The sequence below is a fragment of the Candidatus Skiveiella danica genome (assembly GCF_022705245.1).
Taxonomy (GTDB): Bacteria; Pseudomonadota; Gammaproteobacteria; order Burkholderiales; family Burkholderiaceae_C; genus Skiveiella; species Skiveiella danica.
In genome coordinates this window covers 272-57,494 of record NZ_JAKJEW010000018.1, presented here as the reverse complement: position 1 = coordinate 57,494, position 57,223 = coordinate 272, and the positions used below count along the sequence as shown (strand labels likewise).

Sequence of the window (57,223 nt, the reverse complement as noted above, 5' to 3'; positions counted from 1 at the left end):
ACGCAAAAGTCGCACACTCAAAAGCTTGATTCCTTGTGTGAATGGGGTCGCGCATTCTGGCGAAGTTGTCATCCGCTCAGTGGAGTGGCTTTGCATTACCTGCGTGCACGACACTGCGTCATCCCGCCTGCTGATGGGCATCTTCGCTGGCATCCGTCCGTCAAGCATCGCAGCGGGTACGTTGGACCGGCGCTGGTGGCGCTCATCACCGACGTGCTGACCGGCGAGCCCCTGAGCCTGCACCGGACTTGGATCACGCCCACGGGCAAAGCCGACCTGGATACGCCGCGCCTTCCGCTCTGGAACCACACGACCAAAGGCGGCTGCATCAGGCTCTGGCCAGACGAGGCTGTGACCTATGGGCTAGGTATCGCCGAAGGGATTGAAACCGCCTTGTCGCTGGCATGGGCTTATGCACCCGTCTGGGCGACGATTGACGCCGGGCACCTCTCACAGGTCCCGGTTCTGCCGGGCATCGAGACACTGGTAATTGCCCAAGACCAAGACCCTGCCGGTATGTCTGCCGCGTCCATCTGCGCACGCCGATGGGCTGAAGCCGACAAGGAAGTGTTGGTCACGCGCCAAGCTGCCAACGACCTGAACGATGTGCTCATGGAGGTGGCTGCATGAGCGCCGAAGCCATCCTGATGAATTCAGTCCTGGCAGGTGCTGAGCGTGTCAAGAAAGCGCCGCCAGTTTCCGAAGTCGCGCCCAAGCTGCACCCACTGGCGCGATTCTTGGACTTCGATGGGACCGCAAAGCCGCCGCGCTGGGTGATTCCGGGCTTCATAGGGCATGGCGTGGTGGTGGTGGCCGGCGCGCATGGTGTGGGCAAGACGACCGCCATCCTTCCGTTGGCGCTGGTGGCTGCCGGTCTGCATGGCGACCAACTCATGCCGCGCCAGTGGAGGCACGTCGTTTACATCACGGAGGATGTGGAACAGGCCCGCCGCATCCTGTCCGGGGTCGTGCGTCACAGCAATCTGGGCATCAGTCTGGAGGATGTGCGTGAACGCCTGCACATCGTGGATGCTGTGCGACTGGACCCGTCATTCGTGGCGCAAGTGGGCACGACATACCGCGAGCAATTCACCCGGACGGTTGACGGCGTGGAGTTGTTGCCGCTGGTGGTGCTCGATACCAAGTCCGCCGTGCTGGCGCTGGATAACGAGAACGACAACAGCGAGGCCAGCGCAATGATGGCCGCATTAAAGCAGGGGTTTGCCGGGCTGCCTGTGTGGCTTATCGGGCATGTTGCCAAAGCGAACCTTAGCCGCTCGGACGTGACCGGGCTATCGAACCGGGGCGCCAGTGCAATCGAGGGGGATGCAAACCAGACTCTGTTTCTGGTGCGTGAAGGCGACGCGCGCTATCTGGTGCTGGGCAAGACCCGTTTCGAGCCCCGATGGACCGAGCTTGAAATCACCAGCCATATCGCCCATGCGGCATCGGAGGACGAATTCGGCAACTCGGAAACTGTGGTGATGCGATGGGGGACTGCTGCGCCCGCTGAAATGAGCCGCAAGAAAGCCGCAGAACAGGCCACAGAGCGCCAGCGCAAGGAGGATGAAGCCAGCCTGCGTCAAGACATTCGGGACGCCGTAGAACTCGCATGGCAGGCCGGCAATCCGCTGAACCGCGAAGGGCTGAAGGCAAAGATCCGGCGAGACCGAAACGCGGTGACAGACACCATCGAAAACCTGCTGTCTGAGCGGTGGCTGCATGAGGTGGCTGTTCCAGCGAACGAGCGCACCAATCCTATGCGGGCCAGGTACTTGGTCAACCTGGATACCTCTGAGCATGAGGCCGCAATACGTGGCGCTGGGCTGCCCCCGGCAAAACTGGTGATTCCCGAAAGCTGGAGAAGAGCGCCGATTCCGTCCGTATTGGAGCCGGAGCCGGAAACCGAGCGGGGGGCGAGCAATGCAGCACCAGAAAAGTGAATTTCCCGTCCGCTTGAATCCGTCCGCTTCTCAGAGAAATGTTCAAGCGTACGGACGGACGGGGATTGAATTTCCCCCGTCCCTGTACGTATTTGCATTTGCCCAATACGGACGCATACGGACGAAGCGGACGCATACGGACGGAGGTTGGCAAGGGGGCTGCGATGACTGATCTATTCGGACTGGCGCAACAAACCCCGCGCACCCATGGCAGCAAGGACGCCGCCACTTGAGCCTGTTGCTGTTTGCCCTCAGACCAATCCATTAACCATTTGAGAAAAGACTGACACCATGACACCCGACCGCCTTGAAGAACTCGAAGCCATGTTTCTAGCAATGAGGAATCGAATCGATCACTGGTGCATCTACGACGGGAAAGGTCGCACCAAAAAGACCACTGAAACCATGATTTCAATGCTGACCGCTAGGGAGGTGGCCGAGACCCTTCTGAAAGAACTCAGGAAGGAGAGCATCGAGGGCTTGATGCTTCGTAGCGCGTACCTGGATGCTGTGAACGGCTCCCTTCCCAACTTTCACTGATAGAGCAGAAAGAGAACACCGATGACCACAAGAAAACCGCCCGCCGCCGCATGGAAGCCGGGCCAATCTGGAAATCCCAAGGGTCGCCCCGCTGGGACGGGCGATGTCTCAAAACTCCGTGCCGCCATTGCCAAGCAGGTGCCGGGCATTCTGGACGCCATGATGACCAAAGCCCTCGACGGCGATGTCGGCGCTGCCCGCTTGCTCCTGGAACGTGCTGTACCTCCGCTGAAGGCCATGGAACCGACCCTGGCGCTGACGCTGCCGGACGGCACGCTGACGGACCAGGGCCGCGCCGTGCTGCGCTCTGTGGCCAATGGGGTGCTGGCGCCATCACAGGGGGCTGCACTGCTTGGGGCCATCGGCACCCTGGCGCGCGTGACCGAAATCGATGAACTTGAAACGCGCATTGCCGCGCTGGAGGTACGAAATGGGAAATCTTGAAAAGCGAGTCGCGCAGATTGAAGGCGCCAGGGCGCACACCGACTTGAAAGCACTGTCTGACCAAGATTTGGATGCCCACATCAAAACGTTGGACTGGGGCGTCCCAAGTGGACAAGAAGTTCAGTATTGGGGGAGTCCGCGCCTTCTTGCCGCTGTGATAGAAAAAGTTCTGCGACACGGCAGTTCACTGCCCATCGTGGTGGATGACCCCGACAGGAAGGCGAGAAATGTCAACTCTTGAAAAACGCCTGGAGGTACTCGAAGCGCCTCACGACCAGACAGCCCGCAGGGTCTATACGGATACTGAGCGAGTCACGAAACTGCTGTGGATTTTGGCAGTCAAGGGGCCGCACTATGAGCTGCTGATTGAAAAATTCCCGCAGTTCGCCAGCACCGAACCGCAACCCAGTAGGGGGACTCCTTAAAATTGAGGAGTTCCCATGCACCGGCGCGTGCAGGCACGGAGGCGACGGCAGACCCAGGCTAGGTTTTTCTGAGCAGCTGGGAAAATGGGTTGCCTGCATCGGCTACTGGCGGCGTAAATCTGTTTCGCAAAACGCGGGCTGTGCCCGGGCCATTCGACATAATCAACCGAATGGCCTTCAAACTCTCCCTCATTGCGTTGGTCTATCCGAACGGTGCAAGCGATTCCGGGCTCAATATCGACCTGTTGCAGAGGGCCAATTCCTGGCTCCAGCGCCGAAATTCAGGCAGCCGCGATGATCTTTTGCTGATCGGGACTGGTTTCGAGGATGAACCCGCTTTCCGGGCAATGCTGAAATCCTACGGTTTGGCCAACGCCGAAATCGCAGTAATACCGCCCGATGAGTTTGGCGAGTCCGATGGGACGGCACTCGGAGAATCTGTCGAGTTGATTGCTGCAAGATGGATTTCAAAACACCACAGCAATGCGATTCCGGTCGTCAAATGGAGCGAGCTCATTTCCGATGCCGCCTATCCGGCTGACGGCTGGTGGTGGGCTGGTCTGGAGGCCGCCGATGACGAGCAATCAAGCCTTGCTGCCGTTCTCGGTGCACTCTTGCCGGATTCGTTCAACAGGCAGGCGCTCACCTGGGCAACCATCATTGCCGAATGCGACGGCTTGAATTGCGCTGGTGAAGAGCACGAAGTACATGAGGCTGCGATGCAAACCATTGCCCTGGCACGGTGGCTGACCGGCTTTGATGCGGCATCAGAAAACAATTTTTATGACTTCTCCGCCTCTGAAGCCATCGACGCTGCGGGGCTGGATCCCTTGCGTCTTGGTTTTGAAGCAGGTCGAAACCATGAATCTGAACTGGCCGACCACTTTGACGGCAACGACGAGTCCGACGAAGGGCTAGCCGCCGCGTGCTTGCTGGCCTGTCTTGAGGATCGTACTGGCGCGATCAAGGCCACACTTTCCGGTGCGTTTGGCGGTGATCCCCTCCTGTTCTGGAGCCTGTATCGAAGCATCTGGCCAGACCTCAAGCGTTCAAGCGATGACAACATGAACGGACTACTGAGCCTGAGCGATGTCGATATGGGCGACATCGACCGCCCCTGGCAATTTGTGACTGAGGGCTGGATAGAATTTTCTGAGGAGTAGCGATCCCTGGTTTCCCCCGGTCCGTCAGGTAAAGTCAGTTCAAGCGGTGCGCAGCATCAATACCAACAAGCGGACTTACGGGAGCAGACAAATCAGTGGACCCCATCACCAGCAACAAGATCGTCTCCTTCATCTGGGGCATTGCCGACGACGTTCTGCGCGACCTGTTCAGGCGCGGCAAGTACCCTGATGTCATCCTGCCCATGTGCGTTATCCGGCGCATGGACGCCGTGCTGGAGCCCACCAAGCAGGCCGTGCTCGACACCAAGAAGATGCTGGACGCCGCGGGCATCACCGAGCAAAAGGCCGTGCTGTGCAGCATGGCCGGCCAGGCGTTCTACAACACCTCGGCGTTCACGTTGCGCAACTTCAAATCACGCGGCAACCGTCAACAATTGCTGGCCGACTTCGAGGACTACCTCGATGGCTTTTCGCCGAACGTGCTGGACATTCTGGAAAACTTCAAGTTCCGCAACCAGCTCCCCACCCTGGCCCGGGCCGACGCGCTGGGCACGCTGATCGAAAAGTTCCTTGATCCCGACATCGACTTGACCCCCTCCGGCATCGACAACCACGCCATGGGCACGGTGTTTGAAGAACTGGTGCGCAAGTTCAACGAAGACAACAACGAAGAAGCCGGCGAACACTGGACCCCGCGCGACGCCGTGCGCCTGATGGCCAACCTGGTGTTTCTGCCCATCCAGGACCGCCTCAAGTCCGGCACCTACCTGCTGTTCGACGACGCCTGCGGCACGGGCGGCATGCTCACCGTGGCCGAAGAGACCCTGACCGACATTGGCAACAAGGTCGGCCTGCAGATTGACTGCCGCCTGTACGGCCAGGAGATAAACCCCGAAACCTACGCCATCTGCAAGGCCGACATGCTGCTCAAGGGCGAGGGCACGAATGCGGACAACATCGTGGGCGGCGCAGAGCACTCCACCCTGTCCAACGACGCCTTCCCGGCGCAAGAGTTCGACTTCATGCTGGCGAATCCGCCGTATGGAAAGAGCTGGAAGAAAGACCTGGAAGCCCTGGGCGGCAAGGACGGCATGCGCGACCCGCGCTTCAAGGTCATGCACCAAGGCGAAGAGCTTTCACTGGTCACGCGCTCCAGCGACGGGCAAATGCTCTTCCTGGTCAACATGGCCGCCAAGATGAACCACCAGTCGCCCCTGGGCAGCCGTATTGCCGAGGTACACAACGGCAGTTCGCTGTTCACCGGCGACGCGGGTCAGGGCGAGAGCAACATCCGCCGCTGGATCATCGAGAACGACTGGCTGGAGGCCATCGTCGCCCTGCCCCTCAACCTGTTTTACAACACCGGCATCGCCACCTACATCTGGGTGCTGTCCAACCGCAAGCCTGCGCACCGCCAGGGCCAGGTGCAACTGATTGACGCCAGCCAGTGGTTCAAGCCCCTGCGCAAGAACCTGGGCAAGAAGAACTGCGAGCTCAGCCCAGAGGACATCGACCGCATCACCCAGACCTTTTTCGACTTCAAGGAAACGCCCGAATCCAAACTCTTCCCCAACGCCGCCTTTGGCTACTGGAAGGTGACCGTGGAACGCCCGCTGCGTTTGCACAGCCAGTTGTCGGTGCCGCGCATCGAAGGGCTGCGCTTTGCCAGCGGCGAAGAAGACATCCGCCGAGTCCTGTTTGACGAGTTTGAAGACGCACTATTCACCCGCTTCGCCAGCATCGAACAGGCCCTGTTCCAGCGCCTGGAGGGCTGGGGCGCCGACGATGCGCAGGACGATGCCGGCATTGACGACGCCGCTGACGACGAGAGCGAGGACGCCAAACCCGCCAAGAAGGGCCTGTCCGAGAAGAAGAAGCGCAAGCTGCTTGACCCCAAGACCTGGGAGCGCGACGGCAAGCTGTTTGACACCGCCTCCCAGCTGCGCGACGCGCTGGGCGGCGAGCTGTTTGAAGATCACAACGTTTTCCGCGAACAGGTGGCCGCCTGGCTGAAAAGCAGCGGAACCAAACTGTCCGCCACCGACCTGAAAGTCATCCTCAAGGCCGTGAGCTGGCGTGAAGAGAGCGCGCCGCCCGTGGTCGCCAAAACCCACAAGCCCGGCAAGACGGCCAGAACCAGCGCCCAGCCCGACCCGCTGCACGGCTTGTACGCCGCGCAAGTGGACGGCAAGCCCGTGGTGCTGGAGTACGAGCCCGACCCCGACCTGCGCGACACCGAACAGGTGCCGCTGCTGGAAGCGGGCGGCATCGAAGCCTTCATCCAGCGTGAAGTACTGCCCTACACGCCCGACGCCTGGGTCAAGGCGGATGCCACCAAGATCGGGTATGAAGTCAGCTTCACCCGCCACTTCTACAAGCCCCAGCCGCTGCGCACGCTCGATGAGATTCGCGCCGACATCCTGGCCATCGAGGAAGAGGCCAGCGGGCTGCTGGACGGCTTGCTGAAGGGAGATTTCAAGTGAAATCAGCCACTTTCCAGCGTGATACGGTCATAGTATGCTATCAAATGAGCATGCATTTCGTGGGCGGCGGTGCGCATGATTGCTGACCTTGAGCTGTATCCGGCGTACAAGGATTCGGGTTCAAGCTGGCTCGCTCGGGTTCCGACGCATTGGGAAGTCCGTGCCCTGCGCACATTGATTCGACCACGCAACGAGCGCAACCGGGCTGACCTGCCGTTGCTGTCGGTCGCCCGTGAAAAAGGCGTGTTCGTGCGGTCAATGACCGACGCCAGTGAAAACCACAACGTCATCCCGCTCGACTTGAGCAATTACAAGGTCGCGCGGGCAGGGGCGCTGGTCATCAACAAAATGAAGGCGTGGCAAGGCTCGATGGGTATCGCCCCATGCGATGGCATCGTCAGTCCGGCGTACTACGTTTATGACTTCGACATTGCCAACGGCAAGTTTGGTCAAGCGCTGCTTCGCAGCAAGCCCTATGTCGCCCACTTCGGGCAAGCGTCCGATGGGGTGCGCGTCGGTCAATGGGACTTGACCATTGCGGCCATGCGTCAAATACCCGTGCTTTTGCCCCCACCCGAAGAGCAAGCCGCCATCGTCCGCTTTCTGGACTGGGCCAACGCCCGGCTGGAGCGCACCATCCGGGCCAAGCGGCGGGTGATCGCGCTGCTCACCGAGCAGAAGCAGGCCATCATCCACCGCGCCGTCACCCGTGGCCTGGACCCCGCCGCCCCCCTCAAGCCGTCCGGCATCGCGTGGCTGGGGGATATTCCGGCGCATTGGGGCACTTTGCGAAGTAAGCACCTGTTCTCAGCCCGCAAGGACTTCGCATTGCCCGATGACGTGCAGCTTTCGGCGACTCAATCGTATGGAGTAATTCCGCAATCAGAATATGAGGATAAGGTTGGCCGGCGAGTAGTGAAGATCTTTATGCACTTAGAGAAACGTCGGCATGTTGAAAGAGATGACTTTGTTATTAGCATGAGGAGTTTTCAAGGTGGACTTGAACGTGCTTGGGCCTCCGGTGCCATACGGTCTTCATACGTGGTCTTAAAGCCGAGTTCAGGGGTGAACGTTGAATTTTTTGCCTACTTGTTTAAGTCACAAGGTTATATCGGCGCATTGCAGTCAACGGCTGAATTCATTCGAGACGGGCAAGATCTGAATTACGGCAATTTCTGTAGGGTCGATTTACCGCTCATTCCCCTAGAGGAGCAAAGAGCAATCGCAAAATATATTGCCCGTGCGACGATCGGTCTAGATAAAGAAAACGTCCGGTTAACCCACGAAATCGACCTCCTGCGCGAGTACCGCACCCGCCTGGTCGCCGACGTGGTGACCGGCAAGCTCGATGTACGCGCGGCAGCCGCTGCGTTGCCGCAGGACGAATTGCCATCCACAACCGAAGCGGGTGCGCTGAACGCGGACGACGACCTGGACACTTTGGATGAATCCGAACCGAACGACGAGGAAACGGCCGCATGAATCCCTTGATCGGACAACTCAATCCCAAAGAGCGCCGGGGCAGCAAGCCCCGCTGCCACCTGTTGACCCACGGCACGGTGGACGAGGCGGCGGCGAGGCTGACGGCCTTGGCGGCACCGTTTGCCACGGTGTCTGCGGATGACGCCTGGATGCCAGTCGGCTTTGAGCAGGTGCAGGAGGCGGAGCTGAACAAGGCGCCGCGCTTGCTGCATGCGGACCTGCGGGCGAAGCTGGGCGCCTGGTGGCTGCCGGACGACCGGCAAACGGCCAGGACACCCAACTTTGACATTGCCAGCACCTGCACGGTGGGCGGCGTGCCGGGGCTGCTGCTGGTCGAGGCCAAGGCGCATGCTCAGGAGTTGCGCAAGGAAGAGTCCGGCCGGGTGCTCGATGCAGACGCATCGGAAGAACGCAAGGCGAGCCATGGCACCATCGGCAAGGCCATTGCCGAGGCCGCCGCAGGCTTGGTGCTGGCAACCGGGGCGCACTGCCACCTTTCCCGCGACACGCACTACCAGATGGCCAACCGCTTTGCCTGGGCGTGGAAGCTGACGGAACTGGGCATGCCGGTGGTGCTGGTGTACCTCGGGTTTCTGAACGCCGATGAGATGCGGGACAAGAGCGCACCTTTTTCCAGCCATGCGGACTGGCAGCAACAGGTTAAAGCGCACAGCGCCCCACTGTTCGGCGTGGACCCTTGGGAGAAGGCGTGTACCTGCAACGGGCGCAGCCTGGTGCCTCTGATCCGGTCGAAAGAACTTTCCCTTGGCTAAGCACTATGGCAACAACCGACACCTCGGAAAAAGGGCTTGAATCCTTGATCGTGCGGCACATGACCGGCACCGACGGTCTGGAGCCCGCCGGCAGCCACGTCGCGCTGGCTCCTACCCCGCTGGGGGGCACCGGCTATCTGGCGGGCAGCCCCAAAGACTATGACCGCGCCCATGCGCTGGATGTGCACCAGTTGTTTGCCTTCCTGCGTGCCACCCAGCCCGAGGCGTTCAACAAGCTGGCGATCCAGGATGCCCATGACGCCAAGGACATCAACCGCATCAGGTTTTTGACCCGCCTGTCCGGCGAAATCGGCAAACGCGGCGTGGTGGACGTGCTGCGCAAAGGCATTGAGCACCACCCGGCCGGGCACTTCGACTTGTTTTATGGCACCCCGTCCGAGGGCAATGCCAAGGCGCAGGCGCTGAACGCGCAAAACCGCTTCGTTGTCACCCGCCAGTTTGCCTACAGCCTCGACGCGGCGCGCCGGGCGCTGGATCTGGGCCTGTTCATCAACGGCGTGCCGATTGCCACCTTCGAGCTGAAGAACAGCCTGACCAAGCAGACCGTGGACGATGCGGTGGAACAGTACAAGCGCGACCGCGACCCGCGTGAGAAGCTGTTTGAGTTTGGCCGCTGCGTGGTGCATTTCGCGGTGGACGACAGCGAGGTGCGCATGTGCACCCAGCTTGCGGGCAAGGGTTCGTGGTTCTTGCCGCTGAATAAAGGCTTCAACGACGGCGCGGGCAACCCGCCCAACCCGACGGGGCTGAAGACGGACTATCTGTGGCGTGAACTGCTCACCCCGGCCGGACTGACCGACATCCTGGAAAACTACGCGCAGATTGTGGAAGTCAAGAATCCAAAGACCGGAGCGATCAAGCGCAGCCAGGTGTTCCCGCGCTACCACCAGCTCGGTGTGGTGCGCCAGGCGCTGGCCCATGTGCGCCAGCATGGCGTTGGCAAACGCTATCTGGTGCAGCACTCGGCGGGAAGTGGCAAGTCCAACTCCATTGCCTGGCTGGCGCACCAGTTGATTGCAGTGAAATTTGAGGGCAAGGACGCTTTTGATTCGGTCATCGTGGTGACCGACCGGCGCATTCTGGACGACCAGATTCAGAAGACCATTCGGCAGTTCATGCAGGTGGGCGCCACCGTGGGCGCAGTGACGGGCGATGCGACTTCCAAGACCGAGCAACTGCGCCAGTTCATTGCCGAAGGCAAGAAGATCATCATCAGCACGATCCAGACCTTTCCGTTTGTGCTGAAGGTGATTGGCGACGAGCACCGGGGCCGCAAGTTCGCCATCATCATCGACGAGGCGCATTCCAGCCAGAGCGGCAAGACGGCGGCGTCCATGAGCGCAACGCTGGGGGCTGCTGCTGACGGTGACGAGGGCGAGGTGGATGCCGAAGACGTAGTGAACGCGGCCATCGAGCAGCGCATGGCGGCCCGGAAGATGATGACGAACGCCAGCTACTTTGCCTTCACCGCCACGCCCAAGAATAAGACGCTGGAGATGTTTGGCGATGCGCTGCCGCCCGATGCCGAAGGCAAGGTCGGGCACAAGCCGTTTCACAGCTACACCATGAAGCAGGCGGTGGAAGAGCATTTCATTCTGGACGTGCTCAGGAACTACACGCCGGTGCTGAGCTACTTTGGCCTGGTCAAGAAGGTCGAAGACGACCCGTTCTTTGACAAGAAAAAGGCCAAGAAGAAGCTGCGCCGCTATGTGGAAGGCCACGACCACGCGATCCGGCTCAAGGCCGAGATCATGGTGGACCACTTCCATGAAAGCGTCTTGGCCGCTGGCAAGATTGGCGGCCAGGCGCGCGCCATGGTGGTGTGCAGCGGCATTGAGCGGGCAATCCAATACTTCAAGGCTTTCCAGACCTACCTGGTGGAACGCAAGAGCCCCTACCAGGCCATCGTGGCTTTTTCAGGAGAGCATGACTATGGCGGGGCCAAGGTCAGCGAGTCATCCCTGAACGGCTTTTCCAGCCGAGACATCGCCGACAAGATTCAGGATGATCCGTATCGGTTCTTGATTTGTGCGGACAAATTCCAGACCGGCTATGACGAACCGCTACTGCACACCATGTACGTGGACAAGGCGTTGTCGGGCATCAAGGCGGTGCAGACCCTGTCGCGCCTGAACCGGGCGCACCCCAAGAAGCGCGACTGCTTTGTGCTGGATTTTCAGAACGACACCGAGGGCATCAAGCTGTCGTTTCAGGACTATTTCCGCACGACGATCCTGAGCGAGGAAACCGACCCCAACAAGCTCAACGACTTGAAACTGGCGCTGGACGCGGCACAGGTTTACACCCCTGAGCAGGTGGACAAGTTCGTGGCGCTGTTTCTGGCGGGAGCCGAGCGCGACAAGCTAGACCCGATTCTGGACGCCTGCGTGGTGGCCTACAAGGACACTCTGGACGAAGACCAGCAGGTGGACTTCAAAGGCAAGGCAAAGGCGTTTTGCCGCACCTATGACTTTTTGGCGTCCATCGTGCCCGGCACCAATGCGAGTTGGGAAAAACTATCCATCCTGCTGAACTTGCTGGTTGCCAAACTGCCCACGCCCAAGGAAGAAGATCTGGCCAAAGGCATCATCGACACTATTGACATGGACAGCTACCGGGTGGACAAGCAGGCGGCGATGAAGATCGCGCTGGCCGACAACGACGCCGCCATTGAACCTGGCACCGGCGAAGGTGGCGGATTCAAGCCGCAGCCGGAACTGGAACCCCTCAGCAAAATTATCAAAGCCTTCAACGAGACCTTTGGCACGCTGTTCACCGACTCCGACCGGGTGGTGAAAAAGATCCGGGAAGACGTTGCGCCCATCGTTTCGGCCAATGCGGCCTACCAGAACGCCAAGCAGAACACCCCGCACACCGCCCGCATGGCGCACGACCAGGCGCTGGGGATGGCCATGCAAATTTTGCTGAAAGACGACACCCAGATCTACAAGCAGTTTGTGGAGAACGAATCGTTCAAGCGGTTCGTGGGGGACATGGTGTATGCGATGACGAGCCAAGCTCAGCAGCCGGGGGCGCAGTAGCGCGGGGGGCCGAAGAGATCAGGCTCTTGGCCGAGCGCTGGCCTGAATTGCAAACCCAGCGACAGATGTGTTTTGAATCGTGTGGGTTGAGTCTTCTGAATGAAACGGGAGGAAATGAAATGTCAATCGCCAGTGGTTACGTTGCCTGCACCGGCTGTGATTTCTCAGGGGTCGTGCAGTACAGGCCGATCCGCGTGATCTACCATTTCAACGATGGCACCAAAGTGAAATCTGACAGAGATATCGGCTGGTGCAGGCAATGCAAGGCCATCAGCGACATTGAATCCAGGACTGATCCGGCGCCGCTGCAGGCCCGCCTTGTGGAGCTTCAAGCCAAGGCTGCTTCCCTGTCCCATTTGATTGGCCGTGCCTTTGGCAAACTGACGGGCGGAAATGACGACGTAAAGAAAGAGATTGCCGTTATTCAGGGGCAACTGCGGCTTGCGCGGTCCCAAGGGAATCGCGCTCGATGCCTTGAATGCGGTAGCGAGCACACTCTGCGGCTTGCTTTCGACGAACGGGGCGTATGGGGCGGCTTCGTGCATGACTGCGGTGGAAGTCTTTTCCTGGAACCTTCCGACCCGGACGCCCCTCGCTTTGCTTTCAGTCCAGAAACGATTGATCTGGATCAGGATGGCTTTAGGATTTCGGGGTGACTTTGGGCAACCGCAGGGGCAGATCAATGAACGCCAGTCGGGGCGTAGTCGCCGAGGGGGTTCACTGTTCTCTATGGCGTCTGCAAAATCAGTAAAAACCTGCATGTCCTAAAGCAGCAGAAAGTCAGCAAAAGTGCGCATAGAGTCAGCACGGCCCAAGTGCAATCTGCGCGACTACCCACGTGGGCCGTGATGACCGTGGGCCCTGAGGCACCATCGATCACTACGTCTCAGATTCGCAACACGCGGGGACACTTTAAGAAATGACGGTACTTTTGACGGTACTTTTGAACAGATGATTTTTGAAGCCTAGCATCCATGCGGGTTTCCTGGCTTTCTGGGGTTCCTGTCGGTGGTACCAGCCGGGACCGCGCTTGCCTCGATGCTTGGTCCGACCTCTGCATGGCCGCGGTGGCTCGCCATGAGGCCTGCACCCATCCTTTCAGCATCTGAAACCCGGCTTTTCAGTGTTATCGGCGCCATCCCTGCATCAAATGGACGTACATCGCTATCAATATTGATGGTCTTGTCAAGCCCGCGCCGCCTCCAGTGCCTCATGCAATTCCACCAGCGCCTGGGTCAGGCGGTGGTTCGGGTCGAGGTAAATCATGGGCAGTGACAGCTCGTGCGATTCGCGGATGCGCACGGATGAGGGCAGGTAGGGCTCCAGCACCGGCAGTCCGTCGTCGATCAGCTCTTGCACCAGGCGCCGGGGCAGGTTGGCGCGGGGCTGGAACTGGTTGACCACGATGCCCTCCACGGCCAACTCGGGGTTGTGGTCGGCGCGGATCTCTTCCACGTTTTCCATCAGGGTGTAGAGCGCCTTGCGCGAGAACTCGTCGCAGTCGAACGGGATCAGGCAGCCGCTGGCACCCATCAGCGCCGAGCGGGTGTAGAAGTTCAGCGCAGGCGGGGTGTCGATGTAGATGCGGTCGTAGGTTTCGGCCAGCTTCTGCAGCGCCTCGCGAAGCTTGTAGAGCTTGTGGCGCGACTCCAGCTTGCCTTGCAACTCGTCCAGCGCCGGGCTGGAGCGCATCAGGTCCAGGTTCTCGTGGGGCGTGCCGACGACGAACTCGCCGGGTGCCACGTTGCGCAGGCTGAAGCTCAGGGTGTGTTCAAAAAAACCGGCCACGTTGGGCTGGTCTTCAGCGGCCCCTTCACCCAGCAGGTAGCTGGTGGAGTTGCCCTGCTGGTCGAGGTCGATGACCAGGGTGCGCAGACCCTGGCTGGCGCTGATGGCGGCCAGGTTGCAGGTGATGGTGGATTTTCCAACCCCACCTTTCTGGTTGAAGACGACGAGCGGCATGAGGCAATTCCTTATACGGGGAGATGAAAAAGGGCGGATCAAAACCCCGATTGTGCCCAGCCCGCAGCCACCGACGGCTTCGATGGCGCAGCAACCCGAGGCACCAGCCGGGCACGGCATGTTCGGCGGGGAAAACGCCCCCCAAGGCGGGGCTTCACTTGCCGGTTTTCAGGTTGGCGCCGATGCTGCGAGGATCGCCCTCGATGGCGATCTGGGTGCAGACGGCCCGGCACAGGGTGACGACGTTGTCGTTGATGATGCGATAGAAAATCTGCACGCCTTCGCGCCGTTTGCCGAGCACGCCGGACTGGTACAAGGTGTGCAGGTGCTGCGACATGTTGGGTTGCGTGGTATCGATCTCACGCAGCAGCTCGCCCACGTTTTTCTCGCCATTGCACAGGCTGCTGATGATCCTCAGCCGCATGGGTGCCGACATGACGCGAAACAGTTCAGCCGCCAGTTCGAACACCTCGTCGGACTCGGTGATGGGCGACGTATCCACGACAGCTTTGCTCTTGGCCATGCTTGCAGGGTTCCCGAACAGATTGGTTTTGTGATTCCGAATATACGCGTATTAGGGCGCCACGCAACGATTGTTGCGACACTTCAGCGCCGGGTGCCCGGACGCAAGGTGCGGCTGAGCAGGATCACCGGGATCAGGCCCACCAGCACCAGCGCCAGCGACGGCAAGGCGGCTTCACCAAGGCGCTCGTCGCGCGCAAGCTGGTAGGCTACGACGGCCAGCGTGTCGCTGTTGAAAGGGCGCAGCACCAGGGTGGCGGGCAGTTCCTTCATCACATCGACGAACACCAGAAGCGCCGCGGCTGCGGTCGAGCGCCTGAGCAGCGGCCAGTGCACACGCCGCATGAGCCCGAATCCGGCCGTGCCCAGCATACGGGCGGAGTCGTCGAAACTGGCCGGGATGCGCGCATACCCGCTCTGCACTGACTGCAGGGCCACCGCACAGAAACGCACGAGATAGGCCCAGACCAGACCGAACGCGGTCGCTGTCATGACATAGCCCACGCGGGTGTCCGGTGCCACCGCCTGCAGCCAGCCCACCGGCAGCAGCAGGCCCACGACGATCACCGCGCCTGGAATCGCGTAACCGAGGCCGGCCAGCTGCACCACGGCGCGCGTGAACCGTCCCGCCTCACGGCGCGCACTGAAAGCCAACAACAGCGCCATGGCGACGGCCACCAAGGCGGTGGCCAGACCGAGCCGCACGCTGTTGTAGGACCAGGCGACAAAGCCGGTCCATGGCAACACCGACCAGTCGGCCGCCAGCGGACGCAGCATGAAGATCACCGGCAGCACGAAACCCAGCAGCACAGGCACCGTGCAGACCACCCACACTGCGGCGAGGCGAATCCCGGCCAGCGGCGCGGCTTGGGCCTCGACGGCGCTGGCGCGAGCGCCTCGCACGCTGGAGAAACGCATGCGCTTTTGCGCCCGGTGCTCCAGGTTCAGCAGCACCATCACCACCACCAGCAGCACGGTGGCCAGCTGCGCAGCGGCGATCCGGTTGTCCATCGCCAGCCAGGCCTTGTAGATGCCGGCCGAGAAGGTCTGGATGCCGAAGTAGCTCGACACGCCAAAGTCGGCCAGGGTCTCCATCAGCGCCAGCGCTGCTCCGGCGGCGATCGCCGGACGCGCCAGCGGCAGTGCCACCTCGCGGATGCGCCGGGACATCGGCGCGCCGAGCAGACGCGCCGCCTCCATCAAATGGGTCGCACGTTCGCCCAGTGCCGTGCGGGCCAGCAGATACACATAGGGATAAAGCGAAAATGTGAACACCCAGGCCGCGCCGCCCAGACTGCGCACCTCTGGAAACACGCGCCCTTCCAGCCCGAACACGGCCCGCAAGCCAGTCTGCAGCGGGCCGCTGAACTGCAGGAAATCGGTGTAGGCATACGCCACCACGTACGCCGGCATGGCCAGCGGCAGCAGCAAGGCCCACTCGGCCACCCGCCGGCCAGGAAACTCGAACAGGGTCACGGCGGCCGCGCTGGCGCTTCCGATCACCACGGTCCCCAGCGCCACCATGAGGCACAAGCGCAGCGTGGTCCACGCGTAGTCGGGCAGCACCGTGCTGCCCATCTGCTGCAGGATGTCCGCGGTGACGACGTCCCACTGCAGCCATGAACCCATGACCGCAAGCACGGGCACGCACAGCATGACAAGGATCAGCAGCAGGAAGAATCTTTGAAGCCAGCGCAGCGGCATGAGACGAAGGGATCCACGACAGGGCAAATGAGAATTGTAATCATCTACAATGTTTTTCATGTTCTTGGAAGTTCGCCAACTCGATGTGCACTACCCCGGTCGGGCGCAGGCCGCAGTCCGCGGGGCGTCGTTCGGCTTGCGGGCCGGCGAGATCGGCGTGCTGATCGGCCCGTCCGGCTGCGGCAAGACCACCCTGCTGCGAGCCGTCGCCGGGCTGGAGCCGGTGAGTGCCGGCGAGATCCGCCTCGGTGGCGAGGTGGTCAGCCGCGCGGGCAGCACGCTCGCACCCGAGCTGCGGCGCATCGGCATGGTGTTCCAGGACTACGCGCTGTTTCCGCATCTGGATGTGGGGCAGAACGTCGGCTTCGGCATCCACAGCCTGCCCCGCACGCAACGCGCCACGCGCGTGGCCGAAGTGCTGGATCTGGTGGGGCTCTCCGGCACCGAGCAGCGCTATCCGCATGAACTCTCCGGTGGCCAGCAGCAGCGCGTGGCGCTGGCCCGAGCGCTGGCGCCCGAGCCGCGCCTGCTGCTGCTGGACGAGCCGTTTTCCAACCTCGACGTGGACCTGCGCGAGCGCCTGGCGCACGAAGTGCGCGCCATCCTGAAGGCGGCGCAGGCCACGGCGCTGTTCGTGACCCATGACCAGCTCGAAGCCTTTGCGATCGGCGATGCCATTGGCGTGATGCACGAAGGGCAGTTGCACCAGTGGGACGACGCCTACACCCTCTATCACCGGCCCGCGACCCGGTTCGTGGCGAACTTCATCGGCCATGGCGTGTTCACCCCGGCCACCTTGCGCGAGGTGAACCAACAGGTGATGGTCAAGACCGCCCTGGGTGAGTTGAGCGATGTGGCCGAATGCCCCCTGCCCTGCGCCTACGCCCAAGGCGAGTGCGACGTGCTGCTGCGCGCCGACGACATCGTCCACGACGACGAGGCGCCGGTGAAGGCGGAGATCATCCGCAAGGCGTTTCGCGGTTCTGAATTCCTCTACACGCTGCGTCTGGCCAGCGGCGAAACCGTGCTGGCCCATGTGCCGAGCCACCACAACCACACGGTCGGCGAGTGGATCGGCATCCGCGCCGAGGTGGACCATGTCGTCACCTTCAACCGCGCCTGCCCGCCGGGCAAGGGCGGCATGTGCGAATTGCCCTGCGCCGCGGCCTGCAGCGAGCCGTGTGGCGATCCGGCCAAGGCCGACGGCGAGCATGCGGTCACGCTGGTTCGCGGCGCGGCCGCCCGCGCGCCTTCGACCGTGGGCGCCGCTGACTGAGCGGCACCGCAGCCGCCTGGCAGGCGTCAGCCAAGCCTGTTTTCAAACATTTTCGGCATCTTCCCAGCGCAGGCAGGTCGAAGTTTGCTATCTATTTTATTGGCGCAGGGTGCCCGGACCGTGGCCCATGCACGCGCAGAACATCGATCGTGGCGTGCAAGTCGTGGGCCCAGGTCCGGCGGTCGCGGCCCTCGGCGCGCTGGGGTTCGCCATAGCTGACCAGCGCGGTGATGCCGGGCGCGCACAGCGTGCGCCAGAAAGAGCCCAACAGGCTCTCGTCGCCAACATACGACGGCGCCAGGCTGGTGTCGCCACTCAGGTCGTCCACAAAGCGCAGGCCCACCGGCACCACCGGCGCGTCGGCCGAGATCGCTGCTTGAATCAGGTTGGCGTGAAATGGCAGCAGGGTGATGCCGTCGCCCGTCGTGCCTTCCGGAAAGATGGCAACCACCTCCTCCCCACGCAAGGCTTCCGCCATGTGATGCACCACCCGCATGGCGTCGCGGCGCGAGGCGCGCTCGATGTAGAGCGTACCCGAGGCGGTGGCCAGCGTGCCGATCAGCGGCCAATGGCGCACATCGGACTTGGAGACAAAGCGGCAATGGCGCGCTGCGTGCAGCACCAGGATGTCCAGCCAGGAGATATGGTTGGCCACCAGCAGCAAAGGACCTTTGGCCGGCGGCTCACCGCGAATGGTGAGCCCGATGCCGCAGACCGCCAGCATGCGCTGGGCCCAGGCCTGCACGGCCGCCTCACGATGGGTGGTTTGCAGGCGCGGGAACCGGACAAAAACCAGCCAGAAGCCGGCGCCGATGTGCAGCAACCCGCGCATCATCCGGCCGACGGCACGCAAACGGTTCATGCGGCAGGGCGCGCTTCAGTCGGCCGCCCCATGGGCGACATGTCCGGCGACCAGCGTGCAGCGCACGCGCCCCGGAACGGCATAACCTTCAAAAGGCGTATGCCGGCCCTGGCTGCGAAGTTGCGCCGGCTGCACCGCCCATTCGGCCGCGGCGTCGAAAACCACCACGTCGGCCGGGCCGCCGTTCACAAGCTGCCCCACGCCCGAATGGGCCGCGCCAAGGTGCTCGCCGAGCACCTGCGCCGGAGCGTGGGTCAGCACGTCAAGGGTGCGAAGCAGGCCGACGTCACTGTCCTGCCCCCACTTGAGGGCCAGGCTCAACAGCAACTCGAGCCCGGTGGCGCCGGGCTCGGCTTCGGCAAAGGGCAAGGTCTTGGCATCGGCAGCCACCGGTGTGTGATCGGACACCAGGGCATCGATCGTGCCGTCGGCCAGCGCGGCACGCAACGCATCGCGGTCGCGCTGATGGCGCAGCGGCGGGTTCAGGCGGGCGCGGCTGTCAAAGTAGCCGATGTCGTTCTCGGTCAGGTGCAGCGAGTTGATGCTGACGTCGCAGGTCAGTTTCAGACCCTCCTGGCGAGCCCTGCGCACCAGGTCCACCCCGGCTGCGCTGCTGAGGCGGCACAGATGCACCCGGGCGCCGGTCGACTTCATCAGCTCGAAGATGGTGTGCAGGGCAATGGTCTCGGCGGCCACCGGCACGCCGGCGAGGCCCATGCGCGTGGCGAGCGGTCCGCTGGCGGCCACGCCGCGCCCCAGGTACAACTCCTGGGGCCGTAGCCAGACGCTGTAGCCAAAGGTGCTGGCGTACTGCATGGCCCGTTGCAGCACCTGGGTGTTGCCCAGCGGCACGTCGGCCTGACTGAACCCCACGCAGCCGGCATCGGTCAGCTGCGCCATTTCGGTCAGCACCTCGCCTTGCAGTCCACGGGTCAGCGCGCCCAGCGGGAAAACACGCGACTGGTGCAGCCTTTCCGCGCGCATACGCAACATCTCCACCAGCCCGGGCTCGTCCAGCACCGGGTCGGTGTCGGGTGGACAGACCACGCTGGTCACACCACCGGCCACGGCCGCCGCCAGCTCGCTCTCCAGCATGCCTTCGTGCTCGTGGCCCGGCTCGCGCAGGCGCACCGCGAGGTCCACAAGGCCCGGGGCCACGACGCAGCCGGCGGCTGGGATCACCCGGTTGGGTGTGAAGTCGGCGGGCGCCGGCCCGATCGACAGGATGCGGCCCGCCGCGACCGCAACGTCTGCGATGGCGTCAAACCGGGACGCCGGATCGATGACGCGTCCGCCCTGGATCAGTATTTTCATGTTCGTTCCTTCACGGAATCACGGACTGCAAAGGACAGCAAGGGTTTCGCCCGGACCATGCTCACGCCTCGTTGCCGGCGACGATGCTCATGACCGCCATGCGCACCGCGATGCCGAACGTGACCTGCGGGAGGATCACGCTTTGCCGGCCGTCCACGACGGCCGAGTCGATCTCGACGCCGCGATTGATCGGGCCCGGATGCATCACGATGGCATCGGCTTTGGCCAGCTGCAGTTTCTCGGGCGTCAAGCCGAAATGCTTGAAGAACTCCTGGCTCGACGGCAGCAGCGCGCCGCTCATGCGCTCGTTCTGCAGGCGCAGCATGATGACCACGTCGCAGCCGCGGATGCCCTCCTCCAGCGTATGACACACCCGCACGCCCATCGGCGCCATGTCGCCGGGCACCAGGGTCTTGGGCCCGACCACGCGAACCTCGGCGCAGCCCAGCGTCGTCAGCGCATGAATATCGGAGCGAGCGACACGCGAATGCAAAACGTCGCCGACGATGGCGACTGTCAGATTGGAAAAATCCTTCTTGTAATGCCGGATCGTGTACATGTCCAGCAGGCCTTGGGTGGGGTGCGCGTGCCGGCCATCGCCGGCGTTAATCACATGCACATGGGGCGCCACGTGCTGCGCAATCAGGTAGGGTGCGCCGGACTCGCTGTGCCGCACCACGAAGATATCTGCAGCCATCGCGCTCAGGTTGGCGATGGTGTCCAGCAGGGACTCACCCTTGGCGGCAGAGGAGCGCGCAATGTCAAGGTTGATCACGTCGGCGCTCAGGCGCGTGGCGGCAATTTCGAAAGTGGTGCGTGTGCGCGTGGAGTTTTCAAAGAACAGGTTGAAGACGCTCTTGCCGCGCAGCAGCGGCACCTTCTTGACTTCGCGGTCGCTGACACTCACGAAGTTGGCGGCCATGTCCAGGATATGGGTCAGGATGTCCCGGGACAGCCCTTCGGTGGACAACAGGTGGATCAGTTCGCCGTTGCGGTTGAGCTGGGGGTTGCGTTTGTGCAGCATCTTCAGTGCCCTTCCACGTGAAAGCTGAAGCCGCCGCTGGCGTCGCGCGCCAGCGCCAGCGACCGGGCCGGTGGCATGGTCACTCTTGCGGCAGCAAAATCCGCCTGGATCGGCAGTTCCCGCCCGCCGCGGTCCACCAGCACCACCAGCCGCACGCTGGCCGGTCGCCCATAGTCGAACAGTTCGTTGATCACCGCGCGGATGGTTCGTCCGGTGTACAGGACATCGTCCAGCAGGATGATCTCGGCGCCGTTGACATCGAACGGCAGCGAGGTCTGCCCGCCCGAGGAGAGACCGCGCCGCGCGAAGTCATCGCGGTGCATGGCCGATGAGATCGACCCTGCCGTACCCGGCAGGCCCAGATCGGACTGAAGGCGTTGCGCCAGCCAGGCGCCACCGGAGGTGATGCCCACCAGCCGCGTCTGCGCCGTGCAAAGCGCGCGCACCCCTTTTCGGAGTTCGCCATACAGGGCCTCGGCGTCCAGCACCAGGCCCAGGCCGGGAGGCAAGGCTTCCGCGCCGCCCGCGGGGGCGGCTGGCTCCGCCGCGGCGGGCAGGTTGTCGCTTGGTTTGCTCATGAAAGAGTCCTCAGGAACTGCTCGAGAATGATGCAGGCGGCCGCGGCATCGGCGTCGCGCGCGCCGGCCTGCAAAGCCTCGGTCGTGCTGTAGCGCTCATCGACTTCGAACACGGGCAGGCCGAAGCGGCCCTGCAGTTGCCGGGAAAAACGCTGCGCCCGGCGGGTGTTTTCATGGGCCGCACCATCCGGATGAAACGGAATGCCGACGACCAAGGCGTCGGGCGCCCATTCGCCGATGCGGGCCGCAATCTGTGCGAACCGTGCGTCGCCTTCTGCCTGAATCGTGCCCCGCGGCGTGGCGCTGCGCAACAAGCGGTTCCCGGTGGCCACACCGGTGCGCTTGAGCCCGAAATCCAGCGCCAGGAAGGACTGGAGTTGGACGGGGACTTCGCGGGGGAGCACAACTGTCATGGGCCTGTGCCTGTCAGCCCGCCGCAGGAGAGCCCGGGTCGCGCCCCGCCGGCCGCGGTCATCCGTGCCCCACGTCCGGCGACAACATCCACGCCTGCAGGCCCAGCAGGGCCAAGGCCCGGTCATAACGCTGCTCGATGGGCGTGTCGAAGATCACCGCAGGATCAGCCGCAACCGTCAACCAGGCGTTCTCGCCCAGTTCGGATTCCAGTTGCCCCTCCCCCCAGGCGGAATAGCCAAGAGAAACCAGCACGCGCCGGGGTCCTGCTCCGGTGGAAAGTGCTTCCAGCACATCCTTGGACGTCGTCATTTCCAGGCCGCCGGGTATGACCATGGTCGACGCGTAGGTTGAATCGTCGGCGCCGCTTCGCGCGGCTGCAAGGGGCTCGTGAAGCACGAAGCCCCGTTCAGTCTGCACCGGGCCGCCGTGAAAAACCAACGCATCCGACAGGTCGGCGCGACGCAACGGCAGGTCCACCTTGTCAAAAAGGTGTTTCAGGTGAAGATCGGAGGGTTTGTTGATGATCAGGCCAAGCGCTCCGTTCTGGCTGTGCTCGCACAGGTAGACGACGCTGCGGCTGAATGCCTCGTCCTGCAACCCGGGCATGGCGATCAGGAAATGATGCGTCAGGTTGATGGGAGCAGAATCGGCCGGCATGAGGGAATTTTAGCGGTGAACAGATCCAAGGCTTTTCACAAGGGGCTGATGTGGTTCCGGCGTGATCTTCGCGCCCAGGACAATGCTGCGCTCCATCACGCGCTCAGGAATTGCGCGCAAGTGCATTGCGTGTTCGTCCTGGATCAGGAGATCCTGGATCCACTTCCGCGGGCCGATCGGCGCGTCGAGTTCATCCGGGAGTCGCTCGTGGCCCTGGACGAGGACTTGCGCAAACTGGCAGCTCAGGAACACGCCGGCCTCATCGTCCGCCATGCCGTGGCGCGCCAGGAAATTCCTCGGCTGGCCCTTAGCCTGGGCGTCGAGTCGGTCTTTGCCAACCATGACTATGAGCCGCAGGCGATCGAACGCGACGCCATCGTGCGCGGCGCCTTGGCTGACGAGGGGATTGCGCTGCACACCTACAAGGACCATGTCGTGTTTGAGCGCGACGAAATCCTGACTGCGAATGGCACGCCCTATGGCGTGTTCACGCCCTACCGCAATGCCTGGCTCAAGAAGGTCGACCCTTACTACCTCAAGCCCTTTCCTGTGCAAAAGCATGCGCTGGCATTGGCGCAGCGACCAGAACCGTACCGCCACCCGGTCCCTTTGCTGGAAGCCTTCGGATTCGAGACCACCAACCTGACCGAACTCAGGCTGCCGACCGGTGCGGCGGGGGGTCAGCAACTCTTCAAAGAGTTTCTGGCACGCATGGACCACTACCACGAGACCCGGGACTTCCCCGGGATCAAGGGCCCCAGCTACCTCGGCGTCCACCTGCGGTTTGGCACCGTCTCGATTCGCCAATTGGCCGCAGCCGCGCACGAGCGTGCGGATGCGGCCAGCGAGGGCGCCCGCGTCTGGCTGGGTGAACTGATCTGGCGTGATTTCTATGCGCAGGTGCTGGCCCACTTTCCGCACGTGGTCACACGCAGCTACAAGCCGGAATATGACGCGATTCACTGGGAACATGGAAAGCATGCAGATCGGCTTTTCGCGGCCTGGTGCGAAGGGCGCACCGGCTATCCCATCGTCGATGCGGCGATGGCGCAACTCAACCAGACAGGCTATATGCACAATCGGTTGCGCATGATCGCGGCGAGCTTTCTGGTCAAGGACCTTGGCATTGACTGGCGCCGGGGCGAGCGCTATTTCGCGGCGCACCTCAATGACTACGACCTCGCCTCAAACAACGGAGGCTGGCAATGGTCCAGTTCCACCGGATGTGACGCCCAGCCTTACTTTCGCATCTTCAATCCGGTAAGCCAGAGCGAAAAGTTCGATGCCGAGGGCCGGTTCATCCGCCGCTATCTGCCGTCACTTGCCAGGCTGCCTGCAAACGCGCTGCACGCGCCTTGGGAATCTGATCCCGAAACCTTGCTGGCGGCCGGCGTGGAACTGGGACGGGACTACCCGACGCCTCTGGTCTCCCACGCCGAAGCCCGCGAAACGACGTTGAACCGCTATGCCGTCATCCGCAAGGTCGACGGGCAGCCGGCAAAACCACGCAAGAGATGACTCAGGCGCTCACGATCTCTTGCGTATAACGCCGCACCAGGCTGAGCAACTCTTCTTCGGAATAAGGCTTGCCCAGATAGTGATTGACGCCCAGCGCTGTGGCATGCTCGCGGTGCTTTTCGGCGATGCGGGAGGTAATCATGATGATCGGCAGCATCTTCAGGCGTGCGTCGGCGCGAATGTTGCGGGCCAGATCGAAACCGTCCATGCGCGGCATTTCAATGTCTGAAAGGACAACCGCGGGACGCTCGTCCTGCAGCCATTCCAGTGCCTGCAGCCCGTCGGCGGCCAAGGCAACTCGATAGCCCTCGCGCTGCAACAGGCGCTGCGTGACGCGGCGCACTGTGATGGAGTCGTCGACGACGAGAATCAGCGGCACTTCTGAAACCGGTGCGCTAAGCGCCGGTGCTGTCGCACCAGTATCGGATGCCGCACCTTCTGACGGGCGCCCGCTCGACCCACTGAGTTGTCGTGCCTGCTCGCCATAGACGGCGGCCAATGCCACCGGGTTGTAGATCAGAATCACCGCTCCGGATGCCAGCACGGTCATGCCGGCCAGGCCCGGGAGCCTGGACAGCTGGGGACCCAGGTTCTTGACCACCGCTTCCTGGTTGCCCAGAATCTCGTCCAGGTGAACGGCAACCCGTTGCGAGGCGCTGCGAAACACGACGATAGGCATCGTTTTCGCGGTAGGTTCAACGCTGTGGGCCGAAGACTGGAGCAAGGCGCCCGACCAGAAGAAAGGCACCGACTCACCGGCAAAGTCGATGAAACCATCGCTGTAAGCCTGCTGCAGTTCTCGGGCCGTCACCCGCCGCACCAGTTCAACCAGGTTGGCCGGAACGCCCAAGGAGATTGTCCCCGAGCGCATGACGACAACCTGCGTCACCGCCGTGGTCAGCGGGAGCACCAGCTTGAAACTGGTGCCTCGCCCTTGCTGGGTTGATGTCTCGATACGGCCACCGAGCGCCTGGACTTCAGAGCGCACGACATCCATGCCGATCCCGCGCCCGGCGAGCTCGGTCACTTCGGTGACTGTGGTGAATCCCGGCATGAACACCAGACTGGCGACTTCCTCGTCCGACAGGGTCTGATCGGCAGGAACCAGGCCGTGCTGTATGGCCTTCTCCAGAATCCGGGGCAGGTCCAGCCCCGCGCCATCATCGGTGAAGCTCACCGACACGTCATTGCCGGCTTGCTGCAGATCGATCGTGATCGTCCCGACAGAATCCTTGCCCGCACTGGTGCGCACGGACGGTTCTTCTATGCCGTGAACGACACAATTGCGCAGCAGGTGCTCGAATGCCGCCGTCATGCGATCGAGCACGCCCCGGTCCATTTCAATCGAGCCTCCGTTGATGTCGAGCTTGACCTGTTTGGCGGTGTCCTTGGACGCCTGCCGCACGACCCGGTACAGGCGTTCGGAAATGCCCTCGAACTCCATCATGCGGGTGCGCAGCAGATCCTGCTGCAGTGCCCGGGTCTGGCGCGCCTGGGCGACCAGATCGTCTTCCGTGGCGTCCACCGTGCGCTGCAGATTGCGCTGCACCGTGGCCACGTCGTTGACCGATTCCGCCATCATGCGGGTCAATTCCTGCACCCGCGTGAAGCGGTCAAACTCCAGTGGGTCAAAGTTCTGCTGTGAGTCCTTGGCCTGCGCCATGCGGGACTGCATCTGGCTTTCGGCTTGCAATTCGATGTCACGCAGTTGGTGCCGCAAACGATCCAGGTTGCCGGTCAGGTCCTGTAGCGAGTCCCGAAGCTGGGTCATCTCGGCTTCCAGACGCGAACGGGTGATCATGACCTCGCCAGCCTGGTTCACCATCCGGTCCAGCAACTGGGCCCGGACGCGGACCACCTGATTGGCCGCTGCCCGCACTGGCGCGACCAGCATGGGCGACGGCTGGGCAATGACACCCCGCTCGACGGGCGCCTCTTCGGTCCCGGGCGCCGCGAACACGGGGGCCTCCTGAACCAATGCCGACGCCATTGGCTCAAGCAGTTCGGGCATGAAGGTCTGCAGGTTGATCTTGCGCAACGCTTCGAATTTCCCCTCGATCGCGTCGAGCCGAGCCATCAACGGGGCGACATCTTCACCGTGAATATCGCCAGAGCCGATCGCTTCGATTTCGGACTCCATCCGGTGCGCCATTTCACCGAGTTGCAACGCACCGGCCAGGCGCGCACTGCCCTTGAGCGTATGCAAAGCGCGCAATACCTCGCCGCGTGCGGTCACGTTCTCAGGTCTGGCGCTCCACTGGCGCAGGGCGCCGCCCAGCTGTGGCAGCAGCTCGCCCGCTTCTTCCTCGAAAATTGGAAAGAGGTCCGGATCGAGCACATCGACGAGATCGATATCGTCGGTTTCACTGGTCTGGCCTTCGAACGCGCGCTGCGCGAAAATTTCAGCCACCGGCAGCACCTCGGGAGGCCTGACCTCCACCGGCACCGGCGCTGGTGCGGGTTCGACACCCTCAACCGGCATCGTCGCGTCCAGCACGTCATCATGCAAACTATCGCTGACGGCCGGTTCTGCGAATGACTCGGCAGTCGGGGCCACCGGCTGCATGTCTTCCACAAGCGGTGCTGCCAAGGTCTGCGCCGGCTCCAGAGGGAAAACCGGCGCCTCGACCACCTGGCTTGCAAATACCGCGTCGCCAAATTCAAGTGCCCGTAACTCTTCCAGAATGAAGGGATTCGGCTCTTTCAGGAAGCCTGCGGCGAATTGGTGGAGCAGCCGGCGTATGTCCTCCGCGGCTTCCCTGAACACGCGCCCCTGGTGGTCCGTGCCACCCTGTTGACCCGCCATGTGTTGTAGGGCATGCTCAAGCGCCCGTGCCATGTCGGAGAGTGAGGAGAAACCCACGGTCGCGGAACTTCCCGCAAGTGAGTGGGCGAGCGCCTCTGCGTCGGATGGCACCGGTCGATGGACTTCAAGCGACCATTCCGACAGTTGGTTCGACAAGCGACGGGACCACTCGTCTGCTTCATTCAGGTACACGTTGTACAACGGAATACCGATGCGCAGGGAGCCGATCACCTTGATCTGCTCCTCCTCCACCATGTCCGAAACCGGCGGCACGAGATCCCGCTCCGGCTCGGCAAGTGGTATTTCCTCCATGGCCACCAGCGGCTCGACAACGCCGCCTTCGGCCTGGGTCGCGGAAACCGGGACCAGTTCCGCCAAGCTGTCGAAATCGACCTCAATCGAAACGATCTCCTGCGCGCCGGGCACGTCGATGGGCTCCAGGGGCCCCGAAGCCGTCGCGTCCAGGTATCCGGCCAGATCAGGCTCCTCCAGCGCCATGGATTCAGCCGGTATCGACTCCTCCACCATCGGCGCAAGATCGGTGATCTCAGAAAACTCCGCATCGGGGATCTCTTCGAGCGCCGGTGTCCCGGGATCAACCTCGACTTGGGTCACTTCGACAAGCTCAGCGGGGGGCCCAGATTGAAGTTCCAGTGGCAGGCGGATGTTGTCTTTCCTCAGGGCGTCGGCCGCAGTGCGGAACACTGCCGCACTCCAATGGCTCGCCGTTGCATGCGAGATATCACTGACCCAGGTCTGGAAGGCCAGCAGGGCTTCGCGGGAAAGACCACACAGATCGGGACTCGCGGGCTTCTGTTCCGACAGCCAGGCATTCAGCAGTTGCTCCAGCGACCATGCGGCCTCGCCGAACTCCATCAGGCCGACCATGCGCGAACTGCCCTTGAGCGTATGGAAGGCACGCCGAAGGGTGGTCTGCTGCGTCAGGTCATGCGGATCGATCGCCAGCAGATCCAACGCTTCAAGGCCATTGGCAATGACTTCGTTTGCCTCTTCAAGGAAGATGTCCTGGAGATCGTCTTCGTCAATTTCTGTGACCTCGACCCGGGACGCCTCGTGCCCTGAACCCTCGCTCGGTTCGACCGCCATCGGCGGCAGACCCATGTCTGGCAGCACGCCTTCCACTGAGCCAACTTCCTGCCTGGCGAGTTCGCGGACTTCATCAGGAATGGGTCCGGGCAAAGCAAGGTCCAACGCCCAGTCTGGCCCCAGTGACGCGGCACTCGCGTCGCCCAGAAATTGGGAAGCGGCGCCTTGGCCGTCCCGCGTGGTCTCTTGAGACACGGGCAGCACCGGATGATCGGATGCCGGCAACCCGATCGTCCCGTTGGTTGTGGCGCGGCCCATCACGGGTCTCAGTTCGCCCAGTTCGGGATCGAAGACAAACAGCTTCTTGGCCAAAGCCGGCTGGTAATTGAGCATGTCGATCAACAATCCGAGGGCACCCAGATTGTTTCCCAGCCGGTCAAAAGTCCCCGCCATTGGCGCGAGCTCGACGTCGACCTTCGTGACCAGCATCTCCTCGACGTTGTCGCGCATGCTGACAACCGCCTGCGAAGCCTGATCCAGCCCCAGCACCGATAGCACACCCCGCATCTGTGCCAGCAAGCCAGGAACCGGCGTGAGGGCGGTCGTATCGTCCGGGTTGCGGAAGAACTGGTCCAACGCCTTTTCGGCTTCCGACAGGGTCGCGCGCAATTCCCCGACCACGGTCCCCATGGTCTGCCGGTCACTGACACGCCGATACAACTCCTCCATCCATGCTTCCAGCGGTTCGGCGCTGTTTCCGCCACAGACCTGCTCGAGACGTTCAGCCAGGCGATCGGTGCGCTGTGCCAGTTCGCGTTCATCCTGGTTTCGGTCGGTCAGCGCGGCCTCCAGATACAGCACGGCCGTGGCCACTTCGAGAGCCACTTCAGCTGCTGGCGCCTTGCCTGAGCGCTGCGTGACTTCGGCAGCGTGCTTCAGTCCGCCGGCCAGCCGCTCGCTGCGTGGGTGCAGCTTGATGATGGAGTCCGCGACCAGACCGAACTGGTCCGCGATATTCTTGAGCCGTACGACGTCGCCACCGGCCAGCGCAGACCATGCTTCCTTGACCGCTTCGATGCGTTTGCGAGCCTGAGCGACTACGGCAGGATCAAAGCGTCCATACCGGCGGGACTCGTAGTCCACCGGTACAAAACGGCCAAGGTCATATGCCTTGCGAACAGCCTCCAGGTGCCGGGTTTTCGGGCCGGTTTCCGGCAAGGCCTGTGCGCAGAAGAACAGCAGCTCCTTGGCCATTCGCTCCGATACATGCCGTTCGCCGCGGGGTTCGGCCGCAAATTGCATCAGAACCTGGGATGCGGCCCGCTTGACATACAGATCCACCGGAAGCGAGCCGGATGCGACGGCCTCGAAAAAGCCCGAACAGAGAATCCAGAAGACTCCCTCCGCGCCTTGGGGATTCAGCTTCACCACAGCCAGGCTCAGGTCACGCAATTCCGCCGCGGCTGTGGTGTCGCCCTTCTGCATGAGCCGCAAAACGGCTTGATCCATGCGGCCGCGATCGGAACCATCCCCGGCGAGGGAAACCGCCCCGTCGAGATCGACATCAGGCCGAATCCATCGCCATTCAACCGGCCACAGGTCGGCTGGATGGATGCGCTCAGCGCCCGCGAGCACCTGTGCATCACGGTATTGAGGGAAGAGGCCAACCGCCGACTCCTGGACGCCGCCCATGATGACGTCCAGATACTCCAGCAAGGCAAAACTCGCGCGCTCGAGAAGGGCCGCAGAGGCTTCGTTGCAGCGCTCCGGGCGTTGCACGAACTGCTGAACGGCTGCCTCCATGGCCCGGAGCATGTGCGCCGGAGCGAGCAGACCGACCATTTCAAGGGCGCCAACCGCCTGATGCATGTGCTGACGGGCCATGCGCAGCTGGCTCGCATCGACCGAGGCCAAGTCTGTTCCCCGCGCGGCCTCAGCGTCCCGCACATACCGTTTCAACGACTTGTTGGCGACTTCCAGCGACTTGCGCAGCTCATCGAGCACCCAAGCCAAGGGCCCCAGGTCCGCCACACCGGCAACCGAACCGGCCCCATCGACAGCGTCTTCAATTTGCATGACTGGGCGAACTCCGCAAGTTAGGGGCGAGGGTCAACTAAAGTCGCGGATCAGGCGATCTTGAATCGCGCAACCGATTCGCGAAGTTCTTCGGCCATTCGTGACAGTTCGCGCACCTGATTGGCCGTGGAGCGTGTGCCTTCGCCGGTCTGCTCGGTCACAGCGAAGATGTGCTGGATGTTTCCGGCCACCTCGTTCGCCGAAACAGCTTCGCGCGAAGCGGAGTCTGAGATCTGAGCGATCAGGTCCGCCAGCTGACGCGACACACGGTCGATCTCCGTTAGCGCCGTACCGGCGTTGTCCGACAGCCTGGCTCCCTCGACCACGCCCTGCGTCGAACGCTCCATGGCCGCAACCGCGTCCTGCGTGTCGGTCTGAATCGCCTTCACCAGCGCGGAGATCTGGCGCGTCGCGTCGGCAGAGCGTTCAGCGAGTCGTTGCACTTCTTCCGCAACCACCGAGAAGCCGCGCCCGGCTTCGCCGGCAGACGCTGCCTGAATGGCGGCGTTCAAGGCCAGCACGTTGGTCTGTTCGGTAATGTCCGAAATCAGTTCGGTGATTTCACCGATCTCCTGGGACGATTCGCCCAGCCGCTTGATCCGCTTGGACGTTTCCTGGATCTGGTCGCGGATGGAGTTCATACCGCCGATCGCATTCTGCACTGCGGACAGGCCCGACTCCGCGGCCATCAGAGAATTGCGCGCCACCGAAGCCGATTCCTGGGCCTGCGATGACACCACGTTGATTCGGGCCGCCATGTCCAGCACCGACTGGCCGGTTTCGCGAATTTCACGCAGCTGCTCGGTCGAGGCTGCCAGCAGTTCGGTCGACGTGTTCTCCACCTGCGACGTCGTCTGCGCCACCCGGGTGACCGTGTTCTGAACGTTGCCGACCAGCATGCGAAGTTCCTCGACGGTGTAGTTCACCGAGTCGGCGATGGCGCCCGTGATGTCTTCGGTCACGGTGGCTTCCTGCGTCAGGTCACCCTCGGCCACCGTCTGCAGCTCGTTCATCAAACGCAGAATGGCGGCCTGGTTGGCGTCATTGACGCGTTTGGCTTCCTGTTCCTGACGTTCAGCGTCCAGGCGCTGGCTTTCCGCAACCCGCTGACGCTGACGGCTGTCCTGCAGCTGGACATAGGCCAATCCGCCCGCGAACAGAAGGGCCAGCAACGCGGATAGCAAAAGGATGGCCAAGGCGCCAGCGCCGAGGCCCGTACGCGCCGACAGTTTGGCCTGCAGGTCTTCAAGTACCCGGCGCAGCGGCTCGCTGTCGGCAACGATCGAGGCCTGCGCCTCGCGCGCGGAAACCAGGCCCTGAAGGTTGCCCAGGATTGCGCCCGCCTGACCCCGTGTGTCCTCATAGAGCTTGAGCAATGCTTCAAGCCGTTCCCGTGTCTGGGGATCCTTGGAACCGGCCAGACGAAGCTCAGGGCTGCCATCAAGCAGCCCCTGGCCAATTTCCTTGAACGAATTCAGGTCTTTGCCCAGCAAGAAGACAGCCTCGGGGCTCACGCCTTCCATCGTCAGGAATTCGTTGGCCGACTTGCCGATACGTTGCGTCAACATCACCAGCTGACCAGACGCTGAAATCTCCGCGGCGGCAGCGTTCTGCTGCAGCTTCAGGGAAGAAATGGTTTCCGCGATCTCCAGGAGGTCGGACGACTGCCGGTTGATCGTGCGCAGCGCGGTGCCCACCTGGGTCAGGATCTTTTGCTGGCTCATCACGGTGTTGGCACTCTTCTCGGCCCGGTCAACCAGGGGAATGGCCTTGTCGACATCACCCATTTCCGCCTGTGGCACTTCCTTGAGACCCGATTCGGAATCACCGTCGCGCAAGCCACGCACGGTCTTGGCCAGGACGCCGGCGCTCTCACGGACATCCGGAAAAGCCTGGGGACTGCCCACCAGCGCCTGTGAAACCGATTTGGCCAGCCGCTGCGACTGCATCAATGCCTGACCGGTTGCCGCCACCTGTTGGGCAACCTTGTCGGCCTGATTGAGCGCGAAGAAAGTCACGCCGGTCAGAATCACGAGGGCTGTGCCCAGCAACACAGCCAGAATCCGCTGATGCTGAACGATGCTGCGGGTACCCAACACTGGCAGAGTGAGCAGCTCGGCCGCCCCTTCATTGCCGCCCCCTTCATTGCCGCCCGCGCCAAGCGCTATCTTGCTGTCGGGAAAGTCCGCCGTGCTGAATTGCCCGCTTTCTGCAGCAGGCATGCGGTCGTCTGCCCGGTCCTGGTCGCCGAACACCTCTGCAGCCGGCGATGCATCGGTCGGCGCCTGCGCGGGCGAGGCGTTCTTGCCTAGAAGCTTGTTGATCTGGTCAATTACGGACATGGTGACACCCTTCCTGGGACTTAAGCACTGATGCTGAGAAACTGGGGATTGAGAGAAAGTGCCTGCAGATTGATTTCCTGCCACGCGGCACCTTGCGAATCGACATAGCTGTGACCGAAAAACTCCGGGGCATCAGCGGCAGGCGGATTTGAAGCAACAAACGACTCGACGCTTTTCAGCCCCAGCAGCTTGTCGATCAGAACCACGCAATTGATGTTCAGGGCATCGCTGAATGCCACAAGCCGGCACTGGCTCTGCGCCAGATCACTGCGATGTGACGGCGGCGCATGCTTCACAAACGCCCCAAGATCAACGACGCCGCTGACGCCGCCGCGCAGGTTGACGACGCCAAGGAACCAATCCCGGGCGTGCGGAACAGCCTGAACCGTCCGCCATGGAAAAATTTCGCCTGCGTGATTGAGTGGAAACAGGTATCTGGCGTCCGCGGCCTCGACGGCAAGCCAAGCTGCAGCTGCGCCTGTTGTGCGTGCCTCCTGCAACCGGTTGGCAAGGCGGCTCTGAAAGGCCCGGAGTGCTTCACGACTGGCCATGGGCGGACGATCAGTTCAGGGCGCTGATCTTTGCCAGCAGATCGGTGACTTCAACCGGCTTGGTGATGTAGTCTCTCGCCCCTTGACGCAAACCCCACACCCGATCGGTCTCCTGCGTCTTGCTGGTGCACATGAAGATGGGAACGTCCTTGTAGAGCGGGTCGCGGGATATCGCCCGCGTCAGCTGAAATCCGTTCTGCCCCGGCATCACCACATCCATCAGGATCAGGTCGGGTTTTTCCTCGGCCAATCGACGAAAGGCATCTTCGGCGTTTTCGGCCGTCTTCACGGAAAAGCCGTTCTTCTGGAGCAGGCCCGTCAGGTGCATCAACTCAGTCTTCGAATCGTCAACGATCAACACTTTCTGGATGGTCATCACATTACTCCTTGATTGGCGGAACCGAACTGCGCGACGGCCTGAAGCAGTTGATCCTTGGTAAACGGCTTGGTCAGGTAGTCCTGCGACCCCACCATACGACCTCGAGCCTTGTCGAACACGCCATCCTTGGATGAAAGCATGACCACAGGAATCGAGGAAAAATTCACGTTTTTCTTGATGATCGCGCAGGTCTGGTAACCATCCAGGCGCGGCATCAGGATGTCACAGAAGATCATGTCGGGGCGGAAGTCATTGATCTTTGCCAGCGCATCGAAACCATCCTCGGCGAGCAACACTTCATGCCCACCCTGCTTGAGGAAAATCTCCGCACTGCGGCGTATCGTGTTGCTGTCATCGATGACCAGCACCTTGTATCCCGATCCAGTCGAACTCACTGCATTGCACTCCTGGCTATGTTTCGGTTCCCGCATCGTCCCGGACCGAAGTCCGGGCCAGGCCTCAGATTTCCACCATCTCGAAGTCTTCCTTGCGGGCACCGCATTCGGGACACGTCCAGTTCATGGGGACATCGGCCCAAAGCGTACCGGGCGCGATCCCGTGATCCGGTGCGCCTGCAGCTTCGTCATAAATCCACCCGCAAATCAGGCACATCCACGTCTTCGTCGAATTGGTCACAGCTTAAAAGGCCTTCACATAGAATGCAATCATTGTATAGAGGCAAGACGGCTGATCCCGGCCATTGACACCGTGTTACGCCCGCTTTCAGGCTCATGACAAACCCGAAACCGCCTCCCTCCCCGGAACCCTTGACGCCAACCTCCGAGGACGCTGCGCCGCCCAGCGTTCTGGTGTTCAACGCCAGCGACCCTACGGGTGCCGGTGGAGTGACCGGTGACGTCCTGTCCATTGCATCGGTCGGCGGTCATGCCTTGCCGGTGGTCACGGGCGCCTATGTCCGCGATACCACCCGGATCTTCGATTTCTTCGCCTTTGAGGAGGAGGCGGTCGCCGAGCAGGCGCGAGCCATCCTCGAGGATGCGCCGGTGCAGGTCATCAAGGTCGGTTTTGCCGGAAGCCCCGAGAATGTCAGCGCGATTGCCGAACTGGCCTCCGACTATTCCGAGGTCCCGTTGATTGCCTGGATGCCCGACCTTTCCTGGTGGGAGGAGGGGCAGATCGACACCTACCAGGATGCGGTCCGCGAACTGCTGTTGCCACAAACCACCGTGTTGGTAGGAAACCACAGTACCTTGTGGCGCTGGCTGTTGCCGGACTGGACGTCGGACAAGAGCCCGAGTGCGCGCGACATCGCCAAGGCGGCAGCCGAGATGGGCGTTTCCTACGTGCTGGTCACCGGCATTGTTCTGCCCGACCAGTTCATCGAGAACGTGCTGGCCACACCGCAGACCGTCATGGGCAGCGAGAAGTTCGAGCGATTCGATGCCTCTTTCGCGGGCGCCGGCGACACACTGGCGGCCGCGCTGGCCGCACTGATCGGAGCCGGAAGCGACCTCTCGGAAGCCACCAGCGAAGCGCTGAGTTATCTGGACCGTTGCCTGGACGCGGGTTTTCGGCCCGGCATGGGCGCGGTCGTTCCGGACCGCCTTTTCTGGGCCCAACCCGAGGACGACGATGCCGAGGATGATGAAAGTGCCGCAGCCCCCGACCTTTACGAAATGCCCTTCAATGAAACCAAACACTGATGCCAACGTGAACCTGTTCGAGCGCGCCCGCCAGGTCATCCCCGGCGGGGTCAACTCGCCGGTGCGCGCCTTCCGGGCCGTGGGCGGTACGCCGCGCTTTGTGAAACGTGCCCAAGGGCCCTATTTCTGGGATGCGAACGACCAGCGCTACATCGACTACATCGGCTCCTGGGGTCCGATGATCCTGGGCCACGGCCACCCGGCGGTGCTGGAAGCCGTGCAGAAGGCGGCGCTGGACGGGTTTTCGTTTGGCGCACCGACCGAACGTGAAATTGAACTGGCCGAGGAGATCATCCGTCGGGTGCCTTCGCTGGAGATGGTCCGGCTGGTCAGTTCGGGCACCGAGGCCGCAATGAGTGCGATCCGGCTGGCCCGCGGCGCCACCGGCCGCAGCAAGTTCATCAAGTTCGAGGGCTGTTACCACGGCCACGCCGATGCGCTGTTGGTCAAGGCCGGCTCAGGGCTGGCCACGTTTGGCAATCCGACCAGTGCTGGCGTGCCGCCCGAGGTCGTCCAGCACACGCTGGTGCTCGAATACAACAACCTCGCGCAACTGGAAGAGGCCTTCGCGCTGCACGGGCCGGAGCTGGCCTGCGTGATGATCGAGCCGATCGCCGGCAACATGAACTTTGTGCGCACCTCGGTGCCTTTCATGCGGCGCTGCCGCGAGCTCTGCACAGAACACGGCGCGCTGCTGGTGTTTGATGAAGTCATGACCGGTTTCCGAGTGGCGCTCGGCGGCGCGCAGAGCGTTTATTCGCGCGACATTGCCGGCTTCCAGCCCGATATCACGGTGATGGGCAAGGTGATCGGTGGCGGCATGCCCCTGGCCGCATTTGGCGGACGGCGCGACCTCATGGAGCAGATGGCTCCGCTCGGCCCGGTGTACCAGGCGGGCACGCTGTCGGGCAACCCGGTCGCCACCGCCTGCGGCCTGGCCACCTTGCGTGAAATCAGCCAGCCGGGATTCTTCGACGAGTTGACACGCAAGACCCGCTTGCTGGTCGACGGCCTGAGCAACGCAGCCGCTGCGGAAGGCCTGGCGTTCAGCGCCGACAGCGAAGGCGGCATGTTCGGCTTCTTCCTGCTTGATGCGCTGCCGCAGAACTATCCGCAGGTCATGAAAACCGACGGCGCACGATTCAACCAGCTGTTTCATGGCCTGCTGGACCGTGGCGTTTACATAGCGCCAGCGCTCTACGAAGCGGGTTTCGTCAGCGCCGCACACAAGGACGCGGACCTTGCCGAGACCGTCAGCCTGGCGCGTGAAGTCTTCAAATTACTATAACTTCAGTAGCACTATGTGACCATTTGACGCTGGGAAGCAGTCTATTGAATGCAAAAAGGCGGCTTATGAGCCGCCTTTTGCCTGCCGCGGGCCCCCGCGAGGGGCGTTGCCAGATTCTCAATGGCGGAAGTGCCGCACCCCGCTGAACACCATTGCCACGCCGCGTGCGTCGGCCGCGTCGATAACCTCCTGGTCGCGCATGGAGCCGCCTGGCTGGATCACGCAGGTTGCGCCTGCATCCACCACCACATCCAGGCCGTCACGGAACGGGAAGAAGGCGTCGCTCGCCACGACGGTACCGGCCAGCGACAGGCCGGCGTGCTGGGCCTTGATGCTGGCGATGCGCGCCGAGTCCAGCCGGCTCATCTGCCCCGCCCCCACGCCCATGGTCATGCCGTTGGCGCAGAAGACAATCGCGTTGCTCTTGACGTACTTGGCCACCTTCCAGGCGAACAGCAGGTCTTGCAACTGCCCGGCCGTGGGCTGCACCTTTGTCACCACCTTGAGATCGGCCAGTGCCATTTCGTGGTTGTCCGCGGTCTGCAGCAGCAGGCCCGAACCCACCCGCTTGGCGTCCATCGCATTGCGGCCCTGCTCCCAGGCCGTGGCACCCCCTGCGGGCAGCTCGATCTTCATCAGGCGCACATTGGCCTTGGCCTTGAAGATGTCCAGGGCCTCCGGCGTGAAATCGGGCGCCATCAGCACCTCGACGAACTGCTTGCTCACCTGCTGGGCGGCCGCGCCGTCTACCGAGCGGTTGAAGGCAATGATGCCGCCAAAGGCACTGGTCGGATCGGTCTGGAACGCTTTGCTGTAAGCCTCCAACGCATCCCTGCCCACGGCCACGCCGCAGGGGTTGGCATGCTTGACGATCACGCAGGCCGGCGCGTCGAAGCCCTTGACACATTCCCACGCGGCATCGGCGTCGGCGATGTTGTTGTAGGACAGTTCCTTGCCCTGCAACTGCACGCCGGTGACGAGCGAACCCGGCGCCGGGTAGAGGTCACGGTACAGCGCGGCCTCCTGGTGGGCGTTCTCCCCATAGCGCAGATCCTGCACCTTGATGAACTGGCCATTGGACTGGCCAGGGAACAGCGAACGCGCGGGCACATAAGCCTCGGACAGCTTGTTCTCTTCAAATGTGACGGACGACAGATAGTCACTAATCGCGCCGTCGTACTGGGCGATGCGGTTGAAGGCGGCCACCGAAAGCGCAAAGCGCAGCTTGGCGGACAGCTTGCCGTTGGCCTGGAGCTCTTCGAGCACCGCCGGGTACTGCGAAGCATCGGTCAGCACGCCCACATCGGCCCAGTTCTTGGCGGCGCTGCGCACCATGGCCGGACCGCCGATGTCGATGTTCTCGATCGCGTCGGCCAGCGTGCAGCCAGCCTTGGCCACCGTGGCCTCGAACGGGTACAGGTTGACCACCAGGAGGTCGATGGTGTCGATGCCTTGCGCAGCAAGTGCCGCCATATGCTCCGGCACATCGCGCCGCGCCAGCAGGCCGCCATGGACCTTGGGATGCAGCGTCTTCACGCGGCCATCAAGCATCTCGGGAAATGCGGTGACTTGCGCCACCTCGGTTACCGGCAGGCCCTGCTCTGCCAGCAGCCTGGCGGTGCCGCCGGTGGAAATCAGCTTGATGCCCAGCGCGTGCAGGGCCCGGGCGAAGTCAACAACACCGGTCTTATCGGATACGGAAATCAGTGCATTCATGGCGGGGTGAGTGACGCGCGACGTCACTTGAGTAACTTGTGTTCGACGAGCTTCTTGCGCAGCGTGTTGCGGTTCAGGCCCAGCCATTCGGCAGCTCGGGACTGGTTCTGCTGCGCCTGCTCCATCACGACATCGAGCAAGGGTTTTTCAACCGCCCTGATCAGCATGTCGTACATGCCGCCCGGTTCGGTGCCATGCAGGTCGCGGAAATAGGTCTCCAGATTGGCACGCACGCATTCGTCGATGGTCTTGTTGCTCATTCAGCGTTTTCCAGTAAGGCTTGATCCATGTGGTCGGGTCCGACACGGCGGTTCGCTGCCAAACGGTCCATCGCGGCGCCCAGCGCATCAAAAAAAACGGCCACTGCCTGAACCTGCTGCTCACAGTCGTCGATGGCCAGCATGCGGCTGCGGAACGCGTCGCCGCCGGGCAGTTCGCGGACATACCAGGCAATGTGCTTTCGAGCCGAGCGCACACCGGTATAGGCACCGTACAGGCTGTAGTGATCGTGCAGGTGCTCCAACAGCGCGCGGCGCACCTCGGCCACCAGTGGCGGCGCCAACAGCTCCCCTGTGTTCAGAAAGTGGTTGATCTCGCGAAAGATCCAGGGGCGGCCCTGCGCCGCGCGGCCGACCATGACGGCGTCGGCGCCCGTGGCCTGCAGCACCGCCCGAGCCTTGTGCGGCGAGTCGATGTCGCCGTTGGCCACCACCGGCACCCGCAACGCGGCCTTCACGGCGGCAATGGTTTCGTATTCCGCCTCGCCTTTGTAGCCCTGCTCGCGCGTGCGCCCGTGCACCGTCACGAGCGCCACGCCAGCCGACTCGGCGGCACGCGCCAGTCGCACCGCATTCTTCTCGCTCTGGCACCAGCCGGTGCGCATTTTCAGCGTCACCGGTACGCCTTGCGCAGCGCAGGCCGCGACCACCGCCTCGATGATCGAGAGCGCCAAAGGCTCGTCCTGCATCAGGGCAGAACCGGCCCACTTGTTGCAGACCTTCTTGGCCGGGCAGCCCATGTTGATGTCGATGATCTGCGCGCCCCGGTCGATGTTGAAGGCCGCGGCCTCGGCCATCATCGGTGCGTCGGTGCCGGCGATCTGCACCGCGATCGGCCCGGGCTCGCCGTCGTGGTTGGCGCGCCGCGACGTCTTCAGCGTGTGCCAGAGGTCGCGTCGTGAGGTCACCATCTCGCTGACCGCATGGCCGGCACCGAACTCCCGGCACAACTGGCGGAACGGCCGGTCCGTGACGCCCGCCATCGGCGCGACAAACACGTTGTTCGGCAGGACATGCGGTCCGATGTTCATTGGCGCGTGCAGGCAGGAAAGGGGGGAAAGGGCTGGGGCGGCGAGGTTCGGTGACGGAATTGTATATGCCCAATTTTTCAGCAATTGAAATGCGGGCCGGCACGCCATCTCGGCTTCGAGGGCGCCACCGCTACACTGACCTCCATGGAAGCCTGGCTGCAACACCTTCTCACCCAGCTTGCCCTGCCCGAGTACGGCCTGAGCACGGTGTTCGTGGTCGCATTCGTTTCGGCCACCCTGCTGCCGATGGGCTCCGAACCGGCCGTCTTCGGGCTGGTCAAGCTCAACCCCGACCTGTTCTGGTCCGCCGTGCTGGTGGCCACCGCCGGCAATACCCTGGGCGGTGCACTGACCTGGTGGATGGGCCTGGGCGCCCACGAAGTCGTCGACAAATACCGTCACTCGGCCACGCACATCAAGGCGCTGGAGTGGCTGGAGAAGCTCGGCCCCAAGGCCTGCCTGCTGGCCTGGCTGCCCGCAGTGGGCGATCCGCTGTGCGCGGTGGCCGGCTGGCTCAAGCTGCCGTTCTGGCCCTGCTTGGCCTACATGGCCGTCGGCAAGTTGGCGCGCTACGTGATCATGACCGCCAGTCTGCTCTGGGTCTTCCCGGGCAAGCTGCCGATGATCGGATGACGCTATCTTTTATGTAGCATTCAGTGACCATCCGACGCCGGGAACCGTCGGAAAATCGCCTGAAACCATGCTGAAGAGCGCTTCACAAGGGTCTTCGAAATGCCGGCACAGCCCGGATCGGCCGCTCAGACGTTGAACAGGAAGTTGAGCACGTCGCCGTCCTTGACCACGTACTCCTTGCCTTCCGAGCGCATCTTGCCGGCCTCCTTGGCGCCATGCTCGCCCTTGTGGGCGATGTACTCGTCAAAAGCGATGGTCTGGGCGCGGATGAAGCCGCGCTCGAAGTCGCCGTGGATCACGCCGGCCGCCTGCGGTGCGGTGTCGCCAATATGGATGGTCCAGGCGCGCACCTCCTTTACGCCGGCAGTGAAGTAGGTCTGCAGGCCCAGCAGCTTGAAGGCGGCACGGATCAGGCGGTTCAGACCGGGTTCGTCCTGGCCCATCTCGTGCAGGAACAGGGCGCGGTCCTCGTCGCTCATGTCGGCCATGTCGGCTTCCATCTTGGCGCAGATGGCCACCACGGGCGCATTCTGCGTGGCGGCGTATTCGTTCAGGCGGTCCAGGAAAGGATTGTTCTCGAAGCCGGTCTCGCTCACGTTGCCGACGAACATGGCCGGCTTGGCCGTGATCAGGCACAGCGGCTTGAGAATGACAAGTTCGTCCTTCGACAAATCCATCGTCCGCACCGGCTGGCCTTGGTTGAGCACAGCCTGCACCTTGGTCAGCACCGCCACCAGTTTGGCGGCGTCTTTGTCGTTACCCGATTTGGCGGCCTTGATGCTGCGCTGCAGAGTCTTGTCCACCGTGCCGAGGTCGGCCAGGCAGAGCTCGGTCTGGATCACTTCGATGTCGGAGATCGGGTCCACCTTGCCGGCGACGTGAATCACGTTGTCGTCTTCAAAGCAGCGCACCACGTTGACGATGGCGTCGGTCTCGCGGATGTGCGCCAGGAACTGGTTGCCCAGACCCTCGCCCTGGCTGGCGCCCGCGACCAGGCCGGCAATGTCGACGAACTCGACGATGGCCGGCACGATGCGCTCAGGGTGGATGATGGCGGCCAGCTGCTGCAGACGAGGGTCGGGCACTTCCACCACGCCCGTGTTGGGCTCGATGGTGCAGAAGGGATAGTTTTCGGCGGCGATGCCGGCTTTGGTCAGCGCGTTGAAGAGGGTGGACTTGCCGACGTTGGGCAGGCCCACGATGCCGCATTGGAGGCTCATGTCAGGGCTTTCGGAGAATCTGGGGTGAACCGGGCATTTTACCGGCGGTGCCTCCTGGCATGCCGACCTTGGTCGGCCTCGCGCGCCGGGAGGCTCGGGGCCTCAATCGAAACGGAAGTTCGCGCCCACGGACTGGCCGACGCGCAGCAGCTGCCCGTCACCCTTCAGCACAATGGCGTTCATCCCGAAGGTGACGGCACCATTGAGGCGGCTGTCGCGCCGGTACGCCTGCAAGGTATTCCCCACCGCAGGCTCGGATTCGGCCGTGGCCGGGTCGATATTGGGGATCGGGCAGCGGGCACAGGGCTTGACCGGCTTCAGTTCGGCCACGCCCGCCTCGGTCGCGATGCGCAGCACCTCCAGCCGATCCTCGTCGTGCGCCTGCACCCCTCTGAGCACCAGGTTGGGCCGGAACCGGTCCATCTCGACGCGGCGGTGGCCGGTTGCCTGCAGGCGCCCATTGAGATCGTCCAGCGAAGCCTCGCTGGTCACCAGCACCGGAAAGCCATCGCTGAACTGGTTCGGCGCCTCGATGCCGCCCGTCCACTTCAGGCTGGACAGGCGCCGGTGCGCCGGATCGAAGCGCACCAGCCGCAGCGGCTGGCCCAGGAAATCGCTGAACCATTGCGCCGCGACCGCGCCCATGTCGTAAGCCGGAACCTCGTCGTCCCAGACGCGCACCCGCACCGGCTGCTCGACCGCATCGATCGCCAGGTGCAGCGCCAGCATGCCGGGCGCGCGAAGGATGATCTCGTAGGTCTTGAGCTGGGGCCGGATCAGCGCCATGCGCGGCAGCTCGCGCTGGCTCACGAATTCACCCTGCGCGTCCACCACCATCCAGGCCCGGTCCAGGTCGAGCCCGGCCTCGGTCAGCACCGCTTCGTTGACCGGCACGCCGGAACAGGACTTGACCGGGTAGACCACGAGGGCGGCAATGGTGGCGGTGACGTCTGGATCGGCTTGGCTCACGGGCAGGACCTTGCGGGGACGGGAGGGTGGGCAGCCTGGCGGCCGCAGGAAACCCGATTCTGCCCTGCCTCCTACAATCCCCCGCATGGCAAACACCTATGACATCTGCATCCGCGGCGCCGGCATCGTCGGGCGCACGCTGGCGCTGTTGCTGGCCCGGGAACGGCTGCGCGTGGCACTCGTGGCCCCGGCCGGCAGCGCCACGGTCAACGCCAGCGGGCATGGCGATGTGCGCGCGTACGCCCTGAATGCCGCATCCCGGGCCGTGCTCGAATCTCTGCGCTGCTGGCCCCCGGAGGTTTCGGCCACCCCGGTGCTGCGCATGGACGTGCAGGGTGACGACGGTGGGTCGGTGCGGTTCGACGCCAGCGAACAGGGCAGCGCGGCATTGACCTGGATCGTCGACGTTCCGGCGCTGGAAGGGCAACTGGCGGACGCGGTGCGTTTCCAGCCGCTCATCGAAGTGATGGACGTCCCGGCCGAAGCCGCGCTGACCGTGGTCTGCGAAGGCAAGTCGAGCCGCACCCGCGCCGAGTTCGGCGTGGATTTCAACGTCAAACCTTACGGACAGCACGCCATCGCGACCCGCCTGTCGACCGAAAGACCCCACGGCCAGACCGCCTGGCAATGGTTTTCCAAAGGCGAAATCCTGGCTTTTCTCCCTTTGGGCGGTCCGCACGGGAACTCCGTGGCCGTTGTCTGGTCTGTTCCTCATGAACGCGTACCCGATCTGCTTGCCGCCAGCCCGGAGGATTTCGCCCTGATGCTGGAGAACGCCAGCCACCACACGCTGGGCCGGCTCACGCTGCAGGGCGAACGCGCCAGCTGGCCGCTGCAGCTGGCGCGGGCCGCCCGCTGGGTGGGCCCGGGCTGGGCATTGGCCGGCGATGCCGCCCACACCGTGCACCCGCTGTCGGGGCAAGGCCTGAACCTGGGCCTGGCGGACGTCGCCGCACTGTCGCAGGTCCTGCAGGCTCGCGAAGACTGGCGCAGCCCTGGCGACCTGAAGCTGCTGCGACGCTACGAACGCGCCCGACAGGCTGATGTACTTTCCACCGGTCTTGCCACCGACGGGCTGCAACAGCTGTTTTCGCTGGCCGGCGGCCCAGCCCAAGCCCTGCGCAACTGGGGCATGAGCAGCTTTGACCGCAGCGGCCCGCTGAAGGGCTGGGTGGCGCGACGGGCCATGGGCACGCCATCCGGCATCTGAACCGAACCCCAACGGACCTTCCATGAAACACGCACTGAAAGCCATCCTGTCCCTCGCTGCCCTGGCCGTCGCCTGCGGCGCCTTCGCGCAGGAGGCCGCGATCCGCAAGAATCTCAGCGAGCGCATCCCGCAGCTGCCGAAAATCGACGAAATCACCAAGTCGCCCATGCCCGGCCTGTACGAGGTGCGCATCAACGGCACGGACATCGTCTACACCGATGCCGAGGGCAATTTTCTGATCCAGGGCAACCTGATCGACACCAAGCAGCGGCGCAATCTGACCGAGGAGCGCATTGAGAAGCTCACCGCCATCGACTTCAACTCCCTGCCGCTGAAAGACGCTTTCACCATCGTGCGTGGCGACGGCAAACGCAAGCTGGCGGTGTTCGAGGATCCGAATTGCGGGTATTGCAAGCGCTTCGAGGCCGACCTGCAAAAGGTCAACAACGTCACGATCCACATGTTTCTCTACCCCATCCTGAGCAAGGACTCGACCGACAAGTCGAAGAACATCTGGTGCGCCAAGGACAAGGCACGGGCCTGGAACGACTGGATGCTTCGCGACGTGCAACCGGCGGCGGCCAGCTGTGACGCGGCTGCCCTGACGCGCAACGTCGAATTCGGCAAGAAGCACAAGATCACCGGCACGCCGACACTGATCTTCGCCGACGGCTCGCGCGTGCCGGGGGCCATTGGCACCGCGCAGGTGGAAAAGTTCCTCACCGAAGCCAAACCCTGAGCGTCGCCACACCGAAGGCGTGCGCCCCGTCCCCGAATCCGCCTGAACGTGCACCACGATCCGACCCGCGCCCTCATTGACGGGCTTGGCTATGCCGGCCTGGCGCCCTTCGTCGGGCTCGCGCTGCTGCTCTGGCTGGTCAGTCCCGACCTGCATCCCTTTGTGGCGCTCGCGCTGGCGGCCTATGGCGCGGCGATCGTGTCGTTTCTCGGCGGCATTCACTGGGGCATCGGCCTGCGTTACGCCACCACCCAGACACCCGGGCACGCCTTTCACCTGGTCTGGGGCGTCGTGCCCTCCCTGCTGGCCTGGGTGTCGATGCTGATGCCCGCCTATGCGGGATTGCCGCTGCTGGGCCTGGTTCTGGTGGCCTGCTACGCCGTGGACCGCAAGACCTGGGCCGATGCCGGTCTGGCGCACTGGTTGCCGCTGCGCTGGCGGTTGACGGTGGTGGCCACCTTGAGTTGCGTGTTCGGCGCCGCCGGAACCTGATCCCCCAAACAATTGGCCGGCCGCCGATGGCCGGCAGGGTCAGGCGGTCTCGGCTATTCTTGCCAGCACGATGCCCAGCCCACACAAGACCCGCGCCCCGGTTCACTACCGGGTCGAGATGCCCGACCTGCACACCCACCTGTACCAGGTCACCCTCACGGTGCCCGAACCCGACGCGCTGCAGCGCCTGACGCTGCCGGCCTGGATTCCGGGCAGCTACCTGATCCGCGAGTTTGCGAAGAACCTGCAAGGCCTGCAGGCTCGCCAGGGACGCCGTGCCCTGGAGGTGCTGCAGACCGGCAAGAGCAGCTGGGAGGTGGCCTGCAAGGCCGGGCAGCCGCTTCAGCTGGCGTACACCGTGTACGCCAACGACGCGTCGGTGCGCACCGCCTGGCTGGAGCCCTCCCGCGGCTTCTTCAATGGCACCAGCCTGTGTCTGCGCGCCGAGGGGCATACGCAAGGCCCGCATGCGCTGGAGATTCGCGCGCCCAAGGCCCGGCCGGCCTGGTCAGTGGCCACGGGTCTGACGGCGCTCCTGGTCAACGCGCAGGGCTTCGGCACCTACCAGGCGGCGGACTACGACGAATTGGCCGACTGTCCTTTTGAGCTGGGCGCGTTCTGGAGCGGCACCTTCAAGGCCTGCGGCGTGCCACACCGATTCGTCGTCTCCGGCGCCACGCCGGCATTCGATGGCGCGCGCCTGCTGGCCGATACGAAGAAAATCTGCGAAACGTCCATCCGTTTCTGGCATGGCGGCCGAAAGCCGCCGCACAAGTCCTACGTGTTCATGCTCAATGCCGTGGACGACAGCTACGGCGGCCTGGAACACCGCAACTCCACCGCGCTCATCTGCGGCCGGCGCGACCTGCCCCGCCTGGGGGAAGCCAAGACCAGCGATGGCTACACCACCCTGCTGGGGCTGATCAGCCACGAGTACTTCCACACCTGGAACGTCAAGCGCCTGCGGCCGGCCGAGTTCACGCGCTACGACTACGCGCAGGAAAACTACACCCGGCTGCTCTGGTTCTTCGAGGGGTTCACCAGCTACTACGACGACCTGCTGCTGCGCCGCGCCGGCCTGATCGACGACGCGCTCTACCTGAAACTGCTGAACAAGACCCTCAACCAGGTGCTGCAGACGCCGGGTCGCGCCGTGCAATCGGTGGCGCAGGCCAGCTTTGACGCCTGGGTGAAGTACTATCGCCAGGACGAGAACACCCCCAACGCCACCGTCAGCTACTACACCAAGGGCGCGCTGGTGGCGCTGTGCCTGGACCTCACGCTACGCCAGGAGGGCCACACCTCGCTGGACGCCGTGATGCGTGCGCTGTGGACACGCTGCCAGGCCGGGCCGATGCAGGAGGACGACCTCTTGGCCGTGCTGGCCGAGCTCGGCGGGCGCGACTTCAGCCGCGAGCTGGCCGACTGGGTGCATGGCACCTCCGACTTGCCGCTCAAGGCGCTGCTAGAGCGACACGGCGTCGGTGTCCACGAGGATGCCGCGCAGCCGGCGCAGCGATTGGGCCTGCGCGTCGCCGAAACGGCGGGCATTCAGGTCAAGGTGGTGCTGCGGGGCGGGGCCGCCGAACGCGCAGGCTTTGCGGCGGGTGACGAATGGCTGGCCGTGGCGGCTGAGGGCGACCCCGGCGACGGCTGGCGCCTGCACAAGCTGGAGGATCTGGCGCTCTACGCCGGCCCGCAGCGCAAACTGACTGCCCTGGTGGCGCGGGACAAGCGCCTGCTGCGGCTGCCGCTGGAGCTGCCGGAACACGCGACCACCTGGCGGCTTGCCCTGCGCGATGCCGCAGCGGTCGCAAGTTGGCTAGAGGACGCCGCCTGAGGGACTCTCAGAAGTGCTATTGAAATGAAGTAATCGATTTCTGTTTCGAGACCCGGCCGCAGTGGCGCATCCTGCATCGTACTTCCGCAGGGAGTTCTGAAGCCTTGGCAAGCACGTTGGCGATTGCTTGGCAGATGCTTGATCGCATGATGCGTCGCGACGTCACAAGGCCCGAAGGTTCGCTCTTGGGTTGGTACTGGCGGAACAATAAGATCGTGTTCTCGTTGCTGCCGCGTTGCTTGGGTTGACAGTTATCGCGGACATAAAGGCTCGCACCCACCAAGGTGGACAGGCGAGCAAACTCACCGGAGCTGTCAGCAGTGACACTGTGCACATCCAATTCGTGGTCGTGTAGCAGGGCAGGCCGGGTTTTGCGGGCAGGTCGACCCGGCCTCGAGGCACCGGCCCCATGCCGGCCCACAGCCTGGGCACGCTGTCGGGCTGCGCCGGGCTCGCCGAGTGCAGCGCTGGCAGGCAGCCGTCCCCGATCACCATCAGCCGCGGTTGGATGGTCCGCATGCTGTGGCTCAGCACCGCGCCACGCTGCTTGGGGTTGAGCATGCCGGCGACCGCGCCGAGCTTGGCCACCGCCGCCACACATGCCAACAATTCCGGACAGTTCTCGAACAACAGCCCGACCGTGTCGCCCGGGCCCACCCCATGAGTCTTCAATACATGTGCAATGCGGTTGGCCCAGGCGTTGACGTCGCGGTAGCTCCAGCGCTGGCCTTCGAACAGCAGGCAGTCCTTGTCGGGGACGTTCTCGGCCTGGTGTTCCAGTATCGAACCGATCGACTGGTGGCTGTCCGGTGTCAGCGCGTAGACCTTCAGCGTCGCCCACAGCGAACTGATGGCCGAAGGCAGCAGACCCAGCGCGGCGCGGCCGAAATCCAGCAGCCCGATCCGATCGTGATGGGTTTCCATGGCTGGATTTTGCGTTCAGTCCAGTTTGAGGGAAATCAACGGATCAGACACAACGCCGTCCAGGCAGCCTTCGCGGCCGCATTGGGAAACGAATTGCGTACGCGAGGCAACAGACGAATCCGTTCATCTGGCGAATGATGAGATTCGAGGGAAGGGGCGTTGCCTCTTCCTGGGGGCCTAGCGCTCCGTCACCGGCTTCAAAGAAAGGGCAAAAATGCGCTACCAGTTTCTTGTGTTCTGGATGTTTTTCGCATCCGCAACGTCGGCCATCGCCCAGGTGAGCGTTGGCATCGGCATCGGGCTTCCTGGCCTGAGCATCGGGATCAACCTGCCGGCCTATCCCGACATGGTCCCGGTGCCCGGCTACCCAGTCTATTACGCGCCACGCCTGAGTTCGAATTTCTTCTTCTACGATGGCATGTACTGGGTGTACCAGGGCGACAACTGGTATGCAAGCTCCTGGTACAACGGGCCATGGGGCATGGTGGGCCCGGAGTCTGTGCCGTTGTTCGTGCTGCGTATCCCGGTCCGCTACTACCGGTCCCCTCCCCCCTACTTCTACGGTTGGCAGCCCGATGGCCCGCCACGCTGGGGCGAGCACTGGGGCCGCGGATGGGAGCAACAGCGAAGTGGATGGGACCGCTGGAACCGCAGCTCTGCGCCCGCGCCCGCACCGCTTCCGGTTTACCAGCGCCAGTATTCAGGCGATCGGTATCCCCAGCATCAGCAGCAGCAACAGATTCACAACCAGAATTACCGCTACCAGCCGCGTGACGATGACGTGAGACAGCGGTACCAGGAAGAGTCTCGGCAAAGGGGTCCCGCGCCTTCCACGCGGGGACAACCGGGCGCTTCACAGGAGCGCTACCCGGTGCACCAGGAAGGGCAGCGTGCCAGCCCGCAACAGCCGATCCAGCAGAGCCCACGCGCCCAGCCTGCGCAAAGGGGCGGTGAAGAGTTGCAGAAGTCAGCCCCAGCCCACCCCCCGTCGCAACCCGCAGGGCCGGCCGTGCACGATCAGAGACAGCAGCCCCAGCAGGGCGCCGCTCAACGCGAGCAGCAGGCACCTCGGTCAAACCCGGAAAACGCGCCGAAAGGCAAGGGTGCATCCCAGGAGAACAGGCAAGGACAAGGTCAGGAAAAGGGCCGCGACAAGGACGAAGAACGAGGACAGGGTCGGCCGTGAGGCAGGGAGACTGGCCGGCGCATGACGTTTGATCGCAGAGTTGACAGCTGTGGCATACGCCCGGAACCAGCGCTTCTACGGCGGGGGTCAGTGATCCTCGGGGGCCGGTGCTGCCGTGCGCCCATCGATTGATGCAGATCAATGCGCGGGCTGTGCCAGCAGACAACCCTGCCACCAGCTTGACCCATATCAATATCCCCCCCCCCGGGCAGGCGCACATTGCATGAGACCGTTCTGGTTCCGGCGACCGACACCGCATCAAGCGTCGAACATCCGGGCAGGACGCCCTATCAATCAACGAAGGAGTATCAGGATGACAACGAAGCTGTTCACCGCTGTGATGGGCACGGCCTTGCTGGCCCTGGCGGGCTGCCAATCCACCCAGGACAAGACGCCTGCGGATACCCTGGTGGCCACGTTCACCAGCGCCGCACCCAACATGGCGGCCGGGGCCTCCGATCCGGTCTGGGCCAGCGCCAAGCCGTTGTCGGCCGCGCTGACGGGTGGCGTCAACTTCGGCGCCAAGCCGGGCGACAAGGGCGAATCCACCGTCACCCTGAAGGCCGCCTACACCGCCGACATGCTCTACATGCTGATCCAGTACAAGGATCCGACCAACTCGGTGCGCCGCGGCCCCTACCAGAAGCAGGCCGACGGCTCCTGGAAGAAGCTCAAGGATCCTGCGGACAAGGGCGGCGACGACAACGTCTATTACGAAGACAAATGGGCCATGCTCTGGCCGACCAACGAGGCGACAGCCAAGCAGTTCGACAAAGAAGGTTGCGCCATGGCCTGCCACGAAGGACAAACCAAGCCCTACGGCAACAAGTACACCAACACGCCGGGCCAGATCCTGGACATGTGGCACATGAAGGGGCAGCGAACCGGTCCGCTGGGCTTCGTCGACGACCAGTACACCGACGACACACGCTATGACGCCAAGACGGCTCCGAACGCCGGCCGCAAGGGCGACCCCGGCCCGCAGGGCGGCGAGTACACCAATATCGCGCTCGTCAACGGCAAGCCGGCGTTCATGGGCCGTGACGCCAAAGCCGCCAATGCCGGCGGCACGTATTACATCAAGAAGGGCGAGGAAGTCGCGTTCGACGACAGCAAGTTCAAGGCGGGCGACGAGGTGGCCTCGATCATCATCAACCCGTTGACCGGAACCGACCGCGGTGATGTTCGGACGGTAAACACCTATGCGAACGGCATGCACACCTCGGTGGTCAGCCGCAAGCTGGTGACCGGCAGCAAGTTCGACGTGCAGTTTGCCAACCTGGGCGCACGCTACGGATTCGGTTTTGCCGCGTTTGACAACGCGCAGGTCCGCCACGCCACGTCGGACGAGCCGATGTACCTGGTGTTCGGCAAGAAGTAAGCGAGAACGGCGTCCGGTCGGACGCCTCTTTTCAGAAGGCTGGTCTCGCGATCAGCCTTTTTTCATGCACCGGCGAAACCTGTTGCGGACCTCCCTGCCTTTGGCACGGAGCCTCTCGCCAGGAACGGGCAAGCGGATCAGACCTGTTCGCAGACCTGCCGACCGAAGGCTTCGACCTGCTGCCAGTCGGTGAACTCAATCACCGCGTTGGGGTCGGTCGGGCCCTTGGTCATCCACATGATCAGGCGGATCATGAAACGGTCGAACGGCCGGTAGCGGGGATAGTCGAGCTTGCCCGCGAATACCGCCAGATACGTAGGTTTCCAGGCAATCTGCCCCAGGAACTTGCGCAGGTAGGGGTTGGTGTCCGGGCGGTTCTTCTCGGGCTTTCGCGCGACGATGTTCACCGAGAAGAGCGCTCCCGCTGTGCGCTCCAGCACCGGCTGGTGGCGGGCGATGAACTGCGCCACCTGCGGCTGGTGCTTGCCGTAGCGGATGCTGGCGCCAAGCACGATGCGGTCGAATCCGTTCAGGTCGAGCGCTTCGGCGTCTGCCAGTGGCACCACGGTGACAGCATGGCCCTGGCCTTCGATCACGTGCTGCAGCCGCGCGCAGATGCGCGGGGTGTGCCCGTCGGTCGTGGAATAGGCAATCAGGAAGCGGCTCATGCCCGTGCTCCTGTCACTGCGCTTGTTCCCGGCCGGCGTGCACTCTCAGTCGTCCGCCAGCGCTTCCGCCTTGAAGTTGCTGGCCAGCTGCTGCTGCGTCTGGGCCGGCACCTGCGCATAGTGCGAGAAGGTGATGCTGTAGGAGCCCTTGCCGCCGGTGAGCGACTTCAGCCGGCCCTGGTATTCGTCCAGCTCGGCCAGAGGAATCAGGGCGCTGATGGATACGTTGCCATCGGCGCGCGGCTGCGTCCCGGTGACCTGGCCGCGCTTGCTCGCGAGGTCGCCGGTCAGGTCGCCGATCGACGCCTCGGGCGAGAGCACTTCGATATTGACCAGCGGCTCCAGCACCATGGGCTTGGCCAGGCGAATGGCGTCAATGGTGGCCTTGCGTCCGGCCGAGACGAAGGCAATGTCCTTCCCATCCACCGCGTGCGTCTTGCCGTCATAGACCGTGACGCGGATATCGTGCACCGGGAAGCCCGCCACCACACCGTCGGCCAGCGCCTGGCGCACGCCCTTTTCGACGGCGGCCATGAACACGCCCGGAATGGCGCCACCCTTGACGACGTCGACGAACTCGAAACCGGCGCCACGCTCCAGCGGCTCCACGCGCAGCATCACCTCGCCGAACTGCCCGGCGCCGCCGCTTTGCTTCTTGTGACGGCAATGACCTTCGGCGTTGGCCGTGATGGTTTCGCGGTAGGCGATCTGCGGTGCATGGGTGTCGAGCTCCAGCTTGAACTGCTGCTGCATGCGGGCCATCTTGGCGCGCAGGTGCATCTCGCCCAGACCGCGGATCACCGTCTCGTTGGTGCCGGGATGGCGCTCGACCTTGAAACAGGGGTCTTCCAGCTCCAGCTTGTGCAGGATCTCGAACAGCCGCTGCTCGTCGCCCTTGCGCCGCGTCTCCACCGCCAGCCCTTGCATGGGCTGGGGAAACGCCAGCGGCTTCAGATGGATGTGGTCTTCGTCGTGCGAGTCGTGCAGCACGCTGTCGAACTCGATCTCCTCGACCTTGGCCACCGCACCGATGTCGCCCGGCACCAGCGCGGGCACCTCCACGTAGTCCTTGCCCTGCAGCCGGTACAGGTGCGCCACCTTGAAGGGCCGCTTGGCCGAACCGACGAACAGCTGCCCGTCACGGCGCACCGTGCCCTGATGCACCCGGAACACCCCCATCTTGCCGATGAACGGGTCCATCACCACCTTGAACACATGCGCCAGCACGTGCAGGCTGTCGTCAGGCTGGGCTGCAAAGGCCTCGGGCTCCTGGCCGGGCTCGCCCCGGTAGAAAGGCGGCGGATTGCCTTCGGCCGGGTTGGGCGCCAGTTTGGCCAGCGCGTCGAGCAGTTGCGGCACGCCGGCGCCGGTGCGCGACGACACGAACAGGATGGGTATCAGGTGCCCGGCGCGAAGCGCTTTCTCGAAGGGCGCATGCAATTCGTCCAGGCTGGGGTCGGCGCCGTCTTCGAGGTAGCGCGCCATCAGGCTGTCGTCTTCCTCGATGATCTGGTCGATCAGGGCACGGTGTGCGGCCGAAACGGATTCGAAATCGCTCTCGCCGTCATCGTGGCCCAGCAGTTCGACCACTTCCTCGCCATGATGCACGGGCAGGTCGAGCAACAGGCACTGCTTGCCGAAGCGTTCGCGGATGTCGGCCACCAGCGCAGGCAGGTCCACGTTGTCGGCGTCGATCTTGTTGATCACGATCATGCGGCACAGGCCACGTTCACCGGCCAGATTGAACATGCGCTCGGTGGAGAGTTCGATGCCGGTCTGCGCATTGATCACCACCAGCGCGGTGTCCACGGCGGCCAGCGCCCCAATGGCCTGGCCGGCGAAGTCGGGGTAGCCGGGGGTGTCCACGACATGAATCTGCGTGCCGGCCCAGTCCACGCTGACCAGCGCCGATTGCAGCGAATGGCCGAGATCTTTTTCAACGGGATCGAAATCGCAGACGGTGTTGCCTTTTTCAACCGAACCGCGGGTCGTGATGGCGCCGGTGGCGGCCAGCAGGCTCTCCGCCAGCGTGGTCTTGCCGGCGGCGCCGTGGCCGACCAGGGCAACGGAGCGAATTTTGGCGCTGAGGTCTTGGCTCATTGAAGTCCCTATGGATATGTTTGGCAGCCCCGCCGCCGGGGCCGCCGCCGCGCATTGCGCGCAGGGCCCGGGGGCAGGAAAGAACGGAGGCATGGCGTGACGGAATCACAGCCCTGTATCTTACCCCTGCGTACGGGAGGGATTCAGCCTGCCGCCCGGTCCGTCACGCTCGACGGGTTCCGGCAAACTGCCGGGATGCATAAGTCCAGATCATGCGCGACGCGTCCGGCCCTTTCGGATCGCTGTAGCCCACGCCGGGCGCGCCACCGCTCCAGGCGTGACCCAGACCCTGGATCAGGCAAAGGGTCGCGACCAGCCGACCGCCAGCCCGATAGTCCGTGACCGTCGCGGCATAGCGTTTGCCGCGCTGCACCGTGCGCTGCGCACCTGCCACGGCACCTTCCCGCGCCGCCCACAGCCCTGCCGCCTCGGCCCCGTTTCCAGCAGCCACGATCGGGTCGGCAGTGCCCTGAATCACCAGCAAGGGCGGGAGGTGCTGGCCGGGCGCCAGGGGTTCGAGCGGAACTGCCGCCCTGCGCCCGCGCATGGCACCGAGCGCGGTGGCTGAGGAATGGGCAATGCCGGGCGCAATGCCCGAGTGCATCACGATGGCCCGATAGTGCTCGGGCTGACGCACAGCCATCAGTGCCGCCATGCTGGCGCCCGCAGAGAGCCCGGCCAGCGCGATTCGGGCTGGGTCGACCGGCTGTGACTGGCAGACCCGTTCGATCATTGCACCCAGGGCGTCAGCCTCCCGCTGGGCACGCCCGGCCCGCGTGTCGTACCAGTTCCAGCAGCCTTGCAGGTTCGCGAAACGCTCCTGCATGGGGTACAGAACCAGAAAGCGCTCGCGCGCAGCGATCTGGTTCATCCGGCTGCTGACGGCCAACGCCTCCGCATCCTGGCTGCAGCCATGCAGCATCACCAGTATCGGCAAGCGCTCAGAGCGAAGCACGCCGGGCGGCTTGTACAGCCTGTAGCCCATGGCACCCACGGTCATGCTCCGGCTCCAGCCGGTTGTTGCGTCCGTAAGTTTCGGTGCGGCCTTTGGCCGCGCTGGCCTGGGCCTGGAAAGCAGGGGTTTCGCGCGACGCGCCCTGGCGGGGACAGGCGTCACTTGGAGCGCCTGCGCCATCGCCTTCGAGCCCGCACGCACGGCGGTGCGCGTCATGGCGCCCAGCGCGCGCTGAAAGGAACGGCTGAGCAGAGGGTTGCGGAATGATCGGGCCATGATGATTGGGTGGAGCAGTCGGGGAAGGGCGGGGAAAGCCGGCAACGGGCTGCCCGCCGCCCACGCGAGGTTTCGCGGGATTGTCCCGGGCCTGACCTCTGGCGTCGGTGTGACACCCCACCCATGGACGTGAATCCAGGGACAAGCAGAACCTGAGTGCGCCTGCCCTGCGCTGACGACAGAAAGCCCCAGCCATTTAGAGCCACTGCCCCAATCGGATGCTTCTGTTTGCGACCGCACAGAAGGCGCGGCAGCCGGCTCCTAGGATGACCGTGTGGGTTCTCAATGGGCTCACAGGTCCCGAAAATCTCATCCCTATCAAGGAACAACCATGAACAAGAATCAAGTCCACGGCGCTGTCAAGGATCTCGCCGGCAAAGTCCAGGAAGAGGCCGGAAAACTGGTGGGCAACAAGACCCAGGAAGCCAAGGGTCTGCAAAAGCAGGTTGCCGGCAAGGCGGAAGTCCATCTGGGCGATGTCAAGGAAGCCGTCAAGGATGCCAAGGAAACCGTGAAGAGCGCCGGCGGCAAGCTGTAACGCTGCGCCCGTGAACCCTCAGCAGGGTGGCCGCCGCAAGGTGCTGCCCTGTTGCCTTTTCCGGACCGATGAAGCCTTGCGCGAGGTCACGCCAGGGCCGGTTCAGGCGCTCAGGAACTCTCCCACCGGTTTCAGATCGTCCACCCGCTCGCAGATGGCCTTGATGACCACCAGGATCGGGACCCCGAGCAGCAACCCCCAGACGCCCCAGAGCCAGCCCCAGGCCAGAACCCCTACGAAGACGGCCACCGGGCTCATCTTGTTGGCGCGGCTGGTCAGCCAGGGCGTCAGCAGGAAGGCCTCGATGAAGTGGATGAGCAGGGACGCCCCGCTCACCAGCAGCGCCATCTCCAGCGTGCCGAATTGCAGGAAGGCCATCAACGCCGAGCCGGATGCCACGATCACGCTGCCGATATAGGGCACCAGATCCAGCACGCCCGCGGCGATGCCCCACACCGCCGCGTTCTCCAGCCCGAGCGCCAGAAAGCTCAGCCAGGTCGCCAGACCCACCAGCACGCTGGTGAACAGCTGCACGAGCATGTAGCGCTGGATCTGGTCGTGAATCTGGTTGAGCGCCTGTAAGGTGACCTTCTTGCGGCTCAGGGTCGGGCCGGCCAGTTTGACCATCTTGCGCCTGAAGCGGTCGCCCGACGCCATCAGGAAGAAGGCGATCAGCGCCATCATGCCGAGCTGGCCCAGCATGGTCATGAGGCCCATGCTGCCGGTCCACAGATGATCCTTGATGTCGAACTTCGGTTTTTCGATCTGCACGCGCTGCACGCCCCGGGCGGTCGGCGTGGGTCGGTTGCTTTCCTCGGCCGCCTGCTCGATCTGCGCCGCGGCCTTCTGGACGGAGGCCAGGGTGTTGTCCGGCGTCCCGGGCCGGACCCGCACGGCGTCGCGCAGCTTCTGCGCGGCGGCAGGCAGCGACTCGACCAGCCGGCTTGCATCGTCGCTCAGCGAGTAGCCGGTGGCGCCGATTCCGGCCAGAACACCCAGGATGAGCAATGCAGCGCTAACCGCCCGGGGAATCCGGCGCAGCTGCAGCCAGTCCACCACCGGCGACAACGCATAGCTACCCAGCAGGCCGACCAGCACCGGGATGAAGACGACGCTGGCCCAGCGCAACATGAAGACGCTGGCAACGGTGGCCAGAATCACCAGTGAGGCGCTTCGCACATCCACCGGCAGTTGCAGCACCAAAGGGGGATTTCCGCCAACCGGCGGCAGGGCCGTGGACGAGAGGGGGGGCTCTTGCGGTGTTTCGCGATCCGTCATGTCCGACTCCTGTTGGGCCTGGGGACGAGGGTGTGTCACGGGCAGGCGAATGGGGATGGCTTGCTGCCCGACCGGACGCCGCGCGCCACGCTGCAACGCAGGCGGGCCTCGGCCTGCGTGGCTTCGGCGAGACGGCGCGACTCGCCGCGCTGCACAGCGCCCTGGAGGACGTCAAGAAAGAGCAGGAGCAAGGCCAGCACGGCCAGCATCCCCAGGCCGACCGAGCCGGCTGGCGAGCGCACCCGGTGCAGCCACCGGGATCGGGAACGCGCACGAATGACCGGGTCCGTCGAGACGCTCGCGACAGTTGGGTCTGTCAGGTCGGGTGTCGGTGGCCTGTGGAACATGGAGCGCTACGCAATGGATCTGAAGGGGGCAGGCCACGAACACCGGTCGGTTCGCGGAACCTGCATGGTGCGGATGCCGGTGCGCCCGCTGATCCTGCGATTGGACCCAAGGCCAGCCCCGCTGTCTGTGTTCCGGCCCACATAGACCCAACGGCCGCCCCCCCGGGTTCGCCGGCCGATGAACCTGCTGGATGCCATCGGATCCAACGCGGGCATTTCGCCGGCGTTCCCGGTTGGGTCTTACACTCGGCAGCCACGGCTGCGCGATTTCCTGCGACGGTTTTCTGCTGCCAGTGTGTGCTTCAAGACCTGTATGAATGGCGGGTGCGCGACGTGCGGGTGATGTCCAGTCAGTCAGGATGACAATGAAACGAGTAGATGATTTCCGCTTGAAGTTTGGCAAACAGGAACTGGTGCCAATCATGGTGGGTGGCATGGGCGTCGATATTTCGACGGCCGAACTGGCGCTGGAGACGGCCCGCCTGGGCGGCATCGGCCACATTTCCGACGCGATGGTGACCGACGTGTCGGACCGGCGCTTCGACACCAGTTTCGTCAAGGACAAGACCAAGTTCTACAAATACAACATCGACAACGCCGACAAGTCGGGCGTGAAGTTCGACCTGGGCCACGTGGCCGAGGCCACCCGGCTGCACGTCGGCCGGACCATGGAAGCCAAACGCGGCGACGGCATGGTCTTCGTCAACTGCATGGAAAAGCTCACCATGAACGCGCCGGCCGACACGCTACGCGTGCGCCTGGCCTCGTCACTGGACGCGGGCGTGGACGGCATCACGCTGAGCGCCGGCCTGCACCTCGGCTCGTTTGCCCTGATGGAAGACCACCCGCGATTTCGCGATGCCAAGCTGGGCATCATCGTCTCATCGGTGCGCGCGCTGCAGCTGTTCCTGCGCAAGAACGCGCGGCTGAACCGTCTGCCCGATTTCGTCGTGATCGAGGGTCCGCTGGCCGGAGGCCACCTGGGCTTCGGCCTGGACTGGGCGCAATACGACCTGCAGACCATCGTCACCGAGATTGCCGCCTGGATGAAGCAGGAAAACCTGGACATCCCGCTAATCGCCGCCGGCGGCATCTTCACCGGCAGCGATGCGGTGGGTTTTCTGGAAAACGGCGCCGCCGCGGTGCAGGTGGCCACGCGTTTCACCGTGACCGATGAATGCG

The 57,223-nt window shown here is 63.5% G+C and carries 50 protein-coding genes (1 of these 50 only partly in view); 24 read left to right on the top strand and 26 right to left on the bottom strand.

All coding sequences use genetic code 11. The features are described 5' to 3' along the window. The 11 genes from ACMUOY_RS11670 to ACMUOY_RS11620 form a co-directional block, all read left to right on the top strand. Positions 1-630, top strand: the 3' portion of a protein-coding gene (locus ACMUOY_RS11670; protein WP_413892895.1) for a toprim domain-containing protein. The gene continues 198 nt to the left of window position 1, outside the view; 630 of the gene's 828 nt are visible here — the last part of the coding sequence; its start codon lies off the left edge, out of view; its stop codon occupies positions 628-630. Then, positions 627-1,943: an AAA family ATPase gene (locus tag ACMUOY_RS11665; RefSeq protein ID WP_413892894.1), complete on the top strand. Its 1,317-nt coding sequence runs from the start codon at positions 627-629 to the stop codon at positions 1,941-1,943. The genes ACMUOY_RS11670 and ACMUOY_RS11665 overlap by 4 nt, the downstream gene beginning before the upstream one ends. 291 nt (positions 1,944-2,234) lie before the next feature. Continuing rightward, positions 2,235-2,483 (top strand): hypothetical protein, encoded by a 249-nt coding sequence (locus tag ACMUOY_RS11660; protein ID WP_413892893.1) that lies wholly within the window; start codon positions 2,235-2,237, stop codon positions 2,481-2,483. A gap of 21 nt (positions 2,484-2,504) precedes the next feature. Next, positions 2,505-2,927, top strand: a complete 423-nt coding sequence (locus ACMUOY_RS11655) for a DUF5681 domain-containing protein (RefSeq protein ID WP_413892892.1) — start codon at positions 2,505-2,507, stop codon at positions 2,925-2,927. Beyond that, entirely contained in the window at positions 2,914-3,168 is a 255-nt protein-coding gene (locus tag ACMUOY_RS11650; protein ID WP_413892891.1) for a hypothetical protein, read from the top strand. Before ACMUOY_RS11655 ends, ACMUOY_RS11650 begins: the two co-directional genes overlap by 14 nt. A 354-nt stretch (positions 3,169-3,522) precedes the next feature. Then, positions 3,523-4,515: a hypothetical protein gene (locus tag ACMUOY_RS11645; protein WP_413892890.1), complete on the top strand. Its 993-nt coding sequence runs from the start codon at positions 3,523-3,525 to the stop codon at positions 4,513-4,515. A 95-nt stretch (positions 4,516-4,610) separates the two neighbouring features. Continuing rightward, a complete protein-coding gene (locus tag ACMUOY_RS11640; RefSeq protein ID WP_413892889.1) occupies positions 4,611-6,959 on the top strand; it encodes a type I restriction-modification system subunit M in 2,349 nt (782 codons plus the stop codon). Between the two features lie 75 nt (positions 6,960-7,034). Then, on the top strand, positions 7,035-8,441 hold the full coding sequence (locus tag ACMUOY_RS11635) for a restriction endonuclease subunit S (RefSeq protein WP_413892888.1): 1,407 nt from the start codon (positions 7,035-7,037) through the stop codon (positions 8,439-8,441). Continuing rightward, positions 8,438-9,214: a hypothetical protein gene (locus ACMUOY_RS11630; RefSeq protein WP_413892887.1), complete on the top strand. Its 777-nt coding sequence runs from the start codon at positions 8,438-8,440 to the stop codon at positions 9,212-9,214. Before ACMUOY_RS11635 ends, ACMUOY_RS11630 begins: the two co-directional genes overlap by 4 nt. A gap of 5 nt (positions 9,215-9,219) precedes the next feature. After that, positions 9,220-12,276 carry a type I restriction endonuclease subunit R gene (locus ACMUOY_RS11625; protein ID WP_413892886.1) on the top strand — a complete coding sequence of 1,019 codons (3,057 nt, stop codon included), beginning with the start codon at positions 9,220-9,222 and terminating at the stop codon, positions 12,274-12,276. 119 nt (positions 12,277-12,395) lie between these two features. Then, positions 12,396-12,932, top strand: coding sequence for a hypothetical protein (locus tag ACMUOY_RS11620; protein ID WP_413892885.1), 537 nt, complete (start codon positions 12,396-12,398; stop codon positions 12,930-12,932). Between the two features lie 529 nt (positions 12,933-13,461). On the opposite strand, the gene ACMUOY_RS11615 is transcribed toward ACMUOY_RS11620, so the two are convergent. The 3 genes from ACMUOY_RS11615 to ACMUOY_RS11605 form a co-directional block, all read right to left on the bottom strand. Further along, complete coding sequence (locus ACMUOY_RS11615) at positions 13,462-14,238, bottom strand: ParA family protein (RefSeq protein ID WP_413892884.1); 777 nt, start codon at positions 14,236-14,238, stop codon at positions 13,462-13,464. 154 nt (positions 14,239-14,392) lie between these two features. Then, entirely contained in the window at positions 14,393-14,761 is a 369-nt protein-coding gene (locus ACMUOY_RS11610) for an ArsR/SmtB family transcription factor (RefSeq protein WP_413892883.1), read from the bottom strand. 83 nt (positions 14,762-14,844) lie between these two features. Next, positions 14,845-16,464, bottom strand: coding sequence for an ABC transporter permease (locus ACMUOY_RS11605; protein ID WP_413892882.1), 1,620 nt, complete (start codon positions 16,462-16,464; stop codon positions 14,845-14,847). A 58-nt stretch (positions 16,465-16,522) separates the two neighbouring features. Between ACMUOY_RS11605 and ACMUOY_RS11600 the strand changes: the two genes are divergently transcribed. Then, positions 16,523-17,740, top strand: coding sequence for an ABC transporter ATP-binding protein (locus ACMUOY_RS11600; protein WP_413892881.1), 1,218 nt, complete (start codon positions 16,523-16,525; stop codon positions 17,738-17,740). A gap of 91 nt (positions 17,741-17,831) precedes the next feature. On the opposite strand, the gene ACMUOY_RS11595 is transcribed toward ACMUOY_RS11600, so the two are convergent. The 6 genes from ACMUOY_RS11595 to ACMUOY_RS11570 all read right to left on the bottom strand — a co-directional run bounded on the left by ACMUOY_RS11595 (position 17,832) and on the right by ACMUOY_RS11570 (position 22,589). Next, positions 17,832-18,602 (bottom strand): lysophospholipid acyltransferase family protein, encoded by a 771-nt coding sequence (locus tag ACMUOY_RS11595; protein ID WP_413892880.1) that lies wholly within the window; start codon positions 18,600-18,602, stop codon positions 17,832-17,834. Positions 18,603-18,617: 15 nt separating this feature from the next. After that, entirely contained in the window at positions 18,618-19,916 is a 1,299-nt protein-coding gene (locus ACMUOY_RS11590; RefSeq protein ID WP_413892879.1) for a dihydroorotase, read from the bottom strand. A 61-nt stretch (positions 19,917-19,977) separates the two neighbouring features. Further along, positions 19,978-20,940 carry an aspartate carbamoyltransferase catalytic subunit gene (locus tag ACMUOY_RS11585; protein ID WP_413892878.1) on the bottom strand — a complete coding sequence of 321 codons (963 nt, stop codon included), beginning with the start codon at positions 20,938-20,940 and terminating at the stop codon, positions 19,978-19,980. Between the two features lie 2 nt (positions 20,941-20,942). Beyond that, on the bottom strand, positions 20,943-21,518 hold the full coding sequence (gene pyrR / locus ACMUOY_RS11580) for a bifunctional pyr operon transcriptional regulator/uracil phosphoribosyltransferase PyrR (RefSeq protein ID WP_413892877.1): 576 nt from the start codon (positions 21,516-21,518) through the stop codon (positions 20,943-20,945). Next, complete coding sequence (gene ruvX, locus ACMUOY_RS11575; protein WP_413892876.1) at positions 21,515-21,931, bottom strand: RuvX/YqgF family protein; 417 nt, start codon at positions 21,929-21,931, stop codon at positions 21,515-21,517. The genes pyrR and ruvX overlap by 4 nt, the downstream gene beginning before the upstream one ends. 58 nt (positions 21,932-21,989) lie before the next feature. Continuing rightward, complete coding sequence (locus tag ACMUOY_RS11570; protein ID WP_413892875.1) at positions 21,990-22,589, bottom strand: YqgE/AlgH family protein; 600 nt, start codon at positions 22,587-22,589, stop codon at positions 21,990-21,992. 48 nt (positions 22,590-22,637) lie between these two features. On the opposite strand from ACMUOY_RS11570, the gene ACMUOY_RS11565 reads away from it, so the two are divergent. Further along, complete coding sequence (locus tag ACMUOY_RS11565) at positions 22,638-24,107, top strand: cryptochrome/photolyase family protein (protein WP_413892932.1); 1,470 nt, start codon at positions 22,638-22,640, stop codon at positions 24,105-24,107. A gap of 1 nt (position 24,108) precedes the next feature. Here the strand turns inward: ACMUOY_RS11565 and ACMUOY_RS11560 are convergent, their stop codons facing one another. The 6 genes from ACMUOY_RS11560 to ACMUOY_RS11535 all read right to left on the bottom strand — a co-directional run bounded on the left by ACMUOY_RS11560 (position 24,109) and on the right by ACMUOY_RS11535 (position 33,920). Continuing rightward, on the bottom strand, positions 24,109-30,036 hold the full coding sequence (locus tag ACMUOY_RS11560) for an Hpt domain-containing protein (RefSeq protein ID WP_413892874.1): 5,928 nt from the start codon (positions 30,034-30,036) through the stop codon (positions 24,109-24,111). A gap of 50 nt (positions 30,037-30,086) precedes the next feature. Further along, complete coding sequence (locus tag ACMUOY_RS11555; RefSeq protein WP_413892873.1) at positions 30,087-32,378, bottom strand: methyl-accepting chemotaxis protein; 2,292 nt, start codon at positions 32,376-32,378, stop codon at positions 30,087-30,089. Positions 32,379-32,398: 20 nt separating this feature from the next. Next, entirely contained in the window at positions 32,399-32,929 is a 531-nt protein-coding gene (locus ACMUOY_RS11550) for a chemotaxis protein CheW (protein WP_413892872.1), read from the bottom strand. 10 nt (positions 32,930-32,939) lie between these two features. Continuing rightward, positions 32,940-33,305 (bottom strand): response regulator, encoded by a 366-nt coding sequence (locus tag ACMUOY_RS11545; RefSeq protein WP_413892871.1) that lies wholly within the window; start codon positions 33,303-33,305, stop codon positions 32,940-32,942. Continuing rightward, a complete protein-coding gene (locus ACMUOY_RS11540; RefSeq protein ID WP_413892870.1) occupies positions 33,305-33,703 on the bottom strand; it encodes a response regulator in 399 nt (132 codons plus the stop codon). Before ACMUOY_RS11540 ends, ACMUOY_RS11545 begins: the two co-directional genes overlap by 1 nt. A 64-nt stretch (positions 33,704-33,767) precedes the next feature. Beyond that, entirely contained in the window at positions 33,768-33,920 is a 153-nt protein-coding gene (locus ACMUOY_RS11535) for a rubredoxin (RefSeq protein ID WP_413892931.1), read from the bottom strand. A gap of 119 nt (positions 33,921-34,039) precedes the next feature. Between ACMUOY_RS11535 and thiD the strand changes: the two genes are divergently transcribed. Next, positions 34,040-34,972 (top strand): bifunctional hydroxymethylpyrimidine kinase/phosphomethylpyrimidine kinase, encoded by a 933-nt coding sequence (gene thiD, locus ACMUOY_RS11530; RefSeq protein ID WP_413892869.1) that lies wholly within the window; start codon positions 34,040-34,042, stop codon positions 34,970-34,972. Continuing rightward, a complete protein-coding gene (gene hemL / locus ACMUOY_RS11525) occupies positions 34,956-36,260 on the top strand; it encodes a glutamate-1-semialdehyde 2,1-aminomutase (protein WP_413892868.1) in 1,305 nt (434 codons plus the stop codon). Before thiD ends, hemL begins: the two co-directional genes overlap by 17 nt. A 117-nt stretch (positions 36,261-36,377) precedes the next feature. On the opposite strand, the gene purH is transcribed toward hemL, so the two are convergent. From purH to dusB, 3 genes are read right to left on the bottom strand one after another with little or no spacing between them, the layout of a single operon-like run. Further along, the gene (gene purH / locus ACMUOY_RS11520) at positions 36,378-37,976 is read right to left on the bottom strand and encodes a bifunctional phosphoribosylaminoimidazolecarboxamide formyltransferase/IMP cyclohydrolase (RefSeq protein ID WP_413892867.1); all 1,599 of its coding nucleotides are present in this window, start codon (positions 37,974-37,976) and stop codon (positions 36,378-36,380) included. A 23-nt stretch (positions 37,977-37,999) separates the two neighbouring features. Continuing rightward, the gene (locus tag ACMUOY_RS11515; RefSeq protein WP_413892866.1) at positions 38,000-38,236 is read right to left on the bottom strand and encodes a Fis family transcriptional regulator; all 237 of its coding nucleotides are present in this window, start codon (positions 38,234-38,236) and stop codon (positions 38,000-38,002) included. Continuing rightward, complete coding sequence (gene dusB / locus ACMUOY_RS11510) at positions 38,233-39,285, bottom strand: tRNA dihydrouridine synthase DusB (protein WP_413892865.1); 1,053 nt, start codon at positions 39,283-39,285, stop codon at positions 38,233-38,235. The genes ACMUOY_RS11515 and dusB overlap by 4 nt, the downstream gene beginning before the upstream one ends. Before the next feature lie 144 nt (positions 39,286-39,429). On the opposite strand from dusB, the gene ACMUOY_RS11505 reads away from it, so the two are divergent. Continuing rightward, complete coding sequence (locus ACMUOY_RS11505) at positions 39,430-39,918, top strand: YqaA family protein (RefSeq protein WP_413892864.1); 489 nt, start codon at positions 39,430-39,432, stop codon at positions 39,916-39,918. 125 nt (positions 39,919-40,043) lie between these two features. Here ACMUOY_RS11505 and ychF read toward each other — a convergent pair whose 3' ends face one another. Beyond that, on the bottom strand, positions 40,044-41,138 hold the full coding sequence (gene ychF / locus ACMUOY_RS11500; protein WP_413892863.1) for a redox-regulated ATPase YchF: 1,095 nt from the start codon (positions 41,136-41,138) through the stop codon (positions 40,044-40,046). Positions 41,139-41,240: 102 nt separating this feature from the next. Then, positions 41,241-42,107, bottom strand: a complete 867-nt coding sequence (locus tag ACMUOY_RS11495; protein WP_413892862.1) for an MOSC domain-containing protein — start codon at positions 42,105-42,107, stop codon at positions 41,241-41,243. An 85-nt stretch (positions 42,108-42,192) separates the two neighbouring features. On the opposite strand from ACMUOY_RS11495, the gene ACMUOY_RS11490 reads away from it, so the two are divergent. From ACMUOY_RS11490 to ACMUOY_RS11475, 4 genes are all read left to right on the top strand, one after another. Continuing rightward, a complete protein-coding gene (locus ACMUOY_RS11490) occupies positions 42,193-43,317 on the top strand; it encodes an FAD-dependent monooxygenase (RefSeq protein ID WP_413892861.1) in 1,125 nt (374 codons plus the stop codon). A gap of 22 nt (positions 43,318-43,339) precedes the next feature. Next, positions 43,340-44,056: a DsbC family protein gene (locus ACMUOY_RS11485; RefSeq protein WP_413892860.1), complete on the top strand. Its 717-nt coding sequence runs from the start codon at positions 43,340-43,342 to the stop codon at positions 44,054-44,056. A gap of 48 nt (positions 44,057-44,104) precedes the next feature. Beyond that, positions 44,105-44,548 (top strand): DUF3429 domain-containing protein, encoded by a 444-nt coding sequence (locus ACMUOY_RS11480; protein ID WP_413892859.1) that lies wholly within the window; start codon positions 44,105-44,107, stop codon positions 44,546-44,548. A gap of 70 nt (positions 44,549-44,618) precedes the next feature. After that, positions 44,619-46,388 (top strand): M61 family metallopeptidase, encoded by a 1,770-nt coding sequence (locus tag ACMUOY_RS11475; protein WP_413892858.1) that lies wholly within the window; start codon positions 44,619-44,621, stop codon positions 46,386-46,388. 162 nt (positions 46,389-46,550) lie between these two features. Here the strand turns inward: ACMUOY_RS11475 and ACMUOY_RS11470 are convergent, their stop codons facing one another. Beyond that, positions 46,551-47,312, bottom strand: coding sequence for an AMP-binding protein (locus ACMUOY_RS11470; protein ID WP_413892857.1), 762 nt, complete (start codon positions 47,310-47,312; stop codon positions 46,551-46,553). A 214-nt stretch (positions 47,313-47,526) separates the two neighbouring features. Here ACMUOY_RS11470 and ACMUOY_RS11465 point away from each other — a divergent pair, with 214 nt between their 5' ends. Both ACMUOY_RS11465 and ACMUOY_RS11460 read left to right on the top strand, forming a co-directional pair. Then, positions 47,527-48,498: a hypothetical protein gene (locus tag ACMUOY_RS11465; RefSeq protein WP_413892856.1), complete on the top strand. Its 972-nt coding sequence runs from the start codon at positions 47,527-47,529 to the stop codon at positions 48,496-48,498. 313 nt (positions 48,499-48,811) lie between these two features. Next, the gene (locus ACMUOY_RS11460) at positions 48,812-49,879 is read left to right on the top strand and encodes an ethylbenzene dehydrogenase-related protein (RefSeq protein WP_413892855.1); all 1,068 of its coding nucleotides are present in this window, start codon (positions 48,812-48,814) and stop codon (positions 49,877-49,879) included. Between the two features lie 137 nt (positions 49,880-50,016). Here the strand turns inward: ACMUOY_RS11460 and hemG are convergent, their stop codons facing one another. The 3 genes from hemG to ACMUOY_RS11445 all read right to left on the bottom strand — a co-directional run bounded on the left by hemG (position 50,017) and on the right by ACMUOY_RS11445 (position 53,647). Continuing rightward, positions 50,017-50,547, bottom strand: coding sequence for a menaquinone-dependent protoporphyrinogen IX dehydrogenase (gene hemG / locus ACMUOY_RS11455; RefSeq protein ID WP_413892854.1), 531 nt, complete (start codon positions 50,545-50,547; stop codon positions 50,017-50,019). 45 nt (positions 50,548-50,592) lie between these two features. After that, complete coding sequence (gene fusA / locus ACMUOY_RS11450; RefSeq protein WP_413892853.1) at positions 50,593-52,647, bottom strand: elongation factor G; 2,055 nt, start codon at positions 52,645-52,647, stop codon at positions 50,593-50,595. A 163-nt stretch (positions 52,648-52,810) separates the two neighbouring features. After that, positions 52,811-53,647: an alpha/beta hydrolase family esterase gene (locus tag ACMUOY_RS11445; protein ID WP_413892852.1), complete on the bottom strand. Its 837-nt coding sequence runs from the start codon at positions 53,645-53,647 to the stop codon at positions 52,811-52,813. 562 nt (positions 53,648-54,209) lie between these two features. Between ACMUOY_RS11445 and ACMUOY_RS11440 the strand changes: the two genes are divergently transcribed. Continuing rightward, positions 54,210-54,416: a CsbD family protein gene (locus ACMUOY_RS11440; RefSeq protein WP_413892851.1), complete on the top strand. Its 207-nt coding sequence runs from the start codon at positions 54,210-54,212 to the stop codon at positions 54,414-54,416. A gap of 102 nt (positions 54,417-54,518) precedes the next feature. Here ACMUOY_RS11440 and ACMUOY_RS11435 read toward each other — a convergent pair whose 3' ends face one another. After that, positions 54,519-55,694, bottom strand: coding sequence for an AI-2E family transporter (locus tag ACMUOY_RS11435; RefSeq protein ID WP_413892850.1), 1,176 nt, complete (start codon positions 55,692-55,694; stop codon positions 54,519-54,521). Between the two features lie 35 nt (positions 55,695-55,729). Beyond that, entirely contained in the window at positions 55,730-55,936 is a 207-nt protein-coding gene (locus ACMUOY_RS11430) for a hypothetical protein (RefSeq protein WP_413892849.1), read from the bottom strand. 470 nt (positions 55,937-56,406) lie between these two features. Here ACMUOY_RS11430 and ACMUOY_RS11425 point away from each other — a divergent pair. Next, positions 56,407-57,223, top strand: an 817-nt coding sequence (locus ACMUOY_RS11425) for a nitronate monooxygenase (RefSeq protein WP_413892848.1), incomplete at its 3' end; no start/stop codon positions are given.

Excerpts from the sequence above, each read along its gene's own strand:
- ACMUOY_RS11660 (WP_413892893.1), top strand. The coding sequence starts at position 2,235 with ATGACACCCGACCGCCTTGAAGAACTCGAAGCCATGTTTCTAGCAATG.
- ACMUOY_RS11460 (WP_413892855.1), top strand. The coding sequence starts at position 48,812 with ATGACAACGAAGCTGTTCACCGCTGTGATGGGCACGGCCTTGCTGGCC.
- purH (WP_413892867.1), bottom strand. The coding sequence starts at position 37,976 with ATGAATGCACTGATTTCCGTATCCGATAAGACCGGTGTTGTTGACTTC.
- ACMUOY_RS11620 (WP_413892885.1), top strand. The coding sequence starts at position 12,396 with ATGTCAATCGCCAGTGGTTACGTTGCCTGCACCGGCTGTGATTTCTCA.
- ACMUOY_RS11545 (WP_413892871.1), bottom strand. The coding sequence starts at position 33,305 with ATGACCATCCAGAAAGTGTTGATCGTTGACGATTCGAAGACTGAGTTG.
- ACMUOY_RS11550 (WP_413892872.1), bottom strand. The coding sequence starts at position 32,929 with ATGGCCAGTCGTGAAGCACTCCGGGCCTTTCAGAGCCGCCTTGCCAAC.
- ACMUOY_RS11610 (WP_413892883.1), bottom strand. The coding sequence starts at position 14,761 with ATGGCCAAGAGCAAAGCTGTCGTGGATACGTCGCCCATCACCGAGTCC.
- ACMUOY_RS11445 (WP_413892852.1), bottom strand. The coding sequence starts at position 53,647 with ATGACCGTGGGTGCCATGGGCTACAGGCTGTACAAGCCGCCCGGCGTG.
- ACMUOY_RS11515 (WP_413892866.1), bottom strand. The coding sequence starts at position 38,236 with ATGAGCAACAAGACCATCGACGAATGCGTGCGTGCCAATCTGGAGACC.
- hemG (WP_413892854.1), bottom strand. The coding sequence starts at position 50,547 with ATGAGCCGCTTCCTGATTGCCTATTCCACGACCGACGGGCACACCCCG.
- ACMUOY_RS11605 (WP_413892882.1), bottom strand. The coding sequence starts at position 16,464 with ATGCCGCTGCGCTGGCTTCAAAGATTCTTCCTGCTGCTGATCCTTGTC.
- hemL (WP_413892868.1), top strand. The coding sequence starts at position 34,956 with ATGAAACCAAACACTGATGCCAACGTGAACCTGTTCGAGCGCGCCCGC.
- ACMUOY_RS11485 (WP_413892860.1), top strand. The coding sequence starts at position 43,340 with ATGAAACACGCACTGAAAGCCATCCTGTCCCTCGCTGCCCTGGCCGTC.
- ACMUOY_RS11565 (WP_413892932.1), top strand. The coding sequence starts at position 22,638 with ATGTGGTTCCGGCGTGATCTTCGCGCCCAGGACAATGCTGCGCTCCAT.
- ACMUOY_RS11665 (WP_413892894.1), top strand. The coding sequence starts at position 627 with ATGAGCGCCGAAGCCATCCTGATGAATTCAGTCCTGGCAGGTGCTGAG.
- ACMUOY_RS11475 (WP_413892858.1), top strand. The coding sequence starts at position 44,619 with ATGCCCAGCCCACACAAGACCCGCGCCCCGGTTCACTACCGGGTCGAG.
- ACMUOY_RS11635 (WP_413892888.1), top strand. The coding sequence starts at position 7,035 with ATGATTGCTGACCTTGAGCTGTATCCGGCGTACAAGGATTCGGGTTCA.
- ACMUOY_RS11630 (WP_413892887.1), top strand. The coding sequence starts at position 8,438 with ATGAATCCCTTGATCGGACAACTCAATCCCAAAGAGCGCCGGGGCAGC.
- ACMUOY_RS11655 (WP_413892892.1), top strand. The coding sequence starts at position 2,505 with ATGACCACAAGAAAACCGCCCGCCGCCGCATGGAAGCCGGGCCAATCT.
- ACMUOY_RS11435 (WP_413892850.1), bottom strand. The coding sequence starts at position 55,694 with ATGACGGATCGCGAAACACCGCAAGAGCCCCCCCTCTCGTCCACGGCC.
- ychF (WP_413892863.1), bottom strand. The coding sequence starts at position 41,138 with ATGAGCCTCCAATGCGGCATCGTGGGCCTGCCCAACGTCGGCAAGTCC.
- ACMUOY_RS11645 (WP_413892890.1), top strand. The coding sequence starts at position 3,523 with ATGGCCTTCAAACTCTCCCTCATTGCGTTGGTCTATCCGAACGGTGCA.
- ACMUOY_RS11440 (WP_413892851.1), top strand. The coding sequence starts at position 54,210 with ATGAACAAGAATCAAGTCCACGGCGCTGTCAAGGATCTCGCCGGCAAA.
- ACMUOY_RS11470 (WP_413892857.1), bottom strand. The coding sequence starts at position 47,312 with ATGGAAACCCATCACGATCGGATCGGGCTGCTGGATTTCGGCCGCGCC.
- dusB (WP_413892865.1), bottom strand. The coding sequence starts at position 39,285 with ATGAACATCGGACCGCATGTCCTGCCGAACAACGTGTTTGTCGCGCCG.
- ACMUOY_RS11555 (WP_413892873.1), bottom strand. The coding sequence starts at position 32,378 with ATGTCCGTAATTGACCAGATCAACAAGCTTCTAGGCAAGAACGCCTCG.
- fusA (WP_413892853.1), bottom strand. The coding sequence starts at position 52,647 with ATGAGCCAAGACCTCAGCGCCAAAATTCGCTCCGTTGCCCTGGTCGGC.
- thiD (WP_413892869.1), top strand. The coding sequence starts at position 34,040 with ATGACAAACCCGAAACCGCCTCCCTCCCCGGAACCCTTGACGCCAACC.
- ACMUOY_RS11535 (WP_413892931.1), bottom strand. The coding sequence starts at position 33,920 with ATGTGCCTGATTTGCGGGTGGATTTATGACGAAGCTGCAGGCGCACCG.
- ACMUOY_RS11490 (WP_413892861.1), top strand. The coding sequence starts at position 42,193 with ATGGCAAACACCTATGACATCTGCATCCGCGGCGCCGGCATCGTCGGG.
- ACMUOY_RS11625 (WP_413892886.1), top strand. The coding sequence starts at position 9,220 with ATGGCAACAACCGACACCTCGGAAAAAGGGCTTGAATCCTTGATCGTG.
- ACMUOY_RS11595 (WP_413892880.1), bottom strand. The coding sequence starts at position 18,602 with ATGAACCGTTTGCGTGCCGTCGGCCGGATGATGCGCGGGTTGCTGCAC.
- ACMUOY_RS11560 (WP_413892874.1), bottom strand. The coding sequence starts at position 30,036 with ATGCAAATTGAAGACGCTGTCGATGGGGCCGGTTCGGTTGCCGGTGTG.
- ACMUOY_RS11505 (WP_413892864.1), top strand. The coding sequence starts at position 39,430 with ATGGAAGCCTGGCTGCAACACCTTCTCACCCAGCTTGCCCTGCCCGAG.
- ACMUOY_RS11615 (WP_413892884.1), bottom strand. The coding sequence starts at position 14,238 with ATGCCGCTCGTCGTCTTCAACCAGAAAGGTGGGGTTGGAAAATCCACC.
- ruvX (WP_413892876.1), bottom strand. The coding sequence starts at position 21,931 with ATGACAGTTGTGCTCCCCCGCGAAGTCCCCGTCCAACTCCAGTCCTTC.
- ACMUOY_RS11600 (WP_413892881.1), top strand. The coding sequence starts at position 16,523 with ATGTTCTTGGAAGTTCGCCAACTCGATGTGCACTACCCCGGTCGGGCG.
- pyrR (WP_413892877.1), bottom strand. The coding sequence starts at position 21,518 with ATGAGCAAACCAAGCGACAACCTGCCCGCCGCGGCGGAGCCAGCCGCC.
- ACMUOY_RS11570 (WP_413892875.1), bottom strand. The coding sequence starts at position 22,589 with ATGCCGGCCGATTCTGCTCCCATCAACCTGACGCATCATTTCCTGATC.
- ACMUOY_RS11585 (WP_413892878.1), bottom strand. The coding sequence starts at position 20,940 with ATGCTGCACAAACGCAACCCCCAGCTCAACCGCAACGGCGAACTGATC.
- ACMUOY_RS11650 (WP_413892891.1), top strand. The coding sequence starts at position 2,914 with ATGGGAAATCTTGAAAAGCGAGTCGCGCAGATTGAAGGCGCCAGGGCG.
- ACMUOY_RS11465 (WP_413892856.1), top strand. The coding sequence starts at position 47,527 with ATGCGCTACCAGTTTCTTGTGTTCTGGATGTTTTTCGCATCCGCAACG.
- ACMUOY_RS11590 (WP_413892879.1), bottom strand. The coding sequence starts at position 19,916 with ATGAAAATACTGATCCAGGGCGGACGCGTCATCGATCCGGCGTCCCGG.